The following is a 57039-nucleotide window of genomic DNA, read 5'->3' on the forward strand; positions in this document are numbered from 1 at the left end:
GGAGGTCGCGGGTTCGAGTCCCGTCCAGACCGCCATGCGGGTGTAGTTTAGTGGTAAAACCACAGCCTTCCAAGCTGTTGTCGCGAGTTCGATTCTCGTCACCCGCTTTTCTTTTTGGGCCTATAGCTCAGCTGGTTAGAGCGCACGCCTGATAAGCGTGAGGTCGATGGTTCGAGTCCATTTAGGCCCATAATTTTATAAAATGGCCCGTTGGTCAAGCGGTTAAGACACCGCCCTTTCACGGCGGTAACACGGGTTCGAGTCCCGTACGGGTCATAAGTTTTGTTACGGAGGATTACCCAAGTCCGGCTGAAGGGAACGGTCTTGAAAACCGTCAGGCGGGTAAAACCGTGCAAGGGTTCGAATCCCTTATCCTCCTTTCTTAGGAATTAAGTTTCCTTAGTCTAATTATCGCGGGGTGGAGCAGTCAGGTAGCTCGTCGGGCTCATAACCCGAAGGTCGTAGGTTCAAATCCTGCCCCCGCAATTGCTTTTATTTTTTAAAGCATACATTTGTATAAAGCAAAAACGAATTGGTTTGGTAGTTCAGCTGGTTAGAATGCCTGCCTGTCACGCAGGAGGTCGCGGGTTCGAGTCCCGTCCAGACCGTTTTTGGCTCGGTAGCTCAGTTGGTAGAGCAATGGATTGAAGCTCCATGTGTCGGCAGTTCGATTCTGTCCCGCGCCATCCAAGAAAAATTTGCGGGTGTAGTTTAGTGGTAAAACCACAGCCTTCCAAGCTGTTGTCGCGAGTTCGATTCTCGTCACCCGCTTTTTTCTTATTTGGGGCCTATAGCTCAGCTGGTTAGAGCGCACGCCTGATAAGCGTGAGGTCGATGGTTCGAGTCCATTTAGGCCCATTTATTTCTTGGGGAAGTACTCAAGTGGCTGAAGAGGCGCCCCTGCTAAGGGTGTAGGTCGGGAAACCGGCGCGAGGGTTCAAATCCCTCCTTCTCCGTTTTTTCTTTTTAATGGCCCGTTGGTCAAGCGGTTAAGACACCGCCCTTTCACGGCGGTAACACGGGTTCGAGTCCCGTACGGGTCATAGTGAAGCATACAAACAATGTTTGTATGCTTTTTTTATTTTTATTACAAAAAAATGTCGTTGAAAGCGTTGACATTTGTTGTAAATATGTTATTCTTTGGATGTAGGGATAAGTAAATAGATGGATAGTGATTGTTTAAAGACAAGCTAAACCTAATTTTTTCATGAAGCGACAGGTGTGTCGTTCTTTTTGAAGAAATTGGGTTTTTCTTTTTTCAACGAAACACAAAGGAGGTGGGGCATTGATTATTCACAAAATTTTAAACAATAATGTGGTTATTACATTAGATGATGATAAACGAGAGCAAATTGTTATGGGCAAAGGAATTGCTTTTAAGAAACGCATTGGTGATTGGGTTCCTGATGAAAGTATCGACCAAGTTTTTTATTTAGCCAATCAAGAAACATCACTTAAGTTTCAAGAATTGTTAGGAAATATTCCTTTAGAGATGATGAAACTCTCGGATGACATTATTGTTTATGCAAAATCAACGTTGAAAAAGAGTTTGAATGATACCATTTATATTTCTCTGACGGATCATTTGTACACAGCTTTAGAAAGAAAAAAACAAGGAATTGCAATTAAGAATTTATTATTATGGGATATTAAACGTTTTTTTCCTGAAGAGTACGAAGTAGGAATAAATGCTTTAAAAATGGTACAAAAGCGCGTAGGAATGGAATTGTCAACGGATGAGGCAGGTTTTATCGCATTGCACTTGGTGAATGCGGAGATGGAGGAAGAAGTCGGTAATATTTACGAATTGACAAAGTTGATGCAAGAGATTACAAATATCGTCAAATACTATTTTAAGGTAAGTTTTGATGAAGACTCTGTTTACTTTTATCGATTTAGCACACATTTAAAATTTTTCTGTTATCGCTTATTACACCAACGTGAAGTTGTCGAAAATGATGATGAAGAACTGTATGCGGTAATTAAAAAGAAATATCTCAACGCCTATCGTTGCGTGGAAAAGATCAGCTTGTATTTAAATGAGAACTATGACTATCAAGTTTCAAATGAAGAACGCTTGTACCTAACGATTCACATTGCACGAATTGTACAAACAACGGAACAATAAACGCACCACTTTGGATAGTGACATTCAGTTGGCTAAACCTTCAAATGAAAATAAATTTTTGGAGGAAAAAAAGATGGGAAAATATCATGAACTAGCAGAAAAAATTGTAAAAAATGTCGGTGGGCAAGAGAATATTAATAGTTTGACACATTGTATCACACGTCTTCGCTTCAAATTAAAAGATGAGAGTCAAGCGAATGATGATGTCTTAAAAAATATGGACGGTGTGGTAACTGTTATGAAAAGCGGTGGACAATACCAAGTCGTTATTGGAAATCATGTCCCAGCCGTTTATGAAGAAGTAGTTAGTATTGCAGGCTTGTCAGGAGAACGTGAAGAAGAAGCTTCCAGTGGGAATTTATTTGATCGCTTAATAGATATTTTAAGTGGTTGTTTCCAACCCTTTTTAGGGGCGTTAGCAGCGGCTGGGATGGTCAAAGGGTTAAATGCCTTATTGGTTTTCTTAAAGCTCTATACGGCTACGTCAGGGACTTATACCATGTTAAATGGGATTGGCGATGCAATTTTCTACTTTATGCCAGTTATTTTAGGTTATACAGCAGCTAAAAAATTCCGGTTGCATCCAATGGTAGGGATCGTGATTGGCGCAGCTTTATGTTACCCAACGATTCAAGGAAGTGCATTACAAACGGCCTTTGAAACAACAGCGGGTGCGGGAGCCGCAGCACCGTATAATTTATTCGGCTTACCTGCCTATGATACATTTATGGGGATTCCTTGGGTCGGTGCGAACTATACAAGTAGTGTCGTACCAATCATCTTCATTATTGCTTTTGCGGCACAAGTTCAAAAAGTGTTTAAACGGATTATTCCAGAAGTTGTTCAAACGTTCTTAGTACCGTTTTTCGTCTTGTTGATTGCCTTACCAATTGGTTTCTTAGTAATTGGGCCAATCGTTAGCATGCTAACAGATTTATTAAGCGCTGGCTTTACAGCATTAATGAGTTTCTCACCAGCTTTGTATGGTTTGATTCTTGGTTTCTTCTGGCAAGTCTTAGTTATTTTTGGTTTACATTGGAGCGTTGTGCCATTAGCTATTATGCAAGTGACACAAGAAGGTTCAAGCCAAGTATTAACGGGATCATTTGCAGCTAGTTTTGCGCAAACAGCGGTTGTTTTAGCGATGTTCTTCAAATTGAAAGATAAAAAGTTAAAAGCTTTGTGTCCGCCAGCAATTATCTCTGGTATTTTTGGTGTAACAGAGCCAGCAATTTATGGAATCACTTTACCGAAAAAATGGCCATTTATTTATTCAATGATTGGTGGCGCTGTCGGTGGTTTATATTTGATGATCAACAATGTGACAGCTTATACAATGGGTGGTTTAGGAATTTTCGGTGTGCTAAACTTTATCAATGGTGATGATGCAAGTGGGATGATTCAGTCCTTTATTGCAATTGCCATTGCAGCGGTCGTTGGTTTTGGTCTAACATTCTTCTTCTGGAAAGACAATACAGTTGAGGAAGAAGAAGTGATTATTGATAAAACAACGATTAAAAAAGAAAATATTACAAGTCCAGTCAAAGGACGAGTGTTATCTTTAAAAAATGCAGAGGATCCTGCTTTTGCAAATGGAGCATTAGGAAATGGGGTCGTGATTGAACCAACGGAAGGCAAAGTGGTTGCACCCTTTGATGGAACGATTGTCACACTATTCCCAACAAAACATGCATTAGGTTTGATTTCAGATAACGGCACAGAATTATTGATTCATATTGGGATTGATACAGTTCAATTAGAAGGCGAAGGCTTTGAAGCTTTTGTAAAACAAGGTGACCGCGTGAAAAAAGGTCAAACATTAGTAACCTTTGATTTAGAAGGAATTAAAAAAGCTGGGTTTAGTACACAAATCCCAATCGTTGTGACGAATACAGCGGATTATTTAGATATTTTGGAAGTCGGCAGTAATGAAGTTTCAACAAGTGATGATTTGCTGACCGCTTTAATATAAAAAGATGTGGAGGAAGAGAATTTATGGCATTTAGAAAAGACTTTTTATGGGGTGGCGCAACAGCAGCCAATCAATGTGAAGGTGGCTATAACGAAGGTGGACGCGGTTTGGCAAACGTCGATTTAGCGCCAACTGGTCCAGATCGTTTTCCAGTAATCACTGGTGAAAAGAAAATGTTTAACTTTGATGAAGAACATTTCTATCCTGCACAAGAGGCGATTGATATGTATCATCGCTATAAAGAAGACATCGCCTTGTTTGGTGAAATGGGTTTTAAAACATACCGTTTATCCATTGCTTGGAGTCGAATTTTTCCAATGGGAGATGAAACAGAGCCGAATGAAGAAGGCTTGAAGTTCTATGAAGACTTATTCAAAGAATGTCATAAATATGGGATTGAGCCACTAGTAACGATTACACACTTTGACTGCCCAATGCACTTAGTGGAAGAATATGGCGCTTGGCGTAGTCGTAAGTTAGTAGGTTTCTATGAAAATCTTTGCCGTGTAATTTTCAACCGATATAAAGGATTAGTAAAATATTGGTTAACATTTAACGAAATTAATATGATTTTACATGCACCATTTATGGGAGCAGGTCTATACTTTGAAGAAGGCGAAAACAAAGAACAAGTGAAATACCAAGCGGCCCATCATGAACTACTAGCAAGTGCAATTGCGACAAAAATTGCTCATGAGGTAGATCCTGAAAACCAAGTAGGTTGTATGTTAGCGGCTGGTTCCAACTACGCTTATACTTGCAAACCAGAAGATGTTTTCGCTGCTCGACAAGCAGATCGTGAAAATTATTTCTTTATTGATGTCCAATCACGCGGGGAATACCCTGCGTATGCTTTAAAAGATATGGCACGTAAAGGTATTCAAATTGAAATGGAAGAAGGCGACGAAGAACTTTTAAAAGAACATACGGTGGACTTCATTTCGTTCTCTTATTATTCTTCTCGTGTCACATCAACAGATCCAGAAATTAATGAACAAACAGCTGGTAACATCTTTGCCTCTGTGAAAAATCCTTATTTAAAAGCGAGTGAATGGGGTTGGCAAATTGATCCACTTGGTTTGAGAATTACGATGAATGACTTATATGATCGTTATCAAAAACCACTATTCATTGTTGAAAATGGCTTAGGAGCGGTAGATACACCAGACGAAAATGGTGATGTAGTCGATGATTATCGTATCGATTATTTGGCGGCGCATATTCAAGCGATGAAAGATGCCGTTGAACAAGATGGTGTCGACTTGTTAGGCTATACGACTTGGGGCTGTATTGATTTAGTATCAGCTGGAACAGGTGAAATGAAAAAACGCTATGGCTTTATCTATGTGGATCGCGATAACGAAGGAAATGGTACGTTAAAACGAAGCAAGAAGAAATCGTTTGATTGGTACAAAAAAGTAATCGCAACAAATGGTGAAGATTTAAGTAATTAATAAAATTAGCAACTATTAAAGGGCGTTTGACATTGGTAGAAAAAACAAGGACTCTTCTGCCAGCGTCAATTCCCTTGATGGTTTCTTTGTGATGCCTAAAAACAGAGGGAAAGAGGGATTTTATGGGATTTCCAGAAAATTTTTTATGGGGCGGTGCAACAGCTGCTAACCAATATGAAGGTGGCTACCTTTCAGGAGGCAAAGGTCTGAGTACATTAGATGCAATTACTGGTGGTAGTCAAACAGAACCGCGACGGATTACGTATTTAACTAAAGAGGGCCAAAAAGCTTCGTGTACGCGCGATCAAGCATTACCCGAAGGAGCGATTGGCTATATCGATGAAGAGTTATACTACCCTAGTCATGTAGCGACGGACTTTTACCATCATTATGAAGAAGATATCGCCTTATTTGCAGAAATGGGTTTCAAATGTTTTCGGCTGTCTATCGCCTGGAGCCGGATTTGCCCAAATGGAACAAAAGAGATTAATGAAGAAGGCTTAGCCTTTTATGATAAAGTTTTTGATGCTTTGCTGCGCCATGGAATTGAGCCCGTTGTGACGATTAACCATTTTGATATTCCGATGTATTTGGCCGATGAATATGATGGTTGGAAAAATCGTGAAGTGATTGATTTCTTTGTTTTCTTTTGCGAAACCATTTTTACACGTTATCAGGATAAAGTGAAGTATTGGATGACTTTTAATGAAATTAATTTTTTAAGAAGTTGGACGCAAATTGGGATTCACAATAATGATAAACAAAGTAAATATCAAGCAGCGCATCATCTATTTGTAGCAAGTGCGAAAGCAGTTGAATTAGGACATTCCATCAATCCAGATTTCCAAATTGGTATGATGGTGGCTTATATTCCAAGTTATCCTTTGTCCTGCAAACCTGAGGATGTGATGGCAGCTGTTCAATTTAACCGAGAGCAAGAATTTTATATGGATGTCCAGGCTAAGGGCTATTATCCAGCGCATAAGCTCAAAGAATTTGAGCGTGAAGGAATGACAATTCAAATGGAGTCAGAGGATTTAGCGATTATTCAAAAAGGAACAGTTGATTATATCGGGTTTAGTTATTATATGTCGACTGTTTCGACTGCTTATCCCGAAGAAGTAAAATATGTCGGAGGCAACCAAATGCCTGCGGTTAAAAATCCTTATTTGCAAGAATCTGAATGGGGCTGGGCTGTCGATCCTTTAGGGTTAAGAATTTCATTGTGTCAGCTGTCAGATCGTTACAATATGCCATTGTTTGTGGTTGAAAACGGGTTTGGTGCGGTGGACACATTGCAAGAGGATGGCTCGATTGTCGACGATTACCGCATTGATTATTTTAAACAACATATTGAAGCCATGAGAACCGCAGTAGAAGAAGACGGAGTTAACTTAATTGGTTATACGCCTTGGGGTTGTATTGATTTAGTTTCAGCAGGGACTGGCGAAATGAAAAAACGTTACGGCTTTATCTATGTAGACATGGATGACCAAGGTCAGGGAACCTTGAAACGAACTAAGAAAAAATCATTTAATTGGTACAAACAAGTTATCGCTAGTAATGGTGAAAACTTAACAACTGAGTAGAAAATGAGGGGAAATAAAAAATGAAAAAACGATTGACGATTGTGGGGATGCTTTTTCTGGCCATTTTAGTAATGGTTGGTTGTGGTAAAAATCAGCAAGCAACGACAAAAGAAAAAGAGACAAAACCTGAAGAACTAACTCTTTACATTGTGCGCCATGGAAAAACTATGTTAAATACGACGGACCGCGTACAAGGATGGTCAGATGCGGTCTTAACACCAGAAGGTGAAAAAGTTGTGACAGCAACTGGGATTGGTCTGAAAGATGTTGCCTTTCAAAATGCATATAGTAGTGATAGTGGCCGCGCCTTGCAAACTGCTCAACTTATTTTAGATCAAAATAAAGCAGGCAAAGACCTTGAAGTCGTGCGTGACCCAGATTTACGTGAATTTAATTTTGGTAGCTATGAAGGGGATTTAAATAAGACAATGTGGCAGGATATTGCTGATGATCAAGGTGTTTCCTTAGAAGAATTTATGAAAAACATGACCCCTGAATCCTTTGCCAATAGTGTAGCTAAACTGGATCAACAGCGCGAGGAAAGCAAGAATAACTGGCCTGCAGAAGACTATGCTACAATTACTAAACGTTTGAAAAAAGGCTTAGATAAAATTGTTGCTACAGAATCAGCCAATCCCGGGAATGGCAATGTTTTAGTGGTCTCTCATGGCTTGAGTATTTCAGCGTTGTTAGCAACTTTATTTGATGATTTTAAAGTCCCAGAAGGCGGTTTGAAGAATGCTAGTGTCACAACAATTCATTACAAAAATGGCGAATATACTTTGGATAAAGTCAATGATGTCAGCTACTTAGAAGCAGGCAAAAAAGAGACAAAATAATCCCTGGATTAGAGAAACAGTCTATTTAGGAGTTGGTGGAGCAAGAAAAGGGTTGCTCCACCAACTCCTATTGTTGTGTTCTTTTTTTATTAAAGGTAGAATCAGAAAGAAGAATTTTTTCATTGGGAGGAAATGAAATGAAAAATAGAACAAAATCACGCTGGAAAAAAATTGTCCTAGGACTTGGGCTTTTTTTAGTAATCTTAGTCATCGGTTTGACTATTTTTATTAAAAATAGTACGTATCAAGCAACCGATTCGGCCTTAAAAATAAGTCAAAGTGCCACGCAAGAAAAAAATTATGATTATTACACAAACGGGCAAAAAAATGATACAGCACTGATTTTTTATCCAGGTGTATTGGTTGCGCCCGCTAGTTATAGTGAATGGGCGCAAGAAGTTGCTACGAAAGGTTACGATGTCTATGTTGTTCATTTTCCTTTGAATTTAGCGGTTCTTGCACCAAATGCTGCAGAACAAATTATAAAGGATCATCCACAACAAAACTTCGTTTTGGCTGGGCATTCTCTGGGTGGTGTGATGGCTAGTCGTTTTGTAGCGGAAAATGAGCAACGAATCAAAGGCATGATTTATTTAGCCAGCTATCCTGACGAAAAAGGTGCACTAAACAAGCAAAATCTGCCGGTTCTGTCAATAACAGCCACAAACGATGGTGTTTTAAATTGGACTAGCTACCAAAAAGCCAAACAGTTTTTGCCAAAAGATACGCAGTATGTATCTATCGAAGGTGGGAATCATGCAGGGTTTGGTAATTACGGTGTCCAAAAAGGAGATAACAAAGCGACAATTTCTAATGAGCAACAGCAAACAGAAATCAGTCAATTGATTGTAGCATGGCTACAATCACGCCCCAATAAATAATCCGATGAGCCGAAATGTTATTTTTTCGGCTCATTTTTACTGCGATAAACAGAGGGGGTTACGCCTGTTTCTTTTTTAAAAGTGGTGGCAAAATATGCTGCGGTTTGGAAGCCAACTTTTTTCGCGATTTGTTGAATCGTAAGGGGTGAATGGAGGAGCAATTCTTGGGCTTGCCTAATTCGGACACTTGTTAAATAAGCTAACGGGGTTTGTTTCGTCTGTTCCTTAAAGGTTCGCTGCAAATGAAAGGGACTACCGTGGCAGACTTGCGCTAAATAGTCTAAACTTAAAGGTTCCGCTGAATGCCGATCAATAAATTGCTTAATTTGAGCAACCCATTCCTCGTTAGGAACGACTTGCCCGGTTGGTTGACATCTTTTACATGGCCGAAAACCAAGTGTTAAAGCTTCCTGAGCCGTTTTGAAAATCAGAACGTGGTTCTTATTGGGCACACGGGAAGGGCACGAAGGACGACAAAAAATTTTAGTTGTGGTCACACCATAAAAAAATCACCATCAAATTGCGTATTATTATTTTGAATGGCTTCCCAACGTTTCTGAGTAAGTCGATACGTTGTTTTCATTGTAAGCACACCTCCCGTTTTCTTCATTGTAAAAGAATCTCTAATAAAAACAAGTAAAAAGTGATGGGAGCGCAAGATTTTGAAAGCCAAAAGAATTATAATGAAGATAAGAAAACACGAGAAAGAAGTGTAAAAATATGGCAAAAAAGATTTATTATACGCAACAAGAATGGCAGAACGATCACTATTATCTTGGTGTGACAGACGCTGGACTAGCTTTTGTAGGTTCAGCCAATCAATCGATAGAAGAGCTGAAAAACTGGTACCCTCAAGCACAATTAGAAGCTTCTGAAAAGAAAACTGCGCCTTATAAAGAAGCATTCATAAGTTATCTTAACCAACATTCGACAACGTTTGCTTGCCCCATAGACATCGAAGGAACGCCCTTTCAAAAAGAAGTTTGGCAGGCGTTGCAAGAAATACCTTATGGTGAGACAATGACCTATCAAGAAATTTCAGAAAAAATTGGGCGTCCACGTGCGGTTCGAGCAGTTGGCACAGCGATTGGGAAAAATCCTTTATTAATGGTCATTCCTTGCCATCGAGTCATCGGCAGCAAGGGACAATTAACCGGTTACCGTGGTGGTTTAGCAATGAAACAAGCATTATTAACATTTGAACAGTCTTAAAAGGAGGCGGCGATGAACAACTATCAATGGTATACAGAACAATGGGGAAACCCTACAAGAGAGGATGATTTGCTGTTTTTATTGTTGAGGGTGGGTGTTTTTCAAGTTGGTTTAAGTTGGAAAGCAGCAGCAGGGAAAAAAGTAGCATTCATGAAAAATTTTTGCCAAATGAAGCCGGAAAAAGTTGCCGCGCTGTTGCCTGACGAAGTCGATCGAATAGTAGCTGATCCAGATATGATTCGCAATCGGCGCAAAATTGAAGCAACCATTAAAAATGCGCAAGCAATTTTAAAAGTACAAGAAGAATTTGGCAGTTTTGCCAATTATCTATGGCAATTTGTAAAAAACGTCCCCGTTTTATCTATTTATGAAGAAGCATACCAAGTCCCGCGCACACAGCTTTTGTCAGATAACGTAGCAAAAGACTTAAAAAAAAGAGGATTTTCTTTTGTAGGTCCGATTGTCACCAATATGTTTCTGAAAGCTAGCGGGATTATCCAGGTGGAAATTTTAAATCCAGAATAAAGGAGTGTTAGGATGTTTGAAAATGAATCTCTTAGTTTTGAAGAACAAACAATTATTCAAGCAGCAGAGCGTTATGTTCAACAAGAATTAGCCAACGAAGCAAGTGGCCATGACTGGTGGCATATTTATCGAGTGACACAATTAGCAAAAACAATTGCAGAGAAAGAACAAGCAAATTTATTTTTATGTATATTAACAGCATTGTTACATGATATTGGCGATGAAAAATTTAACGAAAGTGAAGAGGCTGGCTTGCTAAAGGTGCAACAATGGTTGGAAGCAAATAACGTATCAACAGAGCAAACGAATCACATCCTTTCCATTATTGCTAATATGTCCTTTAAAGGAGGAAATACTGGGAAAACAGTCACTAAATTAGAAGGAAAAGTGGTCCAGGATGCGGATCGATTAGATGCCATCGGTGCGATTGGAATTGCACGGGTGATGGCTTATTCGGGAAATAAAGGCCGTTTAATTCACGATCCTCATAAACAACCTCGTGAACAGTTAACCCAAGAAGAATACCGGAATGGGGAAGATACTGCTATTATGCATTTTTATGAGAAACTTTTAAAGTTAAAGGAACAAATGAATACAAATTATGGTCGCTTATTGGCGGAAAAGCGTCATCAATTTATGGAACTTTATCTGGAGGAATTTTATCAAGAGTGGGATGGACACCGATAAATGAGGGCCAACTAAAACAGCCAGTACATTTCTTTTTGAATTTTAAGAGAACTCTTTTTTACAAATACCTCAGAAGTGGTAAAATGATGGATGAATAAACGGGTGGTTTATCTTAGTTTTACGTTACATATAGGAGGTAATTATGGAGACAAAAAAATCGAGTGGCATGTTTGCAGTTATTGCCGCACTGATTGCGAATATTTTAGTAGCGATTAGTAAATTTGTTGGTTTTGCTTTAAGTGGTAGTACCGCTATGATGAATGAAAGTATCCACAGTGTCGTGGACTGTAGTAATCAGGTGTTATTACTTTTTGGGAATAAGCGCGCTTCTCGTGGACAAAGTGCGTTACATCAATTTGGAGAAGGCCGTGCAAAATACTTTTTTAGTACAATTGTTGCAACGATGCTCTTTTTTGGTGGGGGCGCGTTAGGCGTAATGGAGGCTATTCAGAAGTTACTGCATCCCTCTCATGAAGTAGAAAATGTGGCTATTGTCATTGGTATTTTAATTTTTGGTTTGCTTGTGGAAGGTAGCTCTTTGCGTGTAGCGATGAAAGAAATCAAAGAATTGAATACAGAGAAGTTATCGCTCTTAAAATTTTTGCGAGAAAGTCGTCACAGTGAAATTTTAATTATTTTTACGGAAGACTTTTGTGCGGTTATTGGTTTGTGTTTAGCTTTGGTGGGAACCCTTTTAACAATGGTAACTGGGATTGCTGCATTTGATGCTATCAGCGGCTTACTGATTGGTTTACTATTAATGTGTGCAGCCATTTTCTTAGCGAAAGAATTTTATAGTTTGATTATTGGTGAAAGTGTGACCGCTACAGATTTAGCAAAAATTAAAACCGCATTTGATCGGGCGGATGTTGAAAAACTAATTGATGTAAAGACCGTTCATTTAGGTCCAACTGAAATTTTAGTAGCGGCAAAAATTGATGTGGTAGAACCAATGGAAGAAGATGCACCTGATGTTGTGAATGCGATTGAACGAGACATTCGAAGTAAAATGCCTGATAAAAAAATCTATATCTATATTGAAGTTGACGATTATGATGTGAATTACGTTCGTAAATAACAAATGAAAGAATAACTTTAAAAAACAATATGGGGGAAGAAACGATGCAAGAGGCAATTATAACAAGTACAGTAGATTTAACCAGTGGTGGTTGCAACGCCTGTGGTTTAGTGGAAGATACCGTCTACACATTAGCAATGAATGGAGTGGATATTCCGTTAGATGGCTTGACTGTTGCTCATCTAGTTTCTGCTATTGTTGCCAGAAATGGATTTAAACAGGAGCTGCAAATGGATATGCTAGATGACGAATATATCCTTTATCGAAAAGAAGACACAACAGTAACCTTTAAAGAAGCGTACAATCATTTAAGCTACGATAACGGTTCTGAAAAAATCCAATCTAAAAATAAACTGGAAGATTTACCAAAACTTTTTGAACAAGTTAATCAAATCCTAACAACTGTTTTTGGAATTGGAACTGTCAATTTTATTATAGAATAAAGTACAAAATAGAACAGAAATTGGACAATCAATGAGTGAAAGAGATCGTCCAATCTCTGTTTTTTAATGTATAAATAGAAAATAAAAACAAAAAATGATTAAGTTAAGTGAACGCCTTTATCGACATAAATGATGTCACCGACCACGCCACTAGCTAGTTCACTGACTAAAAAGGCACAAGTGTTTCCGACTTCTTCAATGGTTACACCTGTTTTATCTGGTGTCCGCTCATTAGAAATACTAATCAATTGATCGTAGTCTTTTACACCAGTCACAGCCAATGTTTTAATCGCTCCTGCGGAGATTCCGTTGACACGAATTTTATCTGCAGCTAATTCAAAAGCTAAATATTTCACGGCAGTTTCTAAAGAAGCTTTAGCAATCCCCATCATATTGTAGTTAGGAATCGCACGTTCGGAACCTAAATACGTCAATGTGACAATTCCTGAACCAGGATTTAAAAAAGGTTTCGCATAATGAGTAACTGCTAAAAGAGAGTAGCTACTAATATCTTGTGCTAATAGGAAACCATCACGAGTGATGTCACTAACGTTTCCAGACAATTCTTCTTTTTTGGCAAAAGCAATCGCATGGACTAGTCCATCGATCGTGCCCACTTCATTTTTAATTGTTTCAAAGGCTGCTTGAATGGACGCATCAGAAGCAACATCGCATTCCACCAACAAATCATTTTCATCTGCTAATTTAACCACTTGCTTTTTCATGCGTTCGTTTTGATACGTATAAATAACATTGGCCCCTTGATCTTTTAATGCTTTTGCACAGCCCCAAGCAATACTTTTTTTGTTGGCAACACCCATTACGACGACATTCTTATTTTGTAAAAACATATAAAATCTCCTTTAATAAAAAATTTTTGTTGATAGAATAGGCTTTTCTTCATCAAAATGTAAAAGTTACATTTATTGAGTTGACGAATAAAATTTCAACTGGTATTATCTGTGTGAGAATGATAACAAAATCTTCTCAATTTTCTAATCTTGAAAAAAACAGACATTTTTCCTGATGTCTGAATTATTAACCAAAATACTTTGAAAGTCAAACTATTTTTCTTATTTTTTAAGAAAAAGTGCTGGAAACCGCATGAAATAATAGTTTGATAATCAAAATAAACTCGGAGGTACAGTATGAAAAGAGTGGTCATAACCGGCATGGGTGCCGTAACACCATTAGGCAATACCGTAAAAGAATTTTGGCATAATCTAGTGGATGGCAAGCTAGGAATTGGCAAAATTACTAAATTTGATTCTGAAGATACTGGGGTGGCTTTGGCTGGTGAAGTGAAAGAGTTTGACCCAAGTGCTGTTTTAGAACGCAAAGAGCAAAAAAGAATGGACTTATTTTCTCAATATGGCTTGGTCGCTGCTTTAGAAGCGTGGGAAATGAGTGGTTTAACAGAAGCAACGATTGACCCGACTCGTTTAGGTGTGATTGTCGGTAGTGGGATTGGCGGGATGACTACCTTACAAGACCAAGTACGGGTAATGGATAAAAAAGGCGCAAAACGCGTAACACCATTTTTCGTGCCCATGGTAATTGCTAATATGGCAGCGGGAAATATTTCGATTCGTCTAGGTGCAAAAGGACCTTCTCAAACTATCGTGACTGCTTGTGCTTCTGCGACGAATGCGATTGGTGAAGCTTTTCGCACGATTAAATATGGTTTAGCGGACATGATGGTAACTGGGGGGACAGAAGCCACAGTATGTGAAATTGGGATTGCAGGCTTTGCAGCATTGAATGCTTTAAATACAACAGAAGATGCGACTCGGGCTTCGATTCCTTTTGATAAAGAACGAAAAGGTTTTGTGATGGGTGAAGGCGCAGGAATGCTGGTTTTAGAAGAACTCGAGCATGCACAGAAACGTGGCGCAACTATCTACGGCGAAATTGTTGGATATGGCAGCAACTGTGATGCTAGCCACATGACCGCTCCTTTAAAAGACGGTAGTGGCGCGGCAGCTGCGATGGAAATGGCGATTGCAGAAGCAGGGATTACACCGGAACAAATTGGGTATATCAATGCTCATGGTACGTCAACCCCAGCGAATGACGCTGCGGAAACAACGGCCATCAAACGTGTCTTTGGTGAGCGAGCATCGCAAATTCCAATTTCAAGTACAAAGAGTATGACTGGACATTTATTGGGCGCGGCTGGCGGTATCGAAGCGATCGCTTGTGTGCAAACATTGCAAGAAGGAAAAGCTCATCCGACAGTAGGCTACCAAGTTGCTGATCCAGATTGTGATTTAGATTATGTCACAGAAGGTGCACGTGACATTACAGCGGACTATACAATTAGTAATTCGTTTGGCTTTGGTGGCCATAATGGTGTAATTTGCTTGAAGAAATGGGAGGAAAACTAGTATGAAAAAAGTAATGACTGCAACAGAAATTATGGAAATGATTCCTAATCGCTATCCGATTTGTTATATTGATTATGTGGATGAAATTATTCCAAATGAAAAGATTATTGCAACAAAAAATGTGACAATTAACGAAGAATTTTTCCAAGGACATTTCCCTGGAAATCCAACAATGCCAGGCGTTTTGATTATTGAAGCATTGGCACAAGTAGGTTCGATTTTAATCTTAAAAATGGATCAATTTGAAGGTGAAACAGCCTATATTGGCGGTATCAACAAAGCCAAATTCCGTCAAAAAGTGGTCCCTGGTGATGTCTTGAAATTACATTTTGAAATCGTCAAATTACGTGACTTTGTCGGCATCGGCAAAGCGACTGCTTACGTGGAAGATAAAAAGGTCTGCGAATGTGAATTGACGTTTATTGTGGGACGATAAAAAGATAATTAGAAAGAGCAAGCGGTGAAGGCTTGCTCTTTTTTTGTTCTGGTATGATAAAATTAATAAAAAAAGGTGCTGGAGGTAAATTATGTTGAAAAACTTACAACCTCAATTTTTTAAACAAACAGTTATCTATGGTTTGTTATTTGTCTTTTGGGGAACGCTTAACTATTTTTTTGAGAGTATTCCTAAAGGACTAAATCGTATAGTTTTCGGTATTTTGTCGTTTACTTATATTTTTTTGTATATGAAAAATAGAAAGAGTGTTTCAGGGAATAAAGGGGACTTGGCAATATGGATTTTAATTATTTCGGGATTTTTTGCATTGGTAGATGTTACTTATTATTTAAATATACGCGGCAAAATTACGCTATATTTCAGCTTAGTTTATATTTTATCAATAATTCTAATATTTATAGTATATGAACTAAAAAGTGACCCTAAGATTAAATTGAAAAATATTCTAAAAATAAGTGCTGTTGTGTATAGTTTAGGTTTTTTTGATAGAGATTGGTGGACTGTAATACCATTATTTACTGCTTTTGTTTTGTTATTTTACTCTAAAGAAGGAATAGATTACTTTGCTCAAGAAGAACTTACTGAAATAAAAATACCAAATTTTTTACAAAAAAAATGGAGAAGGACAAAATTTTTAATAGTCATATGGTCGGTAATGCTTTATAGTTCATTTGTTATTTCAGATATTTTAGAATCTTGTGGCTGGATTAATAAAATTAGTTTATATTTTTTTCCAGAAGACTCGCTAGAATTTTACAGAATCTGGTTTAGTAAAGGGTTAATACGTTTATGTATCTTAGGAATAATATATATTTTAGGAAAAAAATATCTGTTGAAATTTAAACCTGTAAACACATTAATAGAACTTTATAAAGAAGTGGCTAGAACAAATGAAACAGAGTTTAAAAGAAATACAAAAAAACACCAAATACAAAAAAATGCTCGTCGCAAATATAAATAACACTAACGCAAAAAAACATGCTATAATCATAAAAAGCTTATGTGAAGGTGGTAAGCTTATGAGTAAAACAATTTACAGGAGGGTTTTTCTTTTGGATATTTCAGTAGAGTTTTCGGGACATAAATTGGCGAATGTGTTAATGAACGCATCAGGTATTCATTGTATGACAATTAAGGAAATGGACGAGTTAGCGGCTTCTCAAGCAGGTGCTTTTGTCGCTAAGACGGCAACACCTAATCCTCGTCAGGGCAATGAGGAACCACGGTATTTTGATACACCATTAGGAAGTATTAACTCAATGGGCTTGCCTAATTTAGGGATTGATTATTATTTAGATTATCAGATTGCACGTCAAAAGGAATTTCCTGAGGAGTTACGCTTTTTATCTGTATCTGGTATGAATTATGAGGAAAATATCGCTATTTTAAAAAAAGTGCAAGAAAGTGAATACACAGGAGTGACAGAATTTAATTTGTCTTGTCCCAATTTGCCTGGTAAACCGCAAATTGCTTATGATTTTGAATTAACAGAAAAGCTTTTAACAGAAGTTTTCCAATTTTTTACTAAACCATTAGGTGTAAAATTACCCCCATTTTTTGATATTGCACATTTTGACGCAATGGCTGAAATTTTAAATAAATTCCCTTTAGTATACGTGAATAGTATTAATAGCATCGGTAATGGTTTATATATTGACAGTGACAAGGAAGAAGTAGTCATTAAACCAAAAGGAGGCTTCGGTGGACTGGGCGGCGAATATGTCAAACCAACAGCGTTAGCCAATGTTCGTGCGTTTGCGCAACGTTTGAAACCAGAAATCAAAATTATTGGAACGGGCGGTATTACATGTGGAAAAGATGTTTTTGAGCATCTTTTATGTGGTGCGACATTAGTACAAGTCGGCACACAATTGCATCAAGAAGGTCCACAAGTTTTTGAGCGTCTAGCCAAAGAATTACAAGAAATCATGGCAGCAAAAGGTTATGAAAGTATTGAAGAATTTCGTGGGAAATTGAAAGAGATGTAACAAAAAAACCGTCAAGAAATTTTCTTGACGGTTTTTTGTTATTTCACAGCCTTAACATTTTCCATAAAGGCTTCCAAATATTCAGGTTGTGTTAATTGTTGGTTACAGGTGTCGCTATCATGGCAAATGTAATTGCCTTTTTTCGTATAGGTTCCGTCGCCGCCTGATTTGGTGGTAGCTAGGAACATAGACACATTCGTGATTGTTTGACAGATGGAGCAAACACCTTTAACAATGGTGGGTGAAAGGGTGCCGTGGACGCCGATTAATTTATTTTCTCGATAAGCTAAGATAAATTTTTTCTGAGTCCCAGCGTCGTTCCAACCGACATAGGTATTGTTCCGTAAATCCATGTTTTCCCACTCAGGAATCTTTAACTTTTTCACTTTGCGAAAGACTTTCGTGACTTGTGGTGTTGAAGGTTCTTTAAAGGGCAACACGGTTTCTTTTAATTCGTCTAAATATTTTTCAGCACGCGCGCGTGTTAAACGACGATCCATCACTTTGTCCAACAAAATCGTAACAGCAGGGTGTTCTTCTGGAAATAACCCATTGATTTTTTCGGCACATAGGGCCTGGACAGTTTTGACAGTCGTAGCATCGTTAACAGACGTATAGGTGTTTAGTAACACAGCGACTTGTTCTTTAATTATGTTAAATTGGTAAGGTTGAATAGTTGGGTTCATGATTTTAAATTCCTTTCAAATAGACCGAGTACATACGCTGAAAGGCAATTTGTCTCACCAACGTATGCTTAGTGACAGACAACCTCATGTGTTTTTGATAAAGATAGCGTTTGACGTATCATATCATCACCCCCTTTAATGATTGATTTTTTCTATGTAAAAAGTGAAAATAATTGATGAAAGCTTGGTAATTCTAACGCAATTCAAGAAAAAAGGCAAGTTAAACTCGTTTTATTTCCCAAGTCAATGTCTGGGGAGTGATAAACTTCTAAAAAAGATACGTGATTTCCTAGATTAATCCTAGGTTATTTGCTACAATAATGAAGAATTAACCAGAGAAAAGGAGAAATTACAATGATTGCAGCAAGCGATTTAAAAGCCGGTATGACTTTTGAGCAAGACGGCAAATTAATTAAAGTAATGGAAGCTAGCCACCACAAACCAGGTAAAGGTAACACGGTTATGCGTATGAAATTAAAAGATGTTCGTACGGGTTCAACAACAGATACAACAATGCGCCCAGATGAAAAAGTGAAAAAAGCGCACATCGATACAAAACCGGTTCAATATTTATACAGCCAAGATGATATGGCTATTTTCATGGATTTAGAAACATATGAACAATATGAAGTACCAACTGCTTTAATTGAAGAAGAACTAAAATATTTATTAGAAAATATGGAAGTAAAAATTCAATTTTATGGTGAAGAAGTCATTGGTTTAACTTTACCAACAACGGTAATCTTACGTGTTGCTGAAACGCAACCTTCAATCAAAGGCGCAACAGTAACTGGTTCTGGTAAACCCGCTACAATGGAAACAGGATTAGTTGTTAACGTTCCAGATTTTGTTGAAGCAGACGAATTATTAGAAATCAATACTGCGGAAGGAACGTATTTAAAACGTGCTAAATAAGTAGCAGAAAAACAGAAGGCTAGCCTTCTGTTTTTTTTGTCTATTAATTCTTTTACCTATAAGAAAACCATTGGTGTGATAGGAAATAGCAATCGTTAGAATCGTTGACACTAGAAAATGGGAAATGGTATAGTTTGGTCAACACATGACGAAGGAGGAAATCAACCATGACGAAAAAACAAGCTAGCCTTTTTTTAGAAACGGAAAGCTGTTGTTGTATGGTGCAAAATAGTGCAGCATACTCTTTTGTGATGGGGAAAACCTCCGTTATTTCTGAAAAATTGCCTAACACGATTCCTCTCTGAATCTAGACAACCAGAAATAAACAAAAAAGGTGCTGATGCGATCAGCACCTTTTTGTTTTATGTACATGTATTAGAAGGAGGAATTCGCTATGATTGTTCAGTCAATTTTAGACACAATCGGAGCAACACCATTATTTGAATTTACAAGTGAACAATATCCTATGCCAGAAGGCACTAAAATTTATGCGAAACTAGAATATTTGAATCCAGGTGGCAGCGTCAAAGATCGGCTTGGTGTGCATCTTCTCAAAGAAGCAATGAAAACGGGAAAGATAAATCAAGCCACAACAATTATTGAACCGACAGCGGGGAATACAGGGATTGGCCTGGCATTAGCTGCCAGTCAACTGGGCCTCAAGACAATCTTTGTTGTGCCAGAAAAATTTAGTCAGGAAAAACAACAGCTGATGCAAGCGTTAGGTGCTAAAATTGTCCCTTCGCCAACAGAGCAAGGGATTGTCGGAGCGATAACTAGTGCCCAAGACTTAGCCAAGGAAATTCCTAATAGTTACGTGCCGTTACAATTTGAAAATCCGGATAACCCTGCTGCTTACTACGAAGGATTAGGACCTGAAATTGTTCAAGACTTAGGCGGAAAGATTACCAGCTTTGTCGCAGGTTTAGGCAGTGGTGGAACGTTTGCAGGTGTTGGCAGATATCTCAAAGAACAAAATAGTAAGACGCAATTATGGGGCGTGGAGCCAGAAGGTTCGATTTTAAATGGCGGACCTGCACACGGACATGAAATCGAAGGCATTGGTGTGGAGTTCGTGCCGCCTTTTCTTAAACAGATTCCTGTGGACGGCTTTTATACCATTTCAGACGAGGATGGTTTTTTCTGGGTCAAACAATTAGCCAAGAAAAGCGCTTTGCTGGTGGGAAGCTCCAGCGGCGCAGCATTTGCGGCGGCATTAAGAGAGGCGCGCCGCTTACCAGCAGGCAGCACAATTGTAACTATTTTTCCTGACGGTAGTGACCGTTATTTATCAAAAAATATTTATTCTTAGGAGGAAAACTTTTATGAAATTCAATACCAAATTAATTCATGGCGGCATTAGCAAAGACACAACAACAGGTGCAGTGAGTGTTCCTATTTATCAAACGTCAACCTTTGAACAAAATGGCGTGGGCCAGCCAAAAGAATATGAATATTCTCGTTCAGGTAATCCCACACGTCACGCGTTAGAAACCTTAATCGCTGAGTTAGAAGGTGGGAGCCATGGCTTTGCGTTTAGCTCAGGCTTAGCTGGTATCCATGCAATCATTTCTATGTTTGGACCCGAAGATCATATTTTATTAGGTGATGATGTCTATGGGGGCAGTTTCCGTTTATTGGATAAAGTATTTGTAGCAAATGGGTTAAGCTACACGATTGTAAACGCCAGCGACTTATCAACAATTGAAGCCGCAATTCAGCCAAATACAAAAGCCTTGTTTTTGGAAACACCAAGTAATCCACTGTTAAAAATTACAGATATTGAAGCGGCAGCTAAGCTTGCTAAAAAACATCAGTTGTTAACTATTGTCGATAATACATTTGCGACGCCTTATTTTCAACGGCCGTTAGCGTTAGGTGCTGATATTGTGGTTCACAGCGGGACAAAATATTTAGGGGGCCATAGTGATGTAGTCTCTGGTTTAGTCGTAACGAATCACCCAGAAAGCGCAGAAAAAATTGCCTTTTTACAAAATGCGATTGGTGCTGTTCTAGGACCACATGATAGTTGGCTGGTCCAACGTAGTTTAAAAACATTAGGCGTCCGGATGGCAGCGCACACCCAAAATGCTCAAAAAATCGCAGAATTTTTAGAAGCGCATCCAGCTGTAGTAACGGTGTATTATCCAGGACTAGCGAGTCATCCTGGTCATGAAATTGCGCAAAAACAGATGTCGGGATTTAGTGGCATGATTTCTTTTGAATTAGCCAAGGATGAGCAAGTCGTTCCTTTCGTAGAAGCGTTGGAAATTTTTACTTTAGCGGAAAGTTTAGGTGGCGTAGAAAGTTTAATTGAAGTACCTGCCATTATGACTCACGCATCTATCCCCAAAGAAAATCGTGAAGCCGTGGGAATTAAAGATGGACTCATTCGTTTATCTGTAGGAATTGAAGCAGTCGAAGATTTGTTGACTGATTTAGAAAAGGGATTACAAGCATAAACAAAGGCCCTCGTCTTTAGACGAAGGCCTTTTGTTTATAATTCTTCACCATTCGTAGCAATCACTTGTTGATACCAAGCAAACGATTTTTTCTTTCGCCGTTCCAACGTTCCGTGACCATCGTTGTCTTTATCTACATAAATGAAGCCATACCGTTTCTTCATTTCGCCTGTACTAGCGCTCACTAAATCGATGAATCCCCAAGGTGTGTAGCCCATCAAATCAATGCCGTCATACGCAACGGCTTCTTTCATCATCTCAATATGTTCACGTAAATAAGCGATTCGGTAAGTGTCGTTAATCGTTCCGTCTGGTTCTAGCTCATCAATAGCACCAAAGCCATTTTCAACAATAAAGAGTGGTAATTCATACCGATCATTGAACCAATTCATTGCATAGCGCAAGCCCATAGGATCGATTTGCCAGCCCCAATCAGATGTTGCTACATAAGGATTTCGCACCAAGTCTTTTGCTTCATTGTAGTCAAAAGTAGGGGCCTTTTCTGCACCTTTCACAGCAAACGACATGTAATAGCTAAAGCCAATATAATCAACACAGCCATTACCCAAATCAGTTAAATCTTCTTCTGTGACATCTAATGAAATGTTTTTTCGTTTCAAATAGCATTGAATTGCACTTGGATAATGACCGCGGACATGAACATCGGTAAACCAATAACGTTTTTGCATTGCGCTAACACTCATCATCATATCCTCAGGATTACAAGAATAAGGATAAATAGGCACCATCGCAATCATACAGCCAATTTGGAAGTCGGGATTGATAGCATGGCCAATTTTCACTGCACGTGCGCTAGCGACTAGTTCATAATGAGCAGCCTGATACATAACTGCTTCGCGGTCCTCTCCTTCCTGGTAAGCAATACCAGAGTTAGTAAAAGGTGCAAAATCTTCTTCATAATTAGCTTGGTTGTTAATTTCGTTAAAGGTCATCCAATATTTGACTTTTTTCTGGTAACGAGTGAAACAAACTTCAGCAAATTTGACAAAAAAATCAATGACCTGGCGATTGCGAAAGCCGCCATATTTTGTGACTAAATGATAAGGCATTTCAAAGTGAGACAGTGTCACGACTGGCTCAATACCATTTTTCAAACACTCGTCAAAAAGTGCATCATAAAAACGAAGACCTTCTTCATTGGGCGTTTCTTCATCTCCGTTAGGAAAAATTCGTGTCCAAGCAATAGAGGTTCGGAAACAATTTAAACCAAGTTCTTTGAATAGTTGAATATCTTCTTGATAGCGATGGTAAAAATCAATCGCTTTATGGTTAGGATAGTGTTCATCTGGCAAAACGCCTGCGGTAATTTTACGAGGGACGCCATGTGCACCGGCAGTCATTACATCCGCCACGCTCACCCCTTTACCGCCTTGGTCCCAGCCTCCTTCTAATTGATGAGCAGCGACAGCGCCGCCCCAAAGAAAATCATTTTTCAAAATTGACATATCGTTTCAGTCCTTTGTTCAAATTTTTATACGTTTTGTGCTTCGACTTTTTCAAGGGTTTCTTCAGTAATCGGTTGATTGGTTTCTTCTGCGTAGTTAAGTGCATCCATTTTTTTAGCAAACGGTAAATAGATAAAGAAACTCATCGTCAGTACCACTACTTGAAGCAACGCTGCTTGCCAACCACCAACTAAAAGTCCAGAAATGATTGGAGGAGTAGTCCAGGGAACTTGTACCGCCGTAAAGAGAGGAACCAGTCCTGTGTACAAGGCAAAATATGTCACAACAGAAGAAACAATCGGTGTGATAATGAATGGCACAGCCATGATTGGGTTCATCACGATAGGTGTAGCAAAGACAATTGGCTCGTTAATATTGAAAACAGCTGGCCCAATTGAAAGCCGACCTAATTGCTTAAACTGAGCTGATTTGGCAAAGAAAACCATGAACACGACTAACCCGATTGTCATGCCCGCACCAGTGACCGTTAAAAATTGATCTAAAAATTGTTGTGTAACAATATGGCCACCATTAGCCAGTGTTAAGTCTTTTCCAGATTTCAAAATTTCGGTATTTTCTAAAGAGTTTGCTTGTAAAATAGGGCCCATGATACCGCCAACGATTGTTGACCCGTGAACACCGAAAAACCAAAAGAGCGGAATGACAAAACCTAATAGTAATGCGCCACCTAGTGAATCTGTGACTCCTTGAAGTGGTGATTGTAGCACTTCGTAAATAAAGTCAAAGAATGTCGTATTGAAGACTTTATCTAGAAGAATGAAAATTAGCATTGCACCAGTTACAATGACGCTGGCAGGAATTAACGCAGTAAAGGAATTGGCCACATTTTCTGGTACAGCTTCTGGTAATTTGATACGAATATCATGACGTAAAAACCAACTATATACAACGCCGACTAACAAACCAACAATAATAGCTGTAATCATCCCTTTGCCAGCTGTCCAATCTTTGTTGATGACGTTGCCAACTACTGCGCCAGAAACCGCATCTTTGACTTCAGATGACATAAACAAAATGAAAACCACCATGGCAATCATGCCCGCTGGGAGGCCTTCAAATCCCTCGCTTTTTACATATGAGTAGGCAATACCGATGACCGCAAATAACGACATAATCGCAAAAGATGCACCATATGCTTGATTGAAATAAACAGCCAGACCGCTTGCGTTAACCCATTCAGAAATAGCTGTAACTGGGAAATTCGCTAATAGAAGAAACACGGAACCAACAATGGTAAAAGGCATCGTGTAAAGCATCCCGTTCCGTAAGGCAGTAATTGCTTTGGTATTGACGAACTTTAGTACTGGAGGTAATAATTTCTCGTTAATCCATTCGTTCATAAAAATCTCTCCTTTGAAGAATAATATAAATGCAAATGTATCCGTTTACATATTTACTATATAAGGTTATTTGAAGAAAAAATAGACTTTTGCTTGAATGAGAAACATGTACCAAGAAAAAAAACAAAAAAGCTCATGCTGTTTTAGACAGCATGAGCTTTTGTGAAAAACAACTAGGAAGGTGTTTCATCTAGTTCCTTTAAAAGTTGACTTGCTTGATGAGCTAGGAGTTCAATTAAAGCAATGACAGGGATTTGAGTGGTTGTATTGACTGATTTATCTGCAAATGGAGAACGTTCGTCGGGCATATAATAGGAGATGTTGTAGTCAGCCAAGCGGGCAATAGTTGAATGTTGATTGTTGGTAATGCTTAGCACTTTGGCACCAGCTGTTTTAAAATCGGTCATTTGTTTAATCATTTCATTGGTTTCCCCAGATACAGACAGAATCAAGGCTAATGTATTTTCAAATCCGCGCTTGGGGATAGGCGTAAAGGGATCAGCAATACTGTAAGAATTGATATTTAAGTTGGCAAAATAACGACTGCCATAACTACCTAAAATTCCGCTAGTACCAATGCCAGTAAAGGCAACGTGACGTGCTTGAACAATCATTTGAATTGCTGGACGAAGCATTTCGTAATAGGTTTCTTGGTTTAATTTTTTCAAAAAAGCATCGACGTGAACTGTGGCATCATAAAAATTTTCAAACGTTTGTGTTTGTTTGGCTTCTTCTTTCACTGCATATTTTAATTCGGAAAAACCAGCATAGCCCATTTTGTTACAAAATCGTAGAATCGTTGAGGTGGAGACATGACAGGAAGTAGCCAGTTGGCGAATGGTCTGTTGAGGGATTTGGTGCAGGTGTTCCAATACATAATGGTAAACGAGCATTTCTAATTCATTCAAGGTCTGAACCTTCTCTAAATCAAACAAAGTAATCCTCCTTTATATAAAAACTGAATATGTTATTTTTTTGTGTAAATCAAATAAACCAATTCTTATTTTTCTTGAAAAAAATGTAAAATAACTCAATAAAAAGTTTCTTATTTCCTATTTTACAAAAAGTAGCCCAATTATCCTAGTTTTTCTCTTTTTTCTTTTAAAAATAACAATGCGCACCCCTAGAGTTTTTTGAGAAAACAAGCTAAAATAGATAAGAAGAGAAAAGGAGGCGTTGATGTGGCACGGGAAGTAATTTTATTTATTGCAGCGAGTATTGATGGTTTCATTGCGGACAAAGCGGGCGGTGTTGCTTGGTTAGAAGAGAATATTCGTGGCGATGAAGAAGATCGTAGTTACGATGAAATGTATGAAAAAATAGACACTGTGGTAATGGGGCGGACTACTTATGATCAAGTTACACAAGAATTGTCCCCAGATGTGTATTTTTATGAAGACAAGCATTCTTATATCATTACCTCTCATCCAGAACCATCAACTGCTTCAAGAACTTTTACCAAGGAAGATCCAGTCACATTAATTCGTCGTCTCAAAGAAGAAGACGGCGCGGGAATTTGGATTGTTGGAGGCCCAAAAGTGGTTCAACCGCTTTTGGCAGCTGATTTAATTGATACCTTCATTTTGACGACAATACCACTGTTTCTGGGTGAGGGCATTGCTCTATACGAGACAATGGCTCAATCAATCCCAGTTCGTTTAAAACAGGTTTATCAAAAAAATGAGTTGGTTTATTCGATTTATCAACGTGAAAACAAAAATTAAAAAATAATTATTCGGTTGGGCAAGTTGCTTTCAAGGTTTTGAGTTTCTCATAGGGCGAGAGGAACAAAGCAACAGTTGTCTAGCCGTTTGTGTTGTTTTTGATTAACAAAGAAATGGTAGAGGAGAAAAAAATGAAACATCAGATCAAAAAAAGGTTGTATATTTCACCTGTTCAAACAATTGTCTTAGGATTTTTTTTATTAATTGTTGTAGGCACAATCTTATTAATGATGCCTTTTTCTGCACAAGCTGGACAAAAAACGCAATGGATTGATGCTTTTTTCGTGGCAACTTCCGCCGTCTGTGTTACAGGGCTTTCGCCTTTGAATACGGCGGAACATTGGAGTCCTATCGGGCAAGTTATTATTATGATTTTGATTGAATTAGGCGGCTTAGGCTTTTTAACCGTTGCCACGATTTTCTTTAGTTTGCTGCGAAAAAAAGCGTCACTAAGTGTACGGATGTTGTATCAAGAAGCTTTAAATGTTAGTGAAGTTTCCGGAGTTTTTCGTTTAATGAAATATATTATGAAGTTTGCGGCCATTATTCAATTACTTGGAGCCTTCTTGTTGTCCTTTCAATTTGTGCCAACATTTGGGTGGAAAAAAGGGTTGTTTTTTAGTCTCTTCCATGCCGTTTCGGCATTTTGTAATGCTGGCTTTGATTTGCTAGGGGATAGTATGGTTCCTTATCAAAATTCGCCTTATCTTTTACTAGTCATTAGCTTTTTAATTATAGCTGGTGGTTTAGGATTTATTGTGTGGCGCGATATTTTTGCAATGATTAAAGGCTATAAAAATAAAATTAAGCACCGTGTTAGTATTCATACACGCCTTGCTTTAACGGTGACCGCCACCTTTTTAGTCTTAGGGACCGTTATTTTTTACATTTCAGAATATCGCCATTTTCCAGCTGACATGTCTTTTTGGCAGCGTCTTGTCAACAGTTGGTTCTTGTCGGTTACACCAAGAACTGCTGGCTTTTATTCAGTTGATTATTTGAAAATGAGTAATCCAGGCCTGATTGTCACGATTTTGTGGATGTTTATTGGTGGCACTTCAGGATCAACCGCTGGCGGCTTGAAAACCACTACGTTTGGTGTGTTATTTTTACAATTTCGTGCAATTTTTAAAGGGAAACAGCGAGTGGAATTCCATGAACGCACAATTCCTGAGCGAGTAGTGCTCCAAGCGTTTACTTTGTTCTTCTTGGCAACTTTTTTATGTGTAACTGCTTCGGTTATTCTCTCGTTTACAGAAACATTACCTTTAAAAAACGGGATTGAGTATATTGTTTTTGAAGTGATTTCTGCATTTGGAACGGTCGGTTTAACAATGGGGTTAACACCAGATTTAACTGTTTTTGGTAAACTAGTGATTATTTTTCTAATGTTCGTCGGTCGTGTGGGTGTGTACACGGTGTTATTGTCATTAATTAAGAAAGGCTTGGAAAGTCAGTCGAAAGTTCAATATCCAAAAGAATCAGTGATGATTGGTTAATAGAGAAAGAGGGAAATAGAATGGAATTTTTAGGTATTTTATGTTTGATTTTAATTACAACGACTTTAGCAGGTGTTGCTTGTAAAAGAGTAGGAATTCCTGCGGTAATTGGGCAATTGCTAGTAGGGATTGTGTTAGGTCCAGCGATGTTAAATATTGTGCATCAAGATGTGTTTGTGCATGACTTTTCAGAAATTGGTGTCATTATGCTGATGTTTATTGCTGGAATGGAATGTGAATTGGAATTATTGAAAAAATATGCGAAACCTAGTGTCATGGTCGCTATTTTGGGCATCGTTTTACCGGTTGGTTTTACTATGTTGATTGGTCAGCTGTTTGCTTTTTCTTGGAAAGAAGCTTTTTTCCTTGGGTTAGTTTTAGCAGCAACGTCGGTCAGCATTTCAGTAGAAGTATTAAGAGAGTTGAATGTTTTAAGTAGTAAAGAAGGTGCAACGATTCTTGGGGCTTCCGTCGTTGACGATATCGTGGTCGTGATTATTTTAAGTGTCGCTGTCGGCATGATTGGTGCAAGTACAGGCGGCAATACAGAAGTCAGCTTTATTGTTAAGTTAATTGAACAAGGCTTATTCTTTATTGGGATTTTCTTTTTGGTCCGCTTTATTGCTCCCTATTTACTACGTTTAAGTCAAAAAATGAACATTGGGTCGTCTGTTATTATCATGTCATTGATTATCTGTTTGGGCATGGCTTATTTGGCTGATTTAGTTGGTTTAAGTTCTGTCGTAGGTGCCTTTTTTGCAGGGATTGCTGTGGGACAAACGGATGCAAAAACAGAAATTGATTTCAATATTGAAGCTATTGGCTATGCCGTGTTTATTCCCGTCTTCTTTGCCAGCATTGGCTTATCAGTGACATTTAACACGTTAGGAAAAGATTTACCTTTTATTTTGGTAATGACGATTATGGCGATTTTAACGAAATTACTGGGCGGTGCCTGGGGAGCGAAAATGGTTGGTTTCTCCAATACAAGTTCTTTAATGGTCGGTGCTGGGATGGTTTCGCGTGGGGAAATGGCATTAATCATTGCGCAAATTGGCTACCAATCTAAATTACTTTCAGAAGCGTATTATACGAGCATGATTGTGGTAATTATCTTAACGACCTTAGTTGCACCGTTCTTATTGAAATACTTTGTTAAAAAACAAGAATCTGCGTTGCAATAAAAAAAGATGAGCAGAAGTTGTTGACAAAAAAATAAAATAGCTATATGATGAGCTCAAGATAAACGACTACGTTTGTAGTCGATAATCTTGAACTCTTTTTTATTGATGAAGGAGGAATTTAACGAGTATGGCAAAAGATAAATTAGCGACAATTACTGATGCAGAGTGGGAAGTCATGCGGGTTATTTGGACCCAAGGCAAGACCACGAGTCGTGAAGTGCATACACTTTTAAATGAGAAGAAAGAATGGAAATCAACGACCGTCAAGACGTTACTAAGTCGTTTAACAGATAAAGGGTTAGTTGGGACGGAGAAAGCAGGCAATAAATATATTTATTATCCGCTAGTAGAAGAACGTCAGAGCGTTGAAACGGTGGCAGACGAACTTTTGGCCAAAGTGTGCAGCCGTAAAGTTGGTTCCGTGGTAGAAACAATTTTAACAGAGAGTCAGTTGAGTTATGACGATTTGGATCGATTAGAGGAACTCTTGAAAGAGAAGCGCAAGACGGCGGTTGAATCTGTTCCTTGCAACTGTATTCCTGGTCAATGCCAATGTCATTTAATTTAAAAAGGAGTGAAAAAAATGGAAAGTAAAACGTTTGATATTGAAGGGATGAGCTGTGCTTCCTGTGCCCAAACGATTGAAAAGGCTACGGCGAAGTTACCTGGGATGGCAAAGGCAAGTGTCAATTTAGCTACGGAAAAATTAAGTGTCACGTATGATCAGACGGAAGTCACAGAAGAAGAAATTAAGGAAGCTGTGTCAGATGCTGGCTACAAGGCGATTAGCCCAGCCCAGCAACGAACGTTTGCGATTGAAGGAATGAGTTGTGCTTCCTGTGCCCAAACGATTGAAAAAGCTGTGAACCAATTATCTGGTGTTCAACAAGCGATTGTTAATTTAGCCACGGAAAAACTGGTGGTTAGTTATGACGACCATCAAGTAACGAGTGCTGAAATTATCAAAGCAGTTACGGATGCAGGTTATCAAGCGACAGAAGAAGTCGCTGCAGGTGCAACAGCGGACCAAGATCGTGAAAAGAAACAAAAACATATTGCTGAGATGTGGCAACGTTTTTGGATCTCAGCGGTGTTTACAGTACCCCTTCTTTATATTGCGATGGGACATATGGTAGGCTTACCATTGCCGGATTTTTTGAATCCAATGACACATGCGACGACCTTTGCAATGGTTCAATTGATTTTGACGTTACCCGTCCTATATGTCGGCAGAGAATTTTTCACAGTCGGTTTTAAAGCATTATTTAAAGGGCATCCGAATATGTTTTCTTTGGTAGCTTTAGGAACCAGTGCTGCTTTTGTGTATAGTTTATATGGCACAGTCATGATATTTTTAGGAGACACAAGTTTTACAATGGCTCTTTATTATGAATCAGCGGGTGTTATTTTAACCTTAATTACATTAGGAAAATATTTCGAAGCTGTTTCAAAAGGGAAAACCTCAGATGCGATAAAAAAATTAATGGGTTTGGCGTCGAAAACTGCTCATATTTTACGTGATGGGGCAGAAATTGAAGTGCCAGTTGATGCTGTTCAGTTGGATGACATTGTGATTGTTCGCCCAGGAGATAAAATCCCTGTTGATGGAGTGATTGTTTCAGGCAGTAGTTCTGTGGATGAAGCCATGTTAACGGGCGAAAGTTTGCCTGTTGAAAAGAAAGTCGGTGATGCAGTAATTGGTGCTAGCATCAATAAAAATGGCAGCTTTCAATTCAAGGCGACAAAAGTGGGAAAAGAGACGGCCCTTGCCCAAATCATTCAATTAGTAGAAGATGCGCAAGGCTCAAAAGCGCCGATTGCACAATTAGCTGATAAAATTTCGGGTGTTTTTGTCCCAATCGTTATTGGTTTGGCTGTTCTTTCTGGCTTGGCTTGGTTCTTTTTAGGACAAGAGTCATGGATTTTCGCTTTGACAATTACCATTTCTGTGTTAGTGATTGCTTGTCCTTGTGCGCTCGGCTTGGCAACGCCGACTGCGATTATGGTGGGAACAGGTAAGGGCGCTGAAAATGGCGTTTTAATTAAAAGTGGGGATGCTTTAGAAACCACTCACAAAATTCAAACAATCGTGTTTGATAAAACAGGAACTATTACAGAAGGCAAACCGGTGGTTACGGATATTTTAGTTGCTGATTCAGCACTTTCCGAAGCTGAGTTACTAAAATTAGCAGCTTCTGCAGAACAAGGATCAGAACATCCTCTAGGTGAAGCAATTGTGGGGGCGGCTAAAGAACGTCAATTGCCATTAGCAGAAGGAAGCGATTTTTCAGCGATTCCAGGTCACGGCATCCGTGTGACAGTCAACGAACGAGTCCTACTTTTGGGCAATATAAAATTAATGAAAGAAGAAGCAATCGAGCTATCAACGTTTGTTCAACAAGCGGATCGTTTGGCAGAAGAAGGGAAAACCCCAATGTTTGTGGCAAAAGATGGTTCGTTTGCGGGTATCATTGCGGTAGCAGATACTGTGAAAGATAGCAGTCAAACAGCCATTGCACGTTTGCATAAAATGGGGATCGAAGCCGTGATGATTACGGGAGACAACAAGCGTACTGCAGAGGCGATTGCGAAACAAGTAGGTATCGATCGTGTCTTAAGTGAAGTTTTACCAGAAGATAAAGCGTTAGAAGTGAAAAAACTACAAGCAGAAGGCAAAAAAGTTGCGATGGTGGGTGACGGTATTAATGATGCACCAGCACTTGCCCAAGCAGATGTGGGGATTGCTATTGGTTCAGGCACAGATGTTGCAATGGAATCGGCCGATATTGTGCTAATGCGTAGTGATTTAATGGATGTGCCTACAGCAGTTGAATTAAGTAAAGCGACCATCAAAAACATCAAAGAAAATCTTTTCTGGGCATTTGCTTATAATACATTAGGTATTCCAGTGGCTATGGGTGTGTTACACTTATTTGGTGGACCTTTGTTAAGTCCGATGATTGCAGCAGCAGCTATGAGTTTTAGTTCAGTCTCTGTCTTACTAAACGCCTTACGATTGAAAGGATTTAAACCTTCGACGGTGAAAAGAACTAGTGGAAGTCAAAAATAAAATTGAAAAGGATGAAGTGAAATGGAAAAAACAGTAAAAATTGATGGGATGAAATGTGATGGCTGTGTTCAAGCGGTCACTGAAAAATTTAGTGGAATTGACGGCGTAACGAATGTTGCGGTTCACTTGGCAGATCAAACAGCCGTTGTGACAGCAGATCGTGAAGTAAGCCAGGATGAACTGAATACCACGTTGGCAGATACAAAATTCAAGGTTGTCAGCGAATAACAAAAAAACAGGGCCTACCATCATGAGTAGACCCTGTTTTTTGGTTATGGAAGTTTTGCTTTGATTTCCTGATAAATCTTAGTCGTTTCTTGACCCTCACGCGCAGTATAATAATAAACTTTCTCCCGCGTTTCTATTTTCAGAATCGGATGACTTTTTGTATAAATTAGTAAATAAGCAGGTTTTCCAGCGACTTTAAATTCTCCTGTTAAGTAACTATCTGTCGCAGCACCCATTGTGCGGATGCGTTCTTGAGGTAAGTCATCAATCAAAGAAACAGCAGTGATTTGGTTAAAAGGAATTGACCTTGTTTTTGCTAATGGGGCAGATAATTCAATTTGGTTCTTTTCAATAGTTGCTTGAAAGGCATGACTAGAAAAATCATTTATAAACATTGGTACTGTGGCAAAGAACAGCACCGCAATCGTTAAAATACCAGTAGCGGCTAGAATAATTTTCCCAGCAGGCCGTCCTAGGTTAATAGATAAATTCATACCAATGCGATCAGGAACCATGATTTTGGGGTCCTTTGGATTGATATAAATCCCATACCGCCAATATTGATCGTCATCCCCATAGCGATAATCGCCAGCCTGTAGAACGAATTGATCTTGTTTTTTGCGCATTGAAAATAAGTAGTAGAAGAGAAAGCCTACATAAACAAACAAAAGAATAAAGTAACAAAATGTAAGAGCCATCGCAACCGTATAATCAATGACAATTGTCAAAGTTGGTAAAATGGTTAGCGGTGCAAAAACTAAGGCGGATAAAACCATTAAAACAGACCAATGATGCCGAAATAAATCATTGATTTGCTGATTAATTTTTGAGTCGCTAGTTAGCGGTTTGACAGGTAAGCGCGCAATAAAATAATAACCGCCAATGAACAAACTTAACATCAAAACAGTAATTAAGAAAAGAATCCAGGAACCAATCGCCGTTTGCAAGGAATAAAAGCCCCCAGCAAAAGTAAGAATAATTGCAGGTAAAAACCACCAAAATGAAATAAGTTTCTGGTTTTTATTTAAAACTAATTGCGTATCGATTAAGAGAGGACGCTTAGGTAGCAACCAGCCGTTTTGCATTTTTAAAGCGGCCATTTTGCGAATATAAACGATTTGCAGATAGTAGCCACTGCCAATAAAACTAAATAAAAGTAACAGAAAAAGGAACAATAAAATCGAATCATAAGGAATAAATAACAAAGGTAAACTAAGAACACTAAAAACGGCTGCTAGTTGAACCAAGCGTTTTTTATAACGTTTTCGGATTGCTTGAACGCTGGGATCTTGTAGTTTATCTTCTGGTAAAGTATTTTCCAAAATAATATTTTTGTGAGGATTTGCATAAATCCCCATAGTAAATGCCATAAAAAAAGCGACAGAAACTAGGATGAAATAAAAGAATACCGCCATTATAATGCACGCCCTTTCGAATCAAAATTTTGATAAATTTTCTGAATAAGTGCTTGGATTTCTGCTTCGGATTGCTGATGTAAAAAACTTTCAGCCAACAGAAGTTCTAAACGCTCATGCAATTGCTGTTGCCAAACAGCGGTAGCAGGTAACTTTGCGGCAATTTTGGTGCCGTTACGACGGTCAGTCACAATATAACCTGATTGCTTTAACTTATTATAAGCTTTTGAAACAGTCATCATATTGACCCCGATTTCGTCCGCCAATTGTCGGATAGAAGGCAAACTTTCATTGGGAACCAGTTCACCTTTGGCAATGCCTACAATGATTTGATCAATGAGTTGCTGATAGATGGGCTGTTCGCTTTGTTCATCTATTTCTAAAAGCATCGAATCACTCCTGTCTTATTTGTGCTATCTGTATTATATATAATAATACAAAAAGAGTTGGAAAGCAAGGAATTTAGAGTAAATGGTTGTTTCTGTTTAAAGAGAAGCATATAATGAAGAAGAACGTAAAATGAAAGGACGATGAAAATATGACAGCAATTGAACCAAAATTAACAGAGAAATTCCATCAAGATTTCTTGAACAATAATAAACAAAATGCCTTACAACGTAGTGTAGTAAAAAATGGTATCAGCGCTTCAGGTGAATCTGTACAAGGAGCCGTGAATAACGTACCCGTCTTTTCAGTCGACTTAGCTACTGGAAAAGTGGCCAATCAAAAACAAAGCGGTCGCTGCTGGATGTTTGCGGCATTAAATACATTTAGACATAGAATGTTAAATGCGTTTCAATTAAAAGATTTTGAATTATCACAAAACTATACATTTTTCTGGGATAAATATGAAAAATCAAACTATTTCTATGAAAATATTATTGCAACAGCCGATCAACCGTTGACTAGTCGTAAAGTGGCCTTTTTATTAGCTACACCACAACAAGATGGTGGGCAATGGGATATGATCGTTTCAATTTTTGATAAATATGGCGTAGTGCCTAAAACGGCAATGCCTGAAAGCAGCAACAGTTCCAATTCACGTGATTTAAACAACTATTTAAATAAAAAATTACGCAAAGATGCAACAATTTTACGTAGTTTAATTGAAAAAGGCGCTTCTGCTGAAGAAGTCCAAAAAAACAAAGAAGCAATGTTACAAGAAATTTATAATTTCTTAGCAATCTCTTTAGGAACGCCGCCAGAAACCTTTGATTTTGAATACCGTGACGAAGAAAAAAATTATCATTTGGATCAAAATCTAACACCGCAAACATTCTTTGAAAAATACGTTGGCGTTAATTTACATGATTATGTAAGTATTATTAATGCTCCTACAGAAGATAAACCCTTCAACAAAACATACACTGTTGAAATGTTAGGGAATGTTGTCGGCGGCAAAGAAGTTAAATATTTAAATGTAGAAATGGCTGCTTTCAAAAAATTAGCTGCTGCACAATTGGAACAAGGCGAATCTGTTTGGTTTGGTTGTGATGTCGGACAATCTTCAACACGTGACACAGGAATTATGGCATTAGACGTTTACGATATGAACGATCTTTTTGATATTGATTTTACGATGACTAAAGCAGAACGTTTAGACTTTGGTGAAAGCTTAATGACACACGCCATGGTTTTAACAGGTGTTGATATCGTTGATGGTCAAACAACAAAATGGAAAGTGGAAAATAGCTGGGGCGAAAAAGTCGGTGAAAATGGCTTCTTCGTTATGAGCGATGCGTGGATGGACGAATACACTTATCAAATCGTTGTGCACAAAGATTTATTAACTGATGAACAGAAAAAAGCTTGGGAACAAGCGCCAACTGTTTTGGCACCTTGGGATCCAATGGGAGCATTAGCATAAAACAGAAAAAGAAGGCCCCCGCCGTCATGGCGGGGGCCTTCTTTTTACGTTGGGCGGCGAACTTCACGGATTTCGCCCAATGTTGTATAATCATTGCCTGCTAAACGAGCAATCGGTTGGAGTTTTTCAGGTAAAATGTACTGATGTTCTTCATCAAAAACGGCTGAATCAAAATAGAAATCGGTAATTTCTACAATGAATAAATCCGTAATAATTTGACCTTCATGGTTAGCAATAGGTACATATTGATGTAAGCGAGCTTCCATCCGAATCGGCGCGGCTTTGATTGCTGGAACAGCAACAGTCTGGCTGGCAATGGTTTCAATACCAAATGTGTCAATTTCACTGATCTCTGCTGCTAAAGACGCCGAAGTCTGATTCATTTGAGTAAGAACGTCTTCGTTAACGAAATGGATGACAAGTTCTTTAGTAGCCAAGATATTTCGTGCCGTATCTTTAGGCTCTTTGTCTGGTCGTAAAATGGACAACGTTGCTAAAGGAATTTCAGCTGCCGCCGCATTAAAGAAACTAAAGGGAGCAGCGTTGACGATACCTGTGGCTGTATCTTGTGTCGTAACCCAAGCGATTGGCCGAGGAATAATACTTCCTGATAAAAATTTATACGCTGTTTTTGCAGATAACTCGTTACTATTGTAATGAATCATAGGAGCCTCCTAGAAAAAATACTAATTTCGTTGAACATTCGCATCTGAAGTATCGAAAGGACGCACAAATTCTTCAATCCCTGCCCGTTTTGGTTCTAAAAATGGCGGTAATGATAATTTTTCGCCAGCGTGTTCGTAGGTTTCATCCTCTAAAAACCCAGGACCATCGGTTGCCAGTTCAAATAAAACATGTGTTGCTGCCAAGAAATATTCAGATTTAAAGTAAAAACGTTCCACAAAGCCAGAATTAGGAAATTCCAAACGATTAATTTTTTCAATCCAGAAACGTAGTGCTTCCTCATCGGCAACGCGCAAGGCTAAGTGATGGACATTGCCGTAGCCTTCTTGAGCCGCTGGCAAATCTTCCCGATGCTCTACGATGATGCTGGCACCATTTCCACCTTCGCCAACTTCAAATAAACGGAAACTACCTTCAGCATCAATCAATTTGAATCCTAAAACTTCAGTTAAAACTAGTTGCAGATGTTCGTAATTTTCGACAGTTACAAAGGCTGGACCTAAGCCGATTAAAGCATGTTCACTAGGGACGTTAGATTTTTTCCAAGGCGTGCCAGCTGCAACACCTTGGTTCTTTTCATCAGAAATAAGTTGGTAACGTTGATTGTCAAAATCTTCAAATTCTAAATACTTTTTACCAAAACGTTCTTGAATTTCTCCATGATCAATTGCATATTCATTAAAGCGTGATACCCAGTAATCCAAAGCAGCATCATCTTTTACACGGAAGGAAGTACGAGAAATTGTATTGGTTCCTTTGGTTCCTTTAGGTAAGCCTGGAAAGTCAAAGAAAGTCATATCTGTTCCGGGAGAGCCGGCATCATCAGCAAAAAATAAATGATATGTTTCAATATCGTCTTGGTTGACAGTCTTCTTAATTAAACGTAGACCTAAAATATCGGTGAAAAAGTGATAAATTTTTTCAGCACTTGAAGTCATGGCAGTGACGTGGTGTAAACCTAAAATTTGTGTATTCATAATAAAAATCCTCCTAAAAGAAAAATAATTTTTTAATTAACTTACTAAAAGTAAGTTTAAATGATTAGTCCTAAAAATGCAAAAGAAATGTCTCGAATTCGAACTATTATTTTTTAGTTGATTTTTTAAAAAAATAAGAATATAATAGCCTGAGATATTTTAATACATAAACTTTCGTAAACATCGCCGGATGCTTGCGACTAAAGTGTTAATGAACAGTTCTTAGGCCATAGCTGAACTGTTTGTTGGCACTTTTTTTGTTTGGAAGGGAAGGAAAACAAGATGAGTAAAGCTTGGTTAAAAGTTATTTTTGGCGCTTTTTGTGAAGTGATTTGGGTCATTGGCATGAAGCATAGCACAACATGGTGGGAGATTTTAGGGACAGTAATCGCAATCTTTATCAGTTTTTATGCGCTGATTAAAGCAGGAGAGGAATTGCCAGTTGGCACAGCCTATGCTGTATTTGTCGGCTTAGGTAGTGCTGGAACTATTGTAACAGATCATTTTTTATTCCACACACCATTGGGCATAGGAAAAGTTCTTTTTCTGTTGCTGTTATTAATAGGTGTGATTGGCTTAAAAATGGTAACTGGAAATAAAGAGGAGGAAACAAGATGAGTTGGTTATACTTAGTTATTGCAGGCTGTTTTGAAATCTTTGGCGTAGGTTCAATTAAATTATTTACAACAAAAAAAGACTTACGTTCATTGTTAATTTTAATTCTAGCGTTTAGTGGTAGTTTCTTATTCTTATATTTAGGGATGAGACAATTGCCGATGGGCGTTTCTTATGCAGTTTGGACAGGAATTGGTACAGCAGGAGGCGCTATTTTAGGAATGCTCTTAGGTGAATCAAAAGACCTACGCCGGATATTTTTTATTTTTTTAATCATTGTTTCTGTGATTGGTTTAAAATTAATTGGTTAGAAGGCGAGAGAACATTGTTTGGATTATTGAAAGACAGGTGAGTAAAATTTAAAAAGAGACAGAACCAAATGCGGTGTTCTGTCTCAAAATAGCTTTTATTTTACAAGGTTACTATAACGTGTCGCAAATTCATTGTTGTAGGACTTGCCGTTGACATCTTGACCAACGTCCCAATTTGCAGACCAAGTCATTAAGCCACGGATAGGATTACCGTCTTTTGCTAACTGATCAAAAGTTTTGGCTACAGGGGTAGCCTCAACGACATAGCCGCTACCAGCAGCATCCCGATTTGCTGGTAAACCAAGGACTAATTTATCGTTTGGTATCTGTAGATAGCCGCGCGTGCCATGGATTAATGAATCAGACATATAATAGAGGAACTCGTATTTTAGAGCATCGTTGCTTTGAGCAACCCAAGTCATAATTTCATCGACCCAGACACCGTCGCCGCCTTGGTTATATAATTGTGGGGCAATGTAATCATAATAACCATTTAGGGAAGTAATGTATGTTTCATAAGCGGCACCAGGTTTTAAATAAGGGAATTCTGGCGCCATCGTAATGATGAAATTTTTTTCTTGTGCTCGATAATGGTCTTTGACTATTTTCAACGCAGCAGGGATGACGGTTTGGTTGTCGCCAGCAGTAATCGCCAATTGCTCTAAGTCGATGTCTAAACCATCAAAGCCGTATGTTTCCACTTGACGAATGATTTCATTCGCAAAGGCTTGTTCATCGCCTTTGACTAATTGGATATGTGCATCTGCTCCACCAAGTGCCAATAAAACTGCGCGACCTTGACTATTTAATTGTGCGACTTCTTGTCGGAAGGCAGTGTCCGTTTGGTTATAAGGCTTGAACGTAGGAATCCGTGTTGTACCATCGCTTTTCATGAAGGAAACCGGTACGACATTGTAGGCTTGATTTACTTCTGAAAGGTTCAGCGATGCTGATGTTCCTTGTTTGTAACCATCGCGTCCTTTTGAGGCCCAGTTATGCCAATATCCAACCAACACTTTTTTGCCAGAGATATCTACCATCGTATCCGCAGCATCTGCAGAAGCTTGAGTAGGCGTTAACCACAAGCCAACTGCTACGGTTGAAAGAAGGAGAAAAGCAGGGATTATTTTTTTTAGCTTCATTTTTTTGAGAACTCCTTTAATTTAGTTTAAGATGTGAGTATTTTTACTGAATGTTCACATCAATCGCTTGGTAAAAGGCGTTCACCGTATCACCAATGCCCCAAACAGCGTAAATGACATGATAACCTTTGCGGTCTGTCGGAATATTAATTGTTTGTTTAACAACTTTATTAGGAACTTCTTGTTTACCGTCAATTGAAGCAATTTTGTCGAAGTTTTTAATGTCTAATGGTTGATTGGGATTCCAGCCATTTTTAGTAATATAGTAATCCCAAGAAGCAGTTCTATGTTGGGCAGTTAAGTTCCAAGTGATGTCAAGGGGACCTGTTGTAATGTTTGTTTTGTGCCAACGAGTAGCTGTTTGTTCATCCAAAGGTTCAAAACCTGAGACACCTGCACTGGCTAATTTACCAGTAATAAACGTATTTTTGGGCGCTTCGATACTTTGAGGTTCCCATTGTGCACGACCAACATTTGTATTTAAGTTACCACCAGCAGAACTACCAAAGAAAGCACGACTTCCAGGACTTGCTACGTAACCATGAGCCTCCGAAACAGTAGGGGCCAATGCAGCGCCACCTAAAACAAAACTAAAAGCCAGGACGATTGTTAATAAACTCTTTTTCACGAAAAAAACCTCCTAAAAAATTATTTTGTATGCGCTTACAGATAGGAATATAACATAATAATCTTTCGGATACAAATAATAAGAAATGTTATTTTTAAAAATAAAAAAATATTTCTTAAGTAATATTAAGAATGTTTTTAAATAATATAAATAATAGTGTTTTTCAAAGTTTTGTTAATTTTTCATTCGGAATCGCAATTGAAGAAATCACGTGGTATACTTTTAAGAAGAAACAATGACACGAAAGTAGCCATTGGAAAAAGGAGATTATTTCGTGGGAAAAAAACATACATCCTCTTATGAAGTTGCCTACTATGACGGCGATTTTACTGGTGCAATGAAGATACCGGCTTTGTTAGCGGTTGTCATTAAAGTATCAGAAGAACAAACAGAATTACTAGGAAGAGATGCGGCTTATGTCGCTCAATTTGGTCTAGGCTGGGTCATCACCAATTATGAAATAGAGATTCACCGCTTACCGAAAGTTGGTGAAAAAGTAGCAATTACAACGCAAGCTATGAGTTATAACAAATATTTTTGTTATCGTAACTTTTGGGTTCATGATGAAGAAGGCAATGAATGTGTCTTTGTGAAATCAACCTTTGTCTTAATGGATCAAAAAAATCGGAAAATCAGTAGTGTGTTACCAGAAATTATTGCACCTTTTGATTCTGAAAAAATCACTAAAATTTATCGCCATGAAAAAATTGAAAAAGTCACAGAGGGGAACTTTTTACCTTATCGTGTGCGTTTTTTTGATATTGATGGCAATCAACATGTTAATAATGCGATTTACTTTAATTGGTTATTGGATGTGTTAGGGTATGACTTTTTAACAACGCATCAACCGAAAAAAATTCTTGTGAAATTTGATAAAGAAGTAGAATATGGCCAAGAAGTCGAAAGTCATTACGAAATTGTCGAACAAGAAAATCAGTTGAAAACGCGCCATGAGATTCGGATTGATGGTCAAACCTATTGTGAAGCGAATATCGATTGGACCAACTAAGTTGAGATGACGGTTTAGAAAAATAAAAAGTTACGCAGAGGAGGAAGGACATGATTCGCTTAGGATTAACATCTTTTAGTGAACACGACTATTTAACTGGAAAAAAACGGGCCACGCTTTATGAATATGCCAGTCATTTACCGCTAGTTGAAATGGACACGGCGTATTACGGGATTCCTCCCAAAGAACGAGTAGCTGAATGGGTCAAAGCAGTTCCCGAAAACTTTCGCTTTGTCATGAAAGTTTATAGTGGAATCAGTTGTCAAGGTGAGTGGCAGACCTATTATGCAAGTGAAGAAGAAATGATCACCGCTTTTTTAGAAAGTATGGCCCCATTAATTGAAAGTAAAAAATTATTTGCCTTTCTGGTACAATTTTCAGGAACATTTGGTTGTACGAAAGAAAATGTCGCTTACTTGCAAAAAATTCGTCACTGGTTTAAAGACCTACCTATCGCCATTGAATTACGAAATAATTCATGGTATCAACCAAACTTTGTAAAACAAATGTTGCAATTTATGAAAGAAAATCAATTTTCACTTGTGATTGTAGATGAACCGCAGATTCCTACAAATCCAGTGCCCTTTTATCCGTATGTAACGAATCCTAATCTCGTGCTCTTCCGGTTTCACGGACGTAATGCGGCTGGCTGGTTAGCCAATGATGCAGAGTGGCGTAAAAAAAGAACCCTCTATCATTATAATACGCAGGAAATCGCTGATTTAAGCGAAGCTGTTTTAAAAATGTCGCAAGAAGCTAAAGAAGTGGGCGTAATTTTTAATAATAATTCTGGCGGCGATGCTGCAGAAAACGCCCTACAGATGCAAAAAGTCTTGAATTTGAGTTACGATGATTTGAATCCAAAACAATTAGATTTATTTTGAGAAAGAAGGTAGCTGAATGTCTGAAAAGCAATCCCCTTATGAAATGGCTTGTGCATTCCACGAGGTTTTTAATCCACAACAACCAGAGCAACCAACTGCTTTTTCGCCAGAGCTAGCCAGTCGACGAGCAGAGTTTAAAGTCGAAGAACTTGTGGAATTTTTATATAGTGCTGCTAATAATGACCAAGTGCTTTTTCAACAATTGGTCGACGGATTAAAAAAATCTGTCGATAAAGCAGAGCAGAAAGTCTTGGCGAAAGGCAAACCAGTATCTGATCCTTTAGTGGAGGAAGTGGATGCACTAGTCGATTTATTGTATTTTACTTATGGTTCGTTTTGCTTAATGGGCGTCAATCCAACAAAAATTATTGAAATCGTTCATCAAGCCAATATGGGGAAATTATTTCCAGATGGGCAGCCACATTATGATCCGGAAACAAATAAAGTATTAAAACCTGAAAATTGGGAACAAGATTTTGCGCCAGAAGCTAAAATTAAAGCGGAAATTCAACGCCAATTGAAAATTACTGAGACCAATGAAAAAGACGAATGAGAAAACTCATTCGTCTTTTTTATTAATCATGGAAGAACGTCCGATATAAGGCTTTGATGGCTTTTTCCTCTTGCTCTTTTTTGATACCAAACATAATACTTACTTCCGAAGATCCTTGGTTAATCATTTCTAAGTTGATTTTTTCTTTGGCTAACGCCATTGTACTTTCAGCAGTAACCCCAATTCGTTGGCGCATGCCTTCCCCGACAATCATAATCATGGAAAGGTGATGCGTGATGCGTAACTCATCAGGCGCTAAAACTTCTTGGAGTTGAGCCATCAGTCTATTTTCAATTTCAGCTGTTAACTGGTCTTCTCTTAAAACAATTGTGATGTCATCAATTCCTGAGGGCATATGCTCATAGCTTAAGGCTAATTTTTCTAGTACTTCTAAAAGCCGTCGCCCAAAACCTAACTCTCTATTCATTAAATACTTACTAATGTAAATACTTGCGAACCCTTGATCACTAGCAATTCCTACAACAGGGGCATGCTTCACTTTGCGAGAAGTGGTAATTAGGGTGCCAGGATGATGTGGGTTGTTAGTATTTTTGATAACGACTGGAATATTTGCGCGATAGGCAGGCATTAAAGCTTCGTCGTGGAGGACGGCAAATCCTGCATAAGCTAACTCCCGCATTTCTCTGTAGGTCAATTCTTGAATCGTTTGAGGCTGTTCAATAATTCCAGGATGGGCGACATAAATTCCGTCTACATCGGTAAAGTTTTCATACAAATCTGCTTGAACACCTGCGGCAACAATGGACCCTGTGATATCGGAACCGCCACGAGAAAAAGTACAAATTTCGCCGGCTTCTGTATAACCAAAGAAACCTGGAATAACCAAGATTTGTTGAGTCTCACGATAGGCACTAATTTTCTCTAAAGCTTTTGGTAAAATGCGGGCATTGCCTGGCTCAGGTGTCACTAGGAGACCTAATTCTTTTGGACTAATGTAGCGAGCATCTAAGCCATTCTGATTGAAAAAACTGGCAACAACTTTTGCATTATTGTCTTCGCCGCTAGCTAAAAAATAGTCAAATAAAAAAGCATTGTTTTCTTTTGGTAAAGTGGCTAATTGGCGAATCGAAATAGCAATATCAGCTAAAACTGCTTTATCCAAGTGTAATTCATCGAAAAGATCTTCATAACGACGAATGATGGCAGAGATTGTCGATTCAATTTCCTCATTATTTAAGTAGCGCTGATAGTATTGAATCAATAAATCAGTCACTTTAATATCTTGCGGGGTTCGCTTTCCAGGAGCGGATACAACGACAAACGTTCGGCGCGGCTCTTCCTTGACGATTTGTAAGACTTTCTGTAACTGTGGTGCTGATGCTAGCGAGCTACCGCCGAATTTAACTACGTTCACGTTTATCACTCCTGTTTTTAATTATTTTCTCATTTGTAGATTAGTAAAAGGATACCGAAAAACATTTAGAAAAGCAACCACTTATTTTCAGAAAGTTAGGAAATCATGAAAATATTTGTTCTTCATTTTTCCTTAAAATTTTGTTAAACTGTAAAGATATGAGTCGTAACGAAGGAGTTAAATAGTATGACAGAATCCAAAACTGCCATTATTTTTGATATGGACGGTGTCCTAGTAGATAGCGAAGCTTATTATTATGAGCGACGTAAAGCATTTTTAGCGGAATTTGATTTGACCATTGAGGGCCTAACCTTGCCAGAATTAGTCGGTGCGGATATGCGTTCATTATGGCAAAAGATTGAACAAGTCAACAAAAAAGAGCTAGATATTGCTTTTTTAAATGAACAATACATAGCCTATAAAAAAGCGCATCCTATAGATTATTTAGCTGTGCTTGATGAAAATGCGAAACGTGTTTTACAATTTTTAAAAAGACAAGGTTATAAAATCGGATTAGCTTCTTCTTCCACAAAAGACGCAATTGAAGAGGTTTTGACAGTGGGGCAATTAAGTAGTTATTTTGATGCGGTCGTGAGTGGGGAAGATTTCGAAGAAAGTAAACCGGCGCCGGATATTTATCTGCACACGTTACAAGAATTAGCTGTTGCGCCACAGGAATGTATAGCCATTGAAGATTCAGAAAAAGGCATTGCCTCTGCCAAAGAAGCTGGGCTAGAAGTTTGGGCTATGCGCGATGAACACTTTGGGATGGATCAAAGTCAAGCGGATGCCTTCTTAACACAACTAAGTGATATTTGTAAAAAAATTAGTGAAAATCGGATCGATGAAAGCAGTGAATCAACCCCTTCGTAAGAAGATCGCGGGTTTTCTTAAAAAAGTTTGTTATAACTAGTGAATGAATATACAGTTTGTGCTATAATTTTCTATAGGTATTTCTGCAAGAATGCCCTTTTTCAAGGGTCAGGAACAATAGATAACCGTGTGAAGAGAACAAACAACCTTTCTTTTATTATAGAAAAATTATCGGAGGAGCCAAAATGAAGAATAATTGGATTATCATTTTAGTACTAGTAATCGTTATTATTGCTGCGGTGCTATACTTAATTGGTTATTTTATGCGCAAAAAAAATCAAGAACAATTAGATGAATTAGAAGTTCGTAAAGAAGCCCTGTTTGACTTGCCAGTCTTTGAAGAAATCGATGACATTAAAAAAATGCATCTAGTTGGACAGAGTCAAAATAGTTTCCGTGAATGGAATCAACGTTGGGTAGAACTATCGACACGTTCTTTCGCCGAACTAGAGAGTCAAATTTATGAAGTCGAAAATCAAAATGAAATTTTCCGTTTCATGAAAGCGAAGAAAGCAGTCGTGGAAGCGAATGAAACGATGACCGAAATGGAAGCCGAAGTGGAAGTCATTCGTAATGGCTTGAAAGAATTACGTGAAAGTGAAGAGCGCAATTCATTAGAAGTTCAAAAAGCTTTGGATGTCTATGAAGAATTAAGTAAATCACTAAAAGATGATAAAGCTAGCTTTGGTCCAGCTTACTCCGAAATCCAAAAACAATTAAGAAACGTCGAAATTGAATTCACACAATTTGTCACACTAAATACATCGGGGGACCCAATCGAGGCTCGAGAAGTCCTAGAAGATGCGGAACGTCATACGTATGAATTGGAAGACTTAATGAAACGGATTCCACCAATGTATGAAGAATTAAATGAAACTTTCCCAGATCAATTAAAAGAAATCGAAGAAGGCTACAACCAATTATTAGCTGACGATTACGTGTTTCCTGAACAAAACTTTGCTGAAGAAATTCAACATGCGAAAAAACGTGTCGAGAATTCAATGGCTGATTTAGAGAAAACAGAGATTGCTGCAGTAGAGGTCGCAAATCGCGACACAGCAACGGCGATTGATGCATTATATGAAGTGATGGAACGTGAAATTGAAGCGAAGAAATATGTCGTAACCAATCAAAAAATTATTGACGATTATATTTCTCATTCCTTAAAAAATAACCGTCAATTAATGATTGAATTGGACCATGTATCACAAAGCTACACCTTAAACAACAACGAGCTAGGACGTAGTCGTGGCTTCCAAACGGAAATTGAAGAAATTATCCGCCGTCAAAAAGACTTGGAACCTCGAATGAAAGAACATACCGTTCCTTACTCTGAAATTCAAGCGTTCTATAAAGAATGCTATAAGATTTTAGATGATATTGAAAATCAACAATTAGAAATTGATGCTTCATTGAAAGAACTAAGAAAAGGCGAAAAAGTCGCCCAAGAAAAAGTCGACGAATACGAATTCCGTTTACGGAGTATCAAACGGTATGTTGAAAAGCAACGATTACCAGGTTTGTCTGCTGATTACTTAGAATTTTTTTATGTGGCAACGGATCGAATTGAAGATTTAAGCCGAGCCTTAAATAAAATGCGCATTAACATGGATGAAATCAATCGTTTGTGTGACTTATGCGAAGATGATTTAGAGTTATTAGATAAGAAAACAAAAGATTTAGTCAATGCAGCAGCTCTGACAGAACAAATGATGCAATATGCAAACCGCTATCGTCATACTCACGAGAACATCCGAGCGGCTTTAGATAAAAGCATGTATTTATTCTCGACAGAATTCCGTTATCAAGATGCATTAGATGAAATTGGAACGGCATTGGAAGCTGTTGAGCCAGGGGCGTTCAAACGAATCGAAGATTTTTATTTTAAAAATATCAATAACCCTAATTTAACAGCAATTTAATTAAACAATCACTAAACAGAGGTTTGTCGACAGACAAGCCTCTGTTTTTATGGCGTGGTGGTGACTTGAAGTGATACTTTAGAAAGTATATAATGGGAAAGAATTTTAAAAAAGAAGGGTGACAAATGATTTATTTTGATAATAGTGCAACTACACCGATTTACCCCCAGGCTTTAGATACATATGTAAAAACCAGTCAGCGGATTATTGGCAATCCGTCTAGTCTGCATGACTTAGGCAACCAAGCGAATCGGCTCTTACAACAAGCACGGAAGCAGATTGCGGAGCTAATCAATGTTTCAGCAAATGAAATCTATTTTACAAGTGGCGGAACTGAAGGAGATAACTGGGTTTTAAAAGGAACGGCAATCGAAAAACGAGAATTTGGTAATCATATTATTATTTCTGCAGTGGAACATCCAGCAGTTACAGAAACAGCGGAACAATTAGTCGAACTAGGTTTTGAACTTTCTTATGCGCCAGTGGATAAAGAAGGTCGTGTGAAAGTCGAGGAATTACAGAAATTAATTAGAAAAGAAACGATTTTGGTTTCTGTTATGGCAGTCAACAATGAAGTGGGAACGATTCAACCAATTAAAGAAATCAGCGAGGTTTTAGCGGAGTTTCCTAAAATTCATTTTCATGTAGACGCGGTTCAAGCAATTGGGAAAGTTAATTACTCAGAGTGGTTAACGGATCGGGTGGATTTTGCAACGTTTTCTGCACATAAATTTCATGGACCACGAGGCATTGGTTTTATGTATTGGAAACAAGGAAAACGTTTAGCGCCGCTTTTAACAGGAGGCGGGCAAGAAAACAACCAACGCAGTGGGACAGAAAACGTACCAGCAATTGTGGCAATGGCCAAAGCGTTACGCTTGCATTTAGAGAACGAACAACAACGGCCGCAACATGTGGCGACATTACGGAGTTATTTACTAAAGGCGCTAGAAGAATTTCAAAATGTGACTGTTTTTTCACAAGATAATGAACATTTTGCGCCACACATTTTATGTTTTGCTTTGAAAGGGATTCGTGGCGAAGTGCTGGTCCATGCATTGGAAGAAAAACAGATTTATATTTCGACTACGAGTGCTTGTTCTAGCCGGAAAAAAATGGCTAGCAGCACCTTGTATGCCATGCATGTGCCTGGGGAATTAGCGACTTCCGCTGTGCGCATTAGTTTAGATGAAAGCAATACAATGGCAGAGATTGAACAATTCATGATTGTTTTTAACCAACTTTATCAAAAATTTTCTCGTGTGAATTAATAAAAAAATAAGTCGGAGCCTAGAAATAGGCTCCGACTTATTTTTGCTCTCTTTATCGATTGAAGCGGTAGCCACTTCCCCAGAGTGTTTCAATTGGAGAGTCAGAAAGATTGGCTTTTTTTAATTTTTCCCGAATCCGTTTAATGTGAACAACGACAGTCGAAACCTCAGTATCTAAGGCATCAAATCCCCAGACACTTTCAAAAAGTTCTTCTTTATTCCACACGCGATTAGGATGTTCCATCAAGAAAACCAACAATTTGTATTCTTTGCTTGTAAAAATAACTTCATTTTCTAAAACAAACACTTTGTGGGCGGCAGTGTCGACAGCGATTTCATTGATTTTTAGTAATTGTGGTGGTTGTTCTGCTTTGCTTAGCAATTGATAACGGTTCATATGGGCTTTTGCTCGAGCGACTAATTCATTGGGACTAAACGGCTTGATTATATAATCATCAGCACCTAAGCCAAGCCCACGAATTTTATCAATATCTTCTTTTTTAGCCGAAACAATCATGATCGGCGTTTGCTTTTTTTTCCGAATTGCACGACAGATTTCAAAACCATCCATAGTTGGCAGCATCACATCTAAAATAATTAAATCAAAGGGCTCATTTAAAGCTGCTTCCAATCCTTTTTTTCCATCATGTTCAATTGTGACAGTCATATCGTTAATTTCTAAATAATCTTTTTGCAAATCAGCAATGCTTGGATCATCTTCAATAATTAATACATGTGGTTTCATTTTTCATCCTCCAACAACGGCAGCGTAATTATCACGTTGGTGCCGTCTCCTTTTTTACTTGTGACAGTGATTGTTCCCTGATGATAGTCAATAATTTGTTTGACAATACTTAATCCCAAGCCGCTTCCTTTAACTGTTGGGGTTCGAGATTTGTCTACACGATAGAAGCGTTCGAATAAATAAGGTAATTCTTTTTTATCGATACCAATGCCGTTATCTGTAATGGTTAAAACTAAGTCTGTTTGATTATGCGTTAAAGAAATCGTAAAGGCTAGTTGTTCTTTAGTGGGATCCGCAAATTTAATGCTATTTTGAATTAGATTGGTAATCACGCGATTCATCTGCGTGGGATCCATTTGAACGTATAAAGCTTCGGTGGGAAGTACAGAAGTGATCACGAGTTCTTGTTCCAAACGGTATTCTTCAAGAATATGTGCAATAAAACGAGTGAAATTGGTCTTTTCCATTGTAAAGACAGCACGGTCTAGGTCTAATTTAGAATACAAAAATAATTCTTCAATTAAATCATTGAGGCCTAAACTTTTTTCATGAATGACCGTTAAATAGCGCTGTTTTTTTTCTTCAGTATTGGCAACGCCATCCATCAAACCTTCAACGTAACCAATAATAGAAGTAATTGGTGTTTTTAAGTCATGAGAAATATTTGCAATTAATTCTTTCCGATTAGCTTCATATTTTTCGCGTTCCGCATTGGCTTCTTCTAAATCTTGCCACATTTGTTCAAAACTAAGTTGGAGCTGTTTGACTTCCGTTGAGACGGTTTGGTGGCTAGTTGGTGTAAATGGATTTTCTTTTTGGGCCTCCTTACCCAATGTTTTAGTCGCTTTTTCTAATGCTTCTAATGGCTCGATAGTGGTTTTGGTTAAGCGCTTATTAATGAGCCAAGCTGCCGCAATTGCTACAAGGATAATTAACAAAATCATCCAGATAATCCAGCGTGTGAAGAATTCAAAAAGGCTGCTTTCGCGTTTCAAGACAATAAAGCTCCCGTTAGAACCATCTAAATAATGAAAATCGGATTTGACATAATGATATAGACGCCCTGCATTATCCAGTGTGCCAGTTGGCATAATATTATTCATTTCGTAGTTTGGAATATGTACAGACAAAGATTTTTCTACTAAATTATCCGAATAATAAGGAAACCGTGCATTCTTTCGAATAATCACACTTAATCCTTTTGCTTCAATTGTTTGAATCGTTTCCTTTAATTCTTTACTCAAAGGTGTATCTAGTAATTTCGGTGATTTTTTTAGCAGTTGATCTAAGGCCAAATAACTTTCTTCTTCGTTAGCGGTCAATGGTCGTTGCTTATTCATCATTCGGTAAGCTTGGGGCAAACTGGGGACAGTTCCTAACGTGATGTAAGAAGCTAAGGATAAAACAGCTAAAACAGAGGCTAAAGTAATAATGATGGCACTAATATAAGAAATAAAAAAGCGGCGTTTAATGGTCAAAAGCGTTCCTCCTAGTGGTTTTAATCTATTTCTTACTTATAGTGTATTACAAGTGAACAAAAAAAAGCTAGTATTGTTATTAACTTTTTTTCATTTGTTTATAATTTGTTCATTTTTCGGCAAGTAGGAGTTTATAAGGCTTTGCTATTCTAGGTATATCAAAAAGAAAAAAGGGGATTACCAACTATGAAAAAGAAAAAAGTTTTTAGTACGATTACCTTATTAACCTTTAGTACGTTGTTGATTGCAGGCTGTGCTGGCGGAGCCAACTCTGCAACAGATAAATCAAGTGCAGCTAGCTCAAGCACTGCAGTCTCTAGTTCAGCAGAAGCAGCTAAAGAGCAATCAAAAGGACAAGAATTAACAGAAATTTTATCCAGTACTGATTGGCAAGGCACAAAAGTTTACGACAAAAATAATAATGATTTAACAGCAGAAAATGCTAATTTTATTGGGTTAGCAAAATATGATGGTGAAACCGGTTTTTACGAGTTTTTCGACAAAAACACTGGGGAAACCCGTGGTGACGAAGGAACATTTTTTGTGACGGGTGATGGCACAAAACGAATTTTAATTTCGCGGACACAAAATTATCAAGCCGTAGTGGATTTAACCGAAGTGAGTAAAGACAAATTTACTTACAAGCGTTTAGGGAAAGATAAACTGGGGAATGATGTTGAAGTTTACGTGGAACACATCCCTTATCATGGGAAAAAATTAGCTTTTACAAATGGACGTGAAGCATTAACCAATCAAACTGGCAAAATTGTGACAAATAAATCAGGGGATAAAATTTTAGGAACAACCTTGTGGAATGGCACAAAAGTCGTAGATAAAAACGGTAATGATGTGACAGCGGCCAATCAAAATTTCATTAGTTTAGCGAAATTTGATCCAAACACAAGTAAATATGAATTTTTCAATTTACAAACGGGTGAAACCCGCGGCGACTTTGGGTACTTCCAAGTGGTGGACGATAACAAGATTCGGGCCCATGTATCTATTGGGACGAATCGTTACGGTGCGGCGCTAGAATTAACGGAACTAAACAATGATCGATTTACGTATACTCGAATGGGTAAAGATAACGCTGGTAATGATATTCAAGTGTTCGTGGAACATGAACCTTACCAAGGCACATATCATCCAGCCTTTACTTTCTAAAAGTCTTTTGTCTTCTTTCTTATTTAACAAAAGAACGTCCCCCAACGTTCTTTTGTTTTCTCTTCTTCTATAAATAAATTGTTATTAGTTATAATTAAATATTATTATTAAGATAATTATAATGATTATTATTTAATAATTTTTTCATATTATGGACAGGTGGAGTTAATAACTACTTGCTATCCTTAAATTATAAAAAGGAAAGGGAGTAGTCGTTTATGAAGAAGAAAATCGTTGGTACAATTACGTTGTTGGCTTTAAGTGCGTTATTAGTTGGTGGAGCAGGAGGGGCTTTGACGGCAGAAGCATACGTTCCTCAAAACGTAGACAATCCCAATAATTTAGGGGATTTACCTGAGTATTTACGTTCAGTTGGTATTCGGCAAGATGAAGGATTATCAGAAAAAGATTGGGCTGGAACACGCGTTTATGATCGAAACAGGAATGACTTAACAGATGAAAATCAAAACCTATTACATGCAATCAAATTTGATGCAACCACTAGTTTCTATGAATTTTTTGATAAAGAGACTGGAGAATCAACAGGAGATGAAGGAACCTTCTTTATGACCGCTGGTATTACAGATGTTTCCCGTCTTGTAATTATTTCTGAAACCAAAAATTATCAAGGTGTATACCCACTTAGAACTTTATACCAAGATACTTTTACGTATAGACAGATGGGGAAAGATAAAAACGGAAATGATATTGAAGTTTTTGTAGAAAATAAAGCAACCTCAGGACCAGTCTATGGCCGTCCACAACCTTTCCCAAATAATCGTCCGAGAACATTGGAATTTACGAATGGTCGCCGTGCCATGACAGAACAAACAGGCCAGATTGATGTAAATCGACAAGGGGATGAAATTATTGGTAAAACTTCCTTTGATGGGACACCGCAACTTCTTTGGAATGGCACAAAAGTAGTGGATAAAGATGGCAATGACGTAACTTCGGCCAACCAAAACTTTATAAGCTTAGCGAAATTTGACCAAGACAGCAGCAAGTATGAATTTTTCAATTTACAAACGGGTGAAACCCGTGGCGACTATGGCTACTTTAAAGTAGGAAATCAAAATAAATTCCGTGCCCATGTTTCGATTGGAACCAATCGCTATGGCGCTGTCTTAGAATTAACAGAATTGAATGATAATCGTTTTACGTACACACGAATGGGTAAAGATAACGAAGGAAACGATATCCAAGTCTATGTGGAACATGAACCATACCAAGGAACTTTTAATCCTGAATTTACCTTTTAAGAGCAAAACATACGAATGGAAACCAAAAAAAGTTTCGGCTTCTTTTGGTTTCTCTCTTTTTAAAATAGAAAAACAGAGAAAGCGTTTTAATCGACAAATAAAAAAAGATTCGTTAGATTAGAACCACTGGAGAAAAATCTCATATTTCTCTCGAGGAAAGGAAGTTGAGCACAATGAACAAAAAAATTTTAATGGGGCTATTAAGTGTCGTGACCATTCCATTACTTGCTGCGTGTCAAGGAGGAGAAACACCTTCCGCAGCGTCAAAAAATAGTCAAACGGTGACTACTCAAAGTAGTGCAAAAACTGAAAGCACCAGTACAACCCGTTCGGTGGCTCAAACAACATCAAAAGAGGAAGTGAAAGAACCGATGAAGACCTATGAAGTGGGTGCGCTTTTAGAAGCAGCCAATCAACGAGATACGAAGAAGGTCAAGGAAATTTTACAAGATACTACTTATCAAGTGGATGAAGTCGACACAGAAGGCAACACACCGCTCAATATCGCTGTGCACAATAATGACATTGAGATTGCAAAAGCGTTGATTGATCGGGGTGCCGATATTAATCTGCAAAACAGCATTAGTGATAGTCCCTATCTTTATGCGGGAGCGCAAGGACGTACGGAAATTTTAGCGTATATGTTAAAAAATGCGACCCCAGATTTAAATAAGCATAACCGTTACGGTGGCAATGCGTTAATTCCGGCAGCTGAAAAAGGACATATTGACAATGTGAAGCTCTTGTTAGAAGATGGACGAGAAGACATAGATTTCCAAAATGACTTTGGCTATACAGCATTGATTGAGGCAGTGGGGTTACGTGAAGGGAACCAACTTTACCAAGATATTGTAAAATTGTTAATGGAAAATGGTGCGGATCAATCCATTAAAGACAATTCTGGTCGAACAGCAATGGACTATGCCAATCAAAAAGGTTATACGGAAATTAGTAAAATTTTAGCACAGTACAACTAAGTATTGTGTCCTTTCGGGAAGGAATAAATACAGGTAGGAGTGAAGGAAAGCATGAATTATTGGTTAAAAAATGTTCGAATTGAAACAGGGTATCAAAAAGAAGGTGACTGGTTATCTGGGACAGTAACCAAAGAAGTGGCAATTGAAGTAACAGATGGAGTATTTACAAAAATCATCCCCAATGAAGAATTGGTAGAAGAACCTGGGATGACAATTATTGATGGTCACCATCAATTAATTTTACCAGGTTTGATTGAAAAACATTGTCACTTTGATAAAAGTAAACTAGGCGTTCCGTGGTATCCAGTGACGCCAGCGAAGTCAATTGTGGAACGTGTCGAAGCAGAAATTCCTTATTTAGATAGTTTAGAACTTTCTTTAACTGAACGCGCCAACCATTTAATCGACTTAGAATTACCACATGGCGCGACAGCTTTCAGAACACATGTCGACGTGGAACCGATGACAGACTTACGTTATTTTGATGAAGTCCAAGCGTTGGCCCAAACGAAACCATTTGCGGTAGAAATTGTCGTCTTTCCACAGCACGGCTTACTGCGTTCAGATTCCGTTGAATTAGTTGATCAAGCATTGGCAAAAGGCGCCGATTTTATTGGTGGCGTGGATCCTTATTCACTAGATGGTGATTACAAAAAATCATTGGCTGAAACATTCCGCTTAGCAGATAAACATGGTGTCGGTGTGGATATTCATTTACATGACCGTCACGAAGCTGGGACAACAACGATTAAAGAAATTATCCGTTTAACGAAAGAATATGGCCTACAAGACAAAGTATTTATCAGCCATGCCTTCGGGTTAAATGATTTCATTGGTGAAGAACGTGCCGAAGTTTATGATGCTTTAGCAGCAGAAAAAATTCATATTAATTCCAGCGTGCCAATCACACCTAATACGATTCCGCCAATTATGGAATTGTTACGTCATGGAGTCAATGTCCATCTTGGTTGTGACAATATCTACGATTGCTGGTCTCCCTATGGTGATGGTTCATTACAAGAAAAATTGGCTCGTTTAGGTGAACTTTTTAATGTGAAAGATCAAGATGCTTTAACCCAATTATTGGGCTTAGTGACAGATGGTGTCACAACTTTAGACGAACAAGGGCAAGCAAATTGGCCGCAAGTTGGTGCTGAAGCAACTTACTTACTCACTGAAGCAGAATGTGCGGCGGCTTTTGTCGCTCGTCAGACACCGGTGGAAATCAGTGTGGTAAAAGGAACCACACTTTATCAAAAATAACAAAAAGAAGCGAGATTTCTCGCTTCTTTTTGTTATGCTTATCGTTCCTTCAGCCAGCTATCCAATTGCTCAAATAAAGTGATGACCGAAGGATCTTTGGTTTGTTTTAAAAAATCATGTTCTAAATAGTAAACCGCTTTAAAGGTACTCTTAGGAATGGTCCGTCCGATTTTTTTGCTATAGCGGAACGGCACTTCTTCGTCTGAGCTGCTAGCTGTACTGAAACAAGGTGGAAAAGTTTTTAATGTTTCGTCTGACAGTGCGTAAGCAGACCAGTCCCCATTTTCTGGTAATCCGTAAAAGTGCGGCAATAGCGCTTGCTGAATACTGTAATGATACAGCAGATAGCGAGAAAGAAAAGGATCATCCCAAACAGGCTTCGTTTGGTCGATAGCAGCTATTTCTTTAGCGGAAATGGCTTGCTTTAATAATTTCCGTGGCTCTTTAATAAATTCTAAATCTGTATAGCCGTAAAAATTGACTAAAAATTGTGGCGTCAAATTTAATGTTTGTAATTGTTTGGTTAACTGTAACATTAAATAACCGCCAGCGGAACGTCCGCACAAACCAAAGGGCTGGTTTTGAATAATCGCTTCGTTTAGCAATTGGAAGGTTTCTGTTAGTGTCCCTAAGATGTGATCGATTTTTGTATTTGGAGCCAACAAATAGTCCAGTGCTAAAACGGTATAGCCATTGCTTGTAAACAGATCCTTCAGTTCTTCTGGTAAATCACTTTTGGTTCCATAAATCATCCCGCCACCGTGTAAATAGACGACATAGTTCGTTGATTCAGTCGTAGCGGGGTAGATAGTAACTGTTGCGCCATTAGCGAGTGTTTGATTGTTTTTCAAGTGCACGTCTCCTCATCTTTATAATGTATGTGGCAATTTCATAATTTAACAATTGCAAGGGATTGGCTAAGTCAATATCAAGAAGTTGTTCCACTTTGTTTAAACGATAACGAATCGTTTTTGAATGAAGGAACATCGCTTCAGAGGTCTGTTTATAATTGCGATTATTTTGGAAAAAACTGTACAAGGTTTCAAACAAATCGTAGTTATTTTCGGCTAATTGATAAAGTGCGCGAGGAATTAATTCGTCTAAATTTTCCAATTGGTCTTCGCGGATAAAATTTTTAAATACCCCGATATCGGCTAAGGTGACAATTGGTCCGTTATAAAAAGTTTCATTAAAGCGCAGAATGTCCAGACATTCAATCAGTAGCTCTTTAATCCCTTCTCGTGATTTTAAACTGCTGACGGCAACGGTAAGCGTGTCGTTTTCTTCTAAAAGTTCAGCTAATAAACGACTTAATTGCAGCTTTGTAATTTTTCCATCACTTTCATTGAAGTTAAAAAGGACCGCCGAATAATTTAGCTGATCAAAGAAGATGGATTTCACACGCAGGGTACGAAGTAAGGCAATAATTCGTTCTTTCATGAGTTGTGTATTGGTGTCTTTGGTAGAAAAAGCAATCGCTTGGTAAGAATCTAGCTCTTGCATTTGCACTTCACGAAGCAAACTGTTTAGCTCGTCAGGATTTTGCGGTGTATTTTGTAAAATAGCATCCGCTAAGTTGTTCAAACGAGTATACCGTTCTTTTTTTAACAAATTTTCGGTATTGAATTTTTCTTGTAAGACATCAATCGCATTTTCGATAATCACTAAATCCGTTTCTTTAACCTTTTCATCTTGTAAATAAACCAGAAGTAAACAATTAGTGGAATAACTATTGAAAATAGAAACTTCTAGTGCCAACTGTTTTTTGGGGTTGGCATGAGAATAAAGTGTTAAAAGAGAGTAATCATTTTTAGTGAACTCACTGTTTTTTAGTTTTTCTCTTGAGAGCACAATCGCATCATGGGGTAAGTCGCCATCGCTAATTTCCAGATGTTTATCCAACATTTTTAAAGCGAAGGGTAATTTAATGATGTCATAAAATTCTTGCATAATCGTCTCAACTGTTGGGTAGTGGCGCTCTAATTTGGTGAAACGTTGGCGCACATCGTAATACGTACGTAAGACATGCGACTGATAATTCAACAAAGGCTCGTAAATCGTAAATAGAATTTTTTCATAGCTAATGTCTTGTGTGATTTTAATTAAAGGAATTTCATAATTGAAACATAATTCGATAAACCACTCTGGAATCATTTTGATGAATCGATCTGTTTTCAAAATTAAGCCGCTGATGCCAATTCGGCGCATCTTTACGAAAAAATTTTCTAACTCTTTTTCGGGTAGATCATGCAATGCGTAGAAAGAAGTCAAAATTAACTGATTCTTTCTACTCCAGTTCTCGATATCAATCGCTTCTAAGACCATTGCCGAGTCAACTTCATTGTCTAAACCAATCTCTTTCGTCAAAATTTTACCTTTTTTTAAGTCA

At 38.2% G+C, this 57039-nt stretch carries 54 protein-coding genes, 12 tRNA genes and 1 pseudogene (2 of these 67 cut by a window edge); 50 read left to right on the forward strand and 17 right to left on the reverse strand.

Annotated features, from left to right (window positions below; translation table 11 throughout):
• The 18 genes from IGJ20_RS01155 to IGJ20_RS01240 all read left to right on the forward strand — a co-directional run.
• Positions 1–35: transfer RNA gene (locus IGJ20_RS01155), tRNA-Asp, on the forward strand; it begins 42 nt to the left of the window's first position.
• Between the two features lies 1 nt (position 36).
• Positions 37–107, forward strand: a tRNA-Gly gene (locus IGJ20_RS01160).
• A gap of 9 nt (positions 108–116) precedes the next feature.
• Positions 117–190 (forward strand) — tRNA-Ile (locus IGJ20_RS01165).
• Positions 191–204: 14 nt separating this feature from the next.
• A tRNA-Glu gene (locus IGJ20_RS01170) sits at positions 205–276 on the forward strand.
• Between the two features lie 13 nt (positions 277–289).
• A tRNA-Ser gene (locus IGJ20_RS01175) sits at positions 290–379 on the forward strand.
• Positions 380–412: 33 nt separating this feature from the next.
• Positions 413–486: transfer RNA gene (locus tag IGJ20_RS01180), tRNA-Met, on the forward strand.
• A gap of 48 nt (positions 487–534) precedes the next feature.
• Positions 535–608: transfer RNA gene (locus IGJ20_RS01185), tRNA-Asp, on the forward strand.
• Positions 609–613: 5 nt separating this feature from the next.
• Positions 614–686 (forward strand) — tRNA-Phe (locus IGJ20_RS01190).
• Positions 687–700: 14 nt separating this feature from the next.
• Positions 701–771 (forward strand) — tRNA-Gly (locus IGJ20_RS01195).
• Between the two features lie 13 nt (positions 772–784).
• A tRNA-Ile gene (locus tag IGJ20_RS01200) sits at positions 785–858 on the forward strand.
• 10 nt (positions 859–868) lie between these two features.
• Positions 869–956 (forward strand) — tRNA-Ser (locus IGJ20_RS01205).
• 15 nt (positions 957–971) lie between these two features.
• Positions 972–1043 (forward strand) — tRNA-Glu (locus IGJ20_RS01210).
• Positions 1044–1285: 242 nt separating this feature from the next.
• Positions 1286–2128 (forward strand): BglG family transcription antiterminator LicT, encoded by an 843-nt coding sequence (gene licT, locus IGJ20_RS01215; RefSeq protein WP_086317590.1) that lies wholly within the window; start codon positions 1286–1288, stop codon positions 2126–2128.
• Between the two features lie 73 nt (positions 2129–2201).
• Positions 2202–4100, forward strand: a complete 1899-nt coding sequence (locus IGJ20_RS01220; RefSeq protein WP_002361131.1) for a beta-glucoside-specific PTS transporter subunit IIABC — start codon at positions 2202–2204, stop codon at positions 4098–4100.
• A 23-nt stretch (positions 4101–4123) separates the two neighbouring features.
• A complete protein-coding gene (locus tag IGJ20_RS01225) occupies positions 4124–5554 on the forward strand; it encodes a 6-phospho-beta-glucosidase (protein ID WP_202522281.1) in 1431 nt (476 codons plus the stop codon).
• Positions 5555–5676: 122 nt separating this feature from the next.
• Positions 5677–7143 (forward strand): glycoside hydrolase family 1 protein, encoded by a 1467-nt coding sequence (locus tag IGJ20_RS01230; RefSeq protein ID WP_002366048.1) that lies wholly within the window; start codon positions 5677–5679, stop codon positions 7141–7143.
• A gap of 20 nt (positions 7144–7163) precedes the next feature.
• A complete protein-coding gene (locus IGJ20_RS01235) occupies positions 7164–7982 on the forward strand; it encodes a histidine phosphatase family protein (RefSeq protein WP_202522282.1) in 819 nt (272 codons plus the stop codon).
• A gap of 137 nt (positions 7983–8119) precedes the next feature.
• A complete protein-coding gene (locus IGJ20_RS01240; RefSeq protein ID WP_202522283.1) occupies positions 8120–8863 on the forward strand; it encodes an alpha/beta hydrolase in 744 nt (247 codons plus the stop codon).
• A gap of 17 nt (positions 8864–8880) precedes the next feature.
• Here the strand turns inward: IGJ20_RS01240 and IGJ20_RS01245 are convergent.
• Positions 8881–9473: pseudogene (locus IGJ20_RS01245) on the reverse strand (bifunctional transcriptional activator/DNA repair enzyme AdaA).
• A 110-nt stretch (positions 9474–9583) separates the two neighbouring features.
• On the opposite strand from IGJ20_RS01245, the gene IGJ20_RS01250 reads away from it, so the two are divergent.
• The 5 genes from IGJ20_RS01250 to IGJ20_RS01270 all read left to right on the forward strand — a co-directional run bounded on the left by IGJ20_RS01250 (position 9584) and on the right by IGJ20_RS01270 (position 12808).
• Complete coding sequence (locus IGJ20_RS01250) at positions 9584–10075, forward strand: methylated-DNA--[protein]-cysteine S-methyltransferase (protein ID WP_202522285.1); 492 nt, start codon at positions 9584–9586, stop codon at positions 10073–10075.
• Between the two features lie 12 nt (positions 10076–10087).
• The gene (locus tag IGJ20_RS01255; RefSeq protein WP_202522286.1) at positions 10088–10600 is read left to right on the forward strand and encodes a DNA-3-methyladenine glycosylase I; all 513 of its coding nucleotides are present in this window, start codon (positions 10088–10090) and stop codon (positions 10598–10600) included.
• Positions 10601–10612: 12 nt separating this feature from the next.
• Positions 10613–11287 (forward strand): HD domain-containing protein, encoded by a 675-nt coding sequence (locus IGJ20_RS01260; protein WP_202522287.1) that lies wholly within the window; start codon positions 10613–10615, stop codon positions 11285–11287.
• A 142-nt stretch (positions 11288–11429) separates the two neighbouring features.
• Entirely contained in the window at positions 11430–12365 is a 936-nt protein-coding gene (locus IGJ20_RS01265; RefSeq protein WP_002355191.1) for a cation diffusion facilitator family transporter, read from the forward strand.
• Between the two features lie 29 nt (positions 12366–12394).
• On the forward strand, positions 12395–12808 hold the full coding sequence (locus IGJ20_RS01270; protein WP_002387649.1) for a DUF4809 family protein: 414 nt from the start codon (positions 12395–12397) through the stop codon (positions 12806–12808).
• A gap of 98 nt (positions 12809–12906) precedes the next feature.
• On the opposite strand, the gene fabI is transcribed toward IGJ20_RS01270, so the two are convergent.
• Positions 12907–13659: an enoyl-ACP reductase FabI gene (gene fabI / locus IGJ20_RS01275; RefSeq protein ID WP_202522288.1), complete on the reverse strand. Its 753-nt coding sequence runs from the start codon at positions 13657–13659 to the stop codon at positions 12907–12909.
• Between the two features lie 297 nt (positions 13660–13956).
• Between fabI and fabF the strand changes: the two genes are divergently transcribed.
• The 4 genes from fabF to IGJ20_RS01295 all read left to right on the forward strand — a co-directional run bounded on the left by fabF (position 13957) and on the right by IGJ20_RS01295 (position 17640).
• The gene (gene fabF / locus IGJ20_RS01280) at positions 13957–15195 is read left to right on the forward strand and encodes a beta-ketoacyl-ACP synthase II (RefSeq protein WP_002358339.1); all 1239 of its coding nucleotides are present in this window, start codon (positions 13957–13959) and stop codon (positions 15193–15195) included.
• 1 nt (position 15196) lies between these two features.
• A complete protein-coding gene (fabZ, locus tag IGJ20_RS01285; RefSeq protein ID WP_002355197.1) occupies positions 15197–15631 on the forward strand; it encodes a 3-hydroxyacyl-ACP dehydratase FabZ in 435 nt (144 codons plus the stop codon).
• A gap of 91 nt (positions 15632–15722) precedes the next feature.
• A complete protein-coding gene (locus IGJ20_RS01290) occupies positions 15723–16613 on the forward strand; it encodes a hypothetical protein (protein WP_002361140.1) in 891 nt (296 codons plus the stop codon).
• A 58-nt stretch (positions 16614–16671) separates the two neighbouring features.
• A complete protein-coding gene (locus tag IGJ20_RS01295; RefSeq protein WP_002386045.1) occupies positions 16672–17640 on the forward strand; it encodes a dihydroorotate oxidase in 969 nt (322 codons plus the stop codon).
• 38 nt (positions 17641–17678) lie between these two features.
• Here IGJ20_RS01295 and IGJ20_RS01300 read toward each other — a convergent pair whose 3' ends face one another.
• On the reverse strand, positions 17679–18326 hold the full coding sequence (locus IGJ20_RS01300; RefSeq protein ID WP_002355200.1) for a FusB/FusC family EF-G-binding protein: 648 nt from the start codon (positions 18324–18326) through the stop codon (positions 17679–17681).
• Between the two features lie 354 nt (positions 18327–18680).
• Between IGJ20_RS01300 and efp the strand changes: the two genes are divergently transcribed.
• The 4 genes from efp (at position 18681) to IGJ20_RS01320 (ending at position 21703) form a co-directional block, all read left to right on the forward strand.
• Complete coding sequence (efp, locus tag IGJ20_RS01305) at positions 18681–19241, forward strand: elongation factor P (protein ID WP_002355202.1); 561 nt, start codon at positions 18681–18683, stop codon at positions 19239–19241.
• Positions 19242–19408: 167 nt separating this feature from the next.
• Positions 19409–19546, forward strand: coding sequence for a hypothetical protein (locus tag IGJ20_RS01310; protein ID WP_002366057.1), 138 nt, complete (start codon positions 19409–19411; stop codon positions 19544–19546).
• Positions 19547–19635: 89 nt separating this feature from the next.
• On the forward strand, positions 19636–20553 hold the full coding sequence (locus IGJ20_RS01315; protein WP_002361143.1) for a PLP-dependent cysteine synthase family protein: 918 nt from the start codon (positions 19636–19638) through the stop codon (positions 20551–20553).
• A 13-nt stretch (positions 20554–20566) separates the two neighbouring features.
• Positions 20567–21703, forward strand: a complete 1137-nt coding sequence (locus IGJ20_RS01320; RefSeq protein ID WP_202522289.1) for a cystathionine gamma-synthase — start codon at positions 20567–20569, stop codon at positions 21701–21703.
• Positions 21704–21738: 35 nt separating this feature from the next.
• Here the strand turns inward: IGJ20_RS01320 and genA are convergent, their stop codons facing one another.
• The 3 genes from genA to genR form a co-directional block, all read right to left on the reverse strand.
• On the reverse strand, positions 21739–23169 hold the full coding sequence (gene genA, locus IGJ20_RS01325) for a 6-phospho-beta-glucosidase GenA (RefSeq protein WP_202522290.1): 1431 nt from the start codon (positions 23167–23169) through the stop codon (positions 21739–21741).
• 26 nt (positions 23170–23195) lie between these two features.
• Positions 23196–24530, reverse strand: a complete 1335-nt coding sequence (gene genB / locus IGJ20_RS01330) for a PTS sugar transporter subunit IIC (protein ID WP_002355207.1) — start codon at positions 24528–24530, stop codon at positions 23196–23198.
• A gap of 173 nt (positions 24531–24703) precedes the next feature.
• Complete coding sequence (gene genR / locus IGJ20_RS01335; RefSeq protein ID WP_002362941.1) at positions 24704–25465, reverse strand: transcriptional regulator GenR; 762 nt, start codon at positions 25463–25465, stop codon at positions 24704–24706.
• A 198-nt stretch (positions 25466–25663) separates the two neighbouring features.
• Between genR and IGJ20_RS01340 the strand changes: the two genes are divergently transcribed.
• The 6 genes from IGJ20_RS01340 to IGJ20_RS01365 all read left to right on the forward strand — a co-directional run bounded on the left by IGJ20_RS01340 (position 25664) and on the right by IGJ20_RS01365 (position 32235).
• Positions 25664–26254 carry a dihydrofolate reductase family protein gene (locus IGJ20_RS01340; RefSeq protein ID WP_002386047.1) on the forward strand — a complete coding sequence of 197 codons (591 nt, stop codon included), beginning with the start codon at positions 25664–25666 and terminating at the stop codon, positions 26252–26254.
• A 131-nt stretch (positions 26255–26385) separates the two neighbouring features.
• Positions 26386–27753: a TrkH family potassium uptake protein gene (locus IGJ20_RS01345; protein ID WP_002366061.1), complete on the forward strand. Its 1368-nt coding sequence runs from the start codon at positions 26386–26388 to the stop codon at positions 27751–27753.
• Positions 27754–27773: 20 nt separating this feature from the next.
• Entirely contained in the window at positions 27774–28937 is a 1164-nt protein-coding gene (locus IGJ20_RS01350; RefSeq protein ID WP_002355211.1) for a cation:proton antiporter, read from the forward strand.
• 127 nt (positions 28938–29064) lie between these two features.
• Positions 29065–29505, forward strand: a complete 441-nt coding sequence (locus IGJ20_RS01355) for a CopY/TcrY family copper transport repressor (RefSeq protein WP_002379040.1) — start codon at positions 29065–29067, stop codon at positions 29503–29505.
• Positions 29506–29520: 15 nt separating this feature from the next.
• On the forward strand, positions 29521–32007 hold the full coding sequence (locus IGJ20_RS01360) for a heavy metal translocating P-type ATPase (RefSeq protein WP_231414779.1): 2487 nt from the start codon (positions 29521–29523) through the stop codon (positions 32005–32007).
• 21 nt (positions 32008–32028) lie between these two features.
• A complete protein-coding gene (locus IGJ20_RS01365) occupies positions 32029–32235 on the forward strand; it encodes a heavy-metal-associated domain-containing protein (RefSeq protein ID WP_002355215.1) in 207 nt (68 codons plus the stop codon).
• Positions 32236–32279: 44 nt separating this feature from the next.
• Here IGJ20_RS01365 and IGJ20_RS01370 read toward each other — a convergent pair whose 3' ends face one another.
• A complete protein-coding gene (locus tag IGJ20_RS01370) occupies positions 32280–33650 on the reverse strand; it encodes a DUF5808 domain-containing protein (protein ID WP_202522292.1) in 1371 nt (456 codons plus the stop codon).
• Complete coding sequence (locus IGJ20_RS01375) at positions 33650–34039, reverse strand: GntR family transcriptional regulator (protein WP_002358356.1); 390 nt, start codon at positions 34037–34039, stop codon at positions 33650–33652. The genes IGJ20_RS01370 and IGJ20_RS01375 overlap by 1 nt, the downstream gene beginning before the upstream one ends.
• Positions 34040–34188: 149 nt before the next feature.
• Here IGJ20_RS01375 and IGJ20_RS01380 point away from each other — a divergent pair, with 149 nt between their 5' ends.
• Complete coding sequence (locus tag IGJ20_RS01380) at positions 34189–35517, forward strand: aminopeptidase C (protein WP_002358357.1); 1329 nt, start codon at positions 34189–34191, stop codon at positions 35515–35517.
• 44 nt (positions 35518–35561) lie between these two features.
• On the opposite strand, the gene IGJ20_RS01385 is transcribed toward IGJ20_RS01380, so the two are convergent.
• Positions 35562–36182 (reverse strand): flavin reductase family protein, encoded by a 621-nt coding sequence (locus tag IGJ20_RS01385; RefSeq protein WP_086317596.1) that lies wholly within the window; start codon positions 36180–36182, stop codon positions 35562–35564.
• Positions 36183–36203: 21 nt separating this feature from the next.
• Entirely contained in the window at positions 36204–37178 is a 975-nt protein-coding gene (locus tag IGJ20_RS01390) for a ring-cleaving dioxygenase (protein WP_202522293.1), read from the reverse strand.
• A 261-nt stretch (positions 37179–37439) separates the two neighbouring features.
• On the opposite strand from IGJ20_RS01390, the gene IGJ20_RS01395 reads away from it, so the two are divergent.
• The gene (locus IGJ20_RS01395; protein ID WP_002386054.1) at positions 37440–37796 is read left to right on the forward strand and encodes a DMT family transporter; all 357 of its coding nucleotides are present in this window, start codon (positions 37440–37442) and stop codon (positions 37794–37796) included.
• Positions 37793–38104, forward strand: coding sequence for a DMT family transporter (locus IGJ20_RS01400; RefSeq protein ID WP_002355223.1), 312 nt, complete (start codon positions 37793–37795; stop codon positions 38102–38104). The genes IGJ20_RS01395 and IGJ20_RS01400 overlap by 4 nt, the downstream gene beginning before the upstream one ends.
• 95 nt (positions 38105–38199) lie before the next feature.
• Here the strand turns inward: IGJ20_RS01400 and IGJ20_RS01405 are convergent, their stop codons facing one another.
• Together IGJ20_RS01405 and IGJ20_RS01410 are read right to left on the reverse strand one after the other, a co-directional pair.
• A complete protein-coding gene (locus tag IGJ20_RS01405; protein ID WP_202522294.1) occupies positions 38200–39246 on the reverse strand; it encodes a chitinase in 1047 nt (348 codons plus the stop codon).
• Between the two features lie 43 nt (positions 39247–39289).
• The gene (locus tag IGJ20_RS01410) at positions 39290–39874 is read right to left on the reverse strand and encodes a lytic polysaccharide monooxygenase (RefSeq protein ID WP_002355225.1); all 585 of its coding nucleotides are present in this window, start codon (positions 39872–39874) and stop codon (positions 39290–39292) included.
• Positions 39875–40148: 274 nt separating this feature from the next.
• Between IGJ20_RS01410 and IGJ20_RS01415 the strand changes: the two genes are divergently transcribed.
• Genes IGJ20_RS01415 through IGJ20_RS01425 form a run of 3 tightly spaced genes read left to right on the forward strand, consistent with a single transcriptional unit; the run spans position 40149 to position 42320 of the window.
• On the forward strand, positions 40149–40883 hold the full coding sequence (locus tag IGJ20_RS01415) for an acyl-ACP thioesterase domain-containing protein (protein WP_002355227.1): 735 nt from the start codon (positions 40149–40151) through the stop codon (positions 40881–40883).
• Positions 40884–40933: 50 nt separating this feature from the next.
• Complete coding sequence (locus IGJ20_RS01420; protein WP_002358361.1) at positions 40934–41767, forward strand: DUF72 domain-containing protein; 834 nt, start codon at positions 40934–40936, stop codon at positions 41765–41767.
• Between the two features lie 16 nt (positions 41768–41783).
• The gene (locus tag IGJ20_RS01425) at positions 41784–42320 is read left to right on the forward strand and encodes a haloacid dehalogenase (protein WP_002358362.1); all 537 of its coding nucleotides are present in this window, start codon (positions 41784–41786) and stop codon (positions 42318–42320) included.
• A gap of 22 nt (positions 42321–42342) precedes the next feature.
• On the opposite strand, the gene IGJ20_RS01430 is transcribed toward IGJ20_RS01425, so the two are convergent.
• Positions 42343–43695 (reverse strand): aspartate kinase, encoded by a 1353-nt coding sequence (locus tag IGJ20_RS01430; protein ID WP_010824365.1) that lies wholly within the window; start codon positions 43693–43695, stop codon positions 42343–42345.
• A gap of 186 nt (positions 43696–43881) precedes the next feature.
• Here IGJ20_RS01430 and IGJ20_RS01435 point away from each other — a divergent pair, with 186 nt between their 5' ends.
• The 3 genes from IGJ20_RS01435 to IGJ20_RS01445 all read left to right on the forward strand — a co-directional run bounded on the left by IGJ20_RS01435 (position 43882) and on the right by IGJ20_RS01445 (position 47761).
• A complete protein-coding gene (locus IGJ20_RS01435) occupies positions 43882–44568 on the forward strand; it encodes an HAD family hydrolase (RefSeq protein WP_002355232.1) in 687 nt (228 codons plus the stop codon).
• Positions 44569–44753: 185 nt separating this feature from the next.
• Positions 44754–46490 carry a septation ring formation regulator EzrA gene (gene ezrA, locus IGJ20_RS01440; protein ID WP_002355233.1) on the forward strand — a complete coding sequence of 579 codons (1737 nt, stop codon included), beginning with the start codon at positions 44754–44756 and terminating at the stop codon, positions 46488–46490.
• Between the two features lie 125 nt (positions 46491–46615).
• Positions 46616–47761, forward strand: coding sequence for a cysteine desulfurase family protein (locus IGJ20_RS01445; protein WP_002355234.1), 1146 nt, complete (start codon positions 46616–46618; stop codon positions 47759–47761).
• 52 nt (positions 47762–47813) lie between these two features.
• Here IGJ20_RS01445 and IGJ20_RS01450 read toward each other — a convergent pair whose 3' ends face one another.
• Together IGJ20_RS01450 and IGJ20_RS01455 are read right to left on the reverse strand one after the other, a co-directional pair.
• Positions 47814–48506 (reverse strand): response regulator transcription factor, encoded by a 693-nt coding sequence (locus tag IGJ20_RS01450; protein WP_002355236.1) that lies wholly within the window; start codon positions 48504–48506, stop codon positions 47814–47816.
• A complete protein-coding gene (locus IGJ20_RS01455; RefSeq protein WP_025186532.1) occupies positions 48503–49846 on the reverse strand; it encodes a sensor histidine kinase in 1344 nt (447 codons plus the stop codon). The genes IGJ20_RS01450 and IGJ20_RS01455 overlap by 4 nt, the downstream gene beginning before the upstream one ends.
• A gap of 324 nt (positions 49847–50170) precedes the next feature.
• Between IGJ20_RS01455 and IGJ20_RS01460 the strand changes: the two genes are divergently transcribed.
• From IGJ20_RS01460 to IGJ20_RS01475, 4 genes are all read left to right on the forward strand, one after another.
• Positions 50171–51148: a DUF4822 domain-containing protein gene (locus IGJ20_RS01460; protein WP_202522295.1), complete on the forward strand. Its 978-nt coding sequence runs from the start codon at positions 50171–50173 to the stop codon at positions 51146–51148.
• Between the two features lie 218 nt (positions 51149–51366).
• Entirely contained in the window at positions 51367–52410 is a 1044-nt protein-coding gene (locus tag IGJ20_RS01465; RefSeq protein ID WP_202522296.1) for a DUF4822 domain-containing protein, read from the forward strand.
• A 173-nt stretch (positions 52411–52583) separates the two neighbouring features.
• Positions 52584–53387, forward strand: coding sequence for an ankyrin repeat domain-containing protein (locus tag IGJ20_RS01470; protein ID WP_002373191.1), 804 nt, complete (start codon positions 52584–52586; stop codon positions 53385–53387).
• A gap of 51 nt (positions 53388–53438) precedes the next feature.
• Positions 53439–54650 (forward strand): amidohydrolase family protein, encoded by a 1212-nt coding sequence (locus IGJ20_RS01475; RefSeq protein ID WP_202522297.1) that lies wholly within the window; start codon positions 53439–53441, stop codon positions 54648–54650.
• A 38-nt stretch (positions 54651–54688) separates the two neighbouring features.
• Here the strand turns inward: IGJ20_RS01475 and IGJ20_RS01480 are convergent, their stop codons facing one another.
• Positions 54689–55501 carry an alpha/beta hydrolase gene (locus tag IGJ20_RS01480; RefSeq protein WP_202522298.1) on the reverse strand — a complete coding sequence of 271 codons (813 nt, stop codon included), beginning with the start codon at positions 55499–55501 and terminating at the stop codon, positions 54689–54691.
• Positions 55476–57039, reverse strand: partial view of a PucR family transcriptional regulator gene (locus IGJ20_RS01485; RefSeq protein WP_002355248.1) — the 3' portion only. Its footprint extends 29 nt past the window's final position; the window shows 1564 of its 1593 coding nt (coding positions 30–1593); its start codon lies beyond the right edge, outside the window — the gene reads right to left on this strand; its stop codon occupies positions 55476–55478. Before IGJ20_RS01485 ends, IGJ20_RS01480 begins: the two co-directional genes overlap by 26 nt.

The organism is Enterococcus sp. DIV0294 (genome assembly GCF_050558155.1).
Classification (GTDB): Bacteria; Bacillota; Bacilli; order Lactobacillales; family Enterococcaceae; genus Enterococcus; species Enterococcus faecalis.

What these genes read in the sequence shown, in the direction of transcription:
- IGJ20_RS01220 (WP_002361131.1), top strand. Translation starts at nt 2,202, where the DNA reads ATGGGAAAATATCATGAACTAGCAGAAAAAATTGTAAAAAATGTCGGT.
- IGJ20_RS01225 (WP_202522281.1), top strand. Translation starts at nt 4,124, where the DNA reads ATGGCATTTAGAAAAGACTTTTTATGGGGTGGCGCAACAGCAGCCAAT.
- IGJ20_RS01230 (WP_002366048.1), top strand. Translation starts at nt 5,677, where the DNA reads ATGGGATTTCCAGAAAATTTTTTATGGGGCGGTGCAACAGCTGCTAAC.
- IGJ20_RS01235 (WP_202522282.1), top strand. Translation starts at nt 7,164, where the DNA reads ATGAAAAAACGATTGACGATTGTGGGGATGCTTTTTCTGGCCATTTTA.
- IGJ20_RS01240 (WP_202522283.1), top strand. Translation starts at nt 8,120, where the DNA reads ATGAAAAATAGAACAAAATCACGCTGGAAAAAAATTGTCCTAGGACTT.
- IGJ20_RS01250 (WP_202522285.1), top strand. Translation starts at nt 9,584, where the DNA reads ATGGCAAAAAAGATTTATTATACGCAACAAGAATGGCAGAACGATCAC.
- IGJ20_RS01255 (WP_202522286.1), top strand. Translation starts at nt 10,088, where the DNA reads ATGAACAACTATCAATGGTATACAGAACAATGGGGAAACCCTACAAGA.
- IGJ20_RS01260 (WP_202522287.1), top strand. Translation starts at nt 10,613, where the DNA reads ATGTTTGAAAATGAATCTCTTAGTTTTGAAGAACAAACAATTATTCAA.
- IGJ20_RS01265 (WP_002355191.1), top strand. Translation starts at nt 11,430, where the DNA reads ATGGAGACAAAAAAATCGAGTGGCATGTTTGCAGTTATTGCCGCACTG.
- IGJ20_RS01270 (WP_002387649.1), top strand. Translation starts at nt 12,395, where the DNA reads ATGGGGGAAGAAACGATGCAAGAGGCAATTATAACAAGTACAGTAGAT.
- fabI (WP_202522288.1), bottom strand. Translation starts at nt 13,659, where the DNA reads ATGTTTTTACAAAATAAGAATGTCGTCGTAATGGGTGTTGCCAACAAA.
- fabF (WP_002358339.1), top strand. Translation starts at nt 13,957, where the DNA reads ATGAAAAGAGTGGTCATAACCGGCATGGGTGCCGTAACACCATTAGGC.
- fabZ (WP_002355197.1), top strand. Translation starts at nt 15,197, where the DNA reads ATGAAAAAAGTAATGACTGCAACAGAAATTATGGAAATGATTCCTAAT.
- IGJ20_RS01290 (WP_002361140.1), top strand. Translation starts at nt 15,723, where the DNA reads ATGTTGAAAAACTTACAACCTCAATTTTTTAAACAAACAGTTATCTAT.
- IGJ20_RS01295 (WP_002386045.1), top strand. Translation starts at nt 16,672, where the DNA reads ATGAGTAAAACAATTTACAGGAGGGTTTTTCTTTTGGATATTTCAGTA.
- IGJ20_RS01300 (WP_002355200.1), bottom strand. Translation starts at nt 18,326, where the DNA reads ATGAACCCAACTATTCAACCTTACCAATTTAACATAATTAAAGAACAA.
- efp (WP_002355202.1), top strand. Translation starts at nt 18,681, where the DNA reads ATGATTGCAGCAAGCGATTTAAAAGCCGGTATGACTTTTGAGCAAGAC.
- IGJ20_RS01310 (WP_002366057.1), top strand. Translation starts at nt 19,409, where the DNA reads ATGACGAAAAAACAAGCTAGCCTTTTTTTAGAAACGGAAAGCTGTTGT.
- IGJ20_RS01315 (WP_002361143.1), top strand. Translation starts at nt 19,636, where the DNA reads ATGATTGTTCAGTCAATTTTAGACACAATCGGAGCAACACCATTATTT.
- IGJ20_RS01320 (WP_202522289.1), top strand. Translation starts at nt 20,567, where the DNA reads ATGAAATTCAATACCAAATTAATTCATGGCGGCATTAGCAAAGACACA.
- genA (WP_202522290.1), bottom strand. Translation starts at nt 23,169, where the DNA reads ATGTCAATTTTGAAAAATGATTTTCTTTGGGGCGGCGCTGTCGCTGCT.
- genB (WP_002355207.1), bottom strand. Translation starts at nt 24,530, where the DNA reads ATGAACGAATGGATTAACGAGAAATTATTACCTCCAGTACTAAAGTTC.
- IGJ20_RS01345 (WP_002366061.1), top strand. Translation starts at nt 26,386, where the DNA reads ATGAAACATCAGATCAAAAAAAGGTTGTATATTTCACCTGTTCAAACA.
- IGJ20_RS01350 (WP_002355211.1), top strand. Translation starts at nt 27,774, where the DNA reads ATGGAATTTTTAGGTATTTTATGTTTGATTTTAATTACAACGACTTTA.
- IGJ20_RS01355 (WP_002379040.1), top strand. Translation starts at nt 29,065, where the DNA reads ATGGCAAAAGATAAATTAGCGACAATTACTGATGCAGAGTGGGAAGTC.
- IGJ20_RS01360 (WP_231414779.1), top strand. Translation starts at nt 29,521, where the DNA reads ATGGAAAGTAAAACGTTTGATATTGAAGGGATGAGCTGTGCTTCCTGT.
- IGJ20_RS01365 (WP_002355215.1), top strand. Translation starts at nt 32,029, where the DNA reads ATGGAAAAAACAGTAAAAATTGATGGGATGAAATGTGATGGCTGTGTT.
- IGJ20_RS01370 (WP_202522292.1), bottom strand. Translation starts at nt 33,650, where the DNA reads ATGGCGGTATTCTTTTATTTCATCCTAGTTTCTGTCGCTTTTTTTATG.
- IGJ20_RS01375 (WP_002358356.1), bottom strand. Translation starts at nt 34,039, where the DNA reads ATGCTTTTAGAAATAGATGAACAAAGCGAACAGCCCATCTATCAGCAA.
- IGJ20_RS01380 (WP_002358357.1), top strand. Translation starts at nt 34,189, where the DNA reads ATGACAGCAATTGAACCAAAATTAACAGAGAAATTCCATCAAGATTTC.
- IGJ20_RS01385 (WP_086317596.1), bottom strand. Translation starts at nt 36,182, where the DNA reads ATGATTCATTACAATAGTAACGAGTTATCTGCAAAAACAGCGTATAAA.
- IGJ20_RS01390 (WP_202522293.1), bottom strand. Translation starts at nt 37,178, where the DNA reads ATGAATACACAAATTTTAGGTTTACACCACGTCACTGCCATGACTTCA.
- IGJ20_RS01400 (WP_002355223.1), top strand. Translation starts at nt 37,793, where the DNA reads ATGAGTTGGTTATACTTAGTTATTGCAGGCTGTTTTGAAATCTTTGGC.
- IGJ20_RS01405 (WP_202522294.1), bottom strand. Translation starts at nt 39,246, where the DNA reads ATGAAGCTAAAAAAAATAATCCCTGCTTTTCTCCTTCTTTCAACCGTA.
- IGJ20_RS01420 (WP_002358361.1), top strand. Translation starts at nt 40,934, where the DNA reads ATGATTCGCTTAGGATTAACATCTTTTAGTGAACACGACTATTTAACT.
- IGJ20_RS01425 (WP_002358362.1), top strand. Translation starts at nt 41,784, where the DNA reads ATGTCTGAAAAGCAATCCCCTTATGAAATGGCTTGTGCATTCCACGAG.
- IGJ20_RS01435 (WP_002355232.1), top strand. Translation starts at nt 43,882, where the DNA reads ATGACAGAATCCAAAACTGCCATTATTTTTGATATGGACGGTGTCCTA.
- ezrA (WP_002355233.1), top strand. Translation starts at nt 44,754, where the DNA reads ATGAAGAATAATTGGATTATCATTTTAGTACTAGTAATCGTTATTATT.
- IGJ20_RS01445 (WP_002355234.1), top strand. Translation starts at nt 46,616, where the DNA reads ATGATTTATTTTGATAATAGTGCAACTACACCGATTTACCCCCAGGCT.
- IGJ20_RS01450 (WP_002355236.1), bottom strand. Translation starts at nt 48,506, where the DNA reads ATGAAACCACATGTATTAATTATTGAAGATGATCCAAGCATTGCTGAT.
- IGJ20_RS01455 (WP_025186532.1), bottom strand. Translation starts at nt 49,846, where the DNA reads ATGAATAAGCAACGACCATTGACCGCTAACGAAGAAGAAAGTTATTTG.
- IGJ20_RS01460 (WP_202522295.1), top strand. Translation starts at nt 50,171, where the DNA reads ATGAAAAAGAAAAAAGTTTTTAGTACGATTACCTTATTAACCTTTAGT.
- IGJ20_RS01465 (WP_202522296.1), top strand. Translation starts at nt 51,367, where the DNA reads ATGAAGAAGAAAATCGTTGGTACAATTACGTTGTTGGCTTTAAGTGCG.
- IGJ20_RS01470 (WP_002373191.1), top strand. Translation starts at nt 52,584, where the DNA reads ATGAACAAAAAAATTTTAATGGGGCTATTAAGTGTCGTGACCATTCCA.
- IGJ20_RS01475 (WP_202522297.1), top strand. Translation starts at nt 53,439, where the DNA reads ATGAATTATTGGTTAAAAAATGTTCGAATTGAAACAGGGTATCAAAAA.